This is a genomic window from Domibacillus sp. DTU_2020_1001157_1_SI_ALB_TIR_016 (assembly GCF_032341995.1).
GTDB lineage: Bacteria > Bacillota > Bacilli > Bacillales > Domibacillaceae > Domibacillus > Domibacillus indicus_A.
Genome location: NZ_CP135439.1, coordinates 922,743 through 979,302, shown reverse-complemented (window position 1 = coordinate 979,302; position 56,560 = coordinate 922,743). Strand labels below are relative to the sequence as shown.

Annotated in this window: 60 protein-coding genes, 1 pseudogene and 1 riboswitch (2 of these 62 only partly in view); of the genes and pseudogenes, 22 read left to right on the top strand and 39 right to left on the bottom strand. The window is 45.1% G+C overall.

Translation table 11 applies throughout. From position 1 onward, the window contains the following. Window positions 1-918: the 3' portion of a MalY/PatB family protein gene (locus RRU94_RS12735; protein ID WP_315694668.1), read on the top strand. The gene continues 252 nt to the left of window position 1, outside the view; the window shows 918 of its 1,170 coding nt (coding positions 253-1,170); the start codon falls outside the window, past its left edge; the stop codon is at window positions 916-918. Window positions 919-954: 36 nt separating this feature from the next. On the opposite strand, the gene queE is transcribed toward RRU94_RS12735, so the two are convergent. From queE to RRU94_RS12715, 4 genes are all read right to left on the bottom strand, one after another. After that, a complete protein-coding gene (queE, locus tag RRU94_RS12730) occupies window positions 955-1,665 on the bottom strand; it encodes a 7-carboxy-7-deazaguanine synthase QueE (protein ID WP_315694667.1) in 711 nt (236 codons plus the stop codon). Then, window positions 1,662-2,099 (bottom strand): 6-carboxytetrahydropterin synthase QueD, encoded by a 438-nt coding sequence (gene queD / locus RRU94_RS12725; RefSeq protein WP_315694666.1) that lies wholly within the window; start codon window positions 2,097-2,099, stop codon window positions 1,662-1,664. Before queD ends, queE begins: the two co-directional genes overlap by 4 nt. After that, window positions 2,096-2,761: a 7-cyano-7-deazaguanine synthase QueC gene (gene queC / locus RRU94_RS12720; RefSeq protein ID WP_315694665.1), complete on the bottom strand. Its 666-nt coding sequence runs from the start codon at window positions 2,759-2,761 to the stop codon at window positions 2,096-2,098. Before queC ends, queD begins: the two co-directional genes overlap by 4 nt. Window positions 2,762-2,834: 73 nt before the next feature. Next, window positions 2,835-2,878, bottom strand: a riboswitch (PreQ1 riboswitch). 38 nt (window positions 2,879-2,916) lie between these two features. Then, window positions 2,917-3,126 (bottom strand): hypothetical protein, encoded by a 210-nt coding sequence (locus tag RRU94_RS12715; protein ID WP_315694664.1) that lies wholly within the window; start codon window positions 3,124-3,126, stop codon window positions 2,917-2,919. A gap of 126 nt (window positions 3,127-3,252) precedes the next feature. Here RRU94_RS12715 and RRU94_RS12710 point away from each other — a divergent pair, with 126 nt between their 5' ends. Further along, entirely contained in the window at window positions 3,253-3,645 is a 393-nt protein-coding gene (locus RRU94_RS12710; RefSeq protein ID WP_315694663.1) for a kinase-associated lipoprotein KapB, read from the top strand. A 94-nt stretch (window positions 3,646-3,739) separates the two neighbouring features. Further along, window positions 3,740-5,602, top strand: a complete 1,863-nt coding sequence (locus RRU94_RS12705) for a transglycosylase domain-containing protein (protein ID WP_315694662.1) — start codon at window positions 3,740-3,742, stop codon at window positions 5,600-5,602. A gap of 76 nt (window positions 5,603-5,678) precedes the next feature. Here RRU94_RS12705 and RRU94_RS12700 read toward each other — a convergent pair whose 3' ends face one another. From RRU94_RS12700 to RRU94_RS12680, 5 genes are all read right to left on the bottom strand, one after another. After that, window positions 5,679-6,206, bottom strand: coding sequence for a 1,2-dihydroxy-3-keto-5-methylthiopentene dioxygenase (locus RRU94_RS12700; protein ID WP_242234012.1), 528 nt, complete (start codon window positions 6,204-6,206; stop codon window positions 5,679-5,681). 4 nt (window positions 6,207-6,210) lie between these two features. Then, window positions 6,211-6,822, bottom strand: coding sequence for a methylthioribulose 1-phosphate dehydratase (locus tag RRU94_RS12695; RefSeq protein ID WP_315694661.1), 612 nt, complete (start codon window positions 6,820-6,822; stop codon window positions 6,211-6,213). Beyond that, on the bottom strand, window positions 6,819-7,469 hold the full coding sequence (locus RRU94_RS12690) for a 2-hydroxy-3-keto-5-methylthiopentenyl-1-phosphate phosphatase (RefSeq protein WP_315695946.1): 651 nt from the start codon (window positions 7,467-7,469) through the stop codon (window positions 6,819-6,821). The genes RRU94_RS12695 and RRU94_RS12690 overlap by 4 nt, the downstream gene beginning before the upstream one ends. 3 nt (window positions 7,470-7,472) lie before the next feature. Next, entirely contained in the window at window positions 7,473-8,669 is a 1,197-nt protein-coding gene (locus tag RRU94_RS12685) for a 2,3-diketo-5-methylthiopentyl-1-phosphate enolase (protein WP_315694660.1), read from the bottom strand. Between the two features lie 84 nt (window positions 8,670-8,753). Further along, the gene (locus RRU94_RS12680; protein WP_315694659.1) at window positions 8,754-9,935 is read right to left on the bottom strand and encodes a pyridoxal phosphate-dependent aminotransferase; all 1,182 of its coding nucleotides are present in this window, start codon (window positions 9,933-9,935) and stop codon (window positions 8,754-8,756) included. 88 nt (window positions 9,936-10,023) lie between these two features. Here RRU94_RS12680 and mtnK point away from each other — a divergent pair, with 88 nt between their 5' ends. Together mtnK and mtnA are read left to right on the top strand one after the other, a co-directional pair. Continuing rightward, complete coding sequence (mtnK, locus tag RRU94_RS12675) at window positions 10,024-11,193, top strand: S-methyl-5-thioribose kinase (protein ID WP_410493022.1); 1,170 nt, start codon at window positions 10,024-10,026, stop codon at window positions 11,191-11,193. Next, window positions 11,190-12,221 (top strand): S-methyl-5-thioribose-1-phosphate isomerase, encoded by a 1,032-nt coding sequence (gene mtnA, locus RRU94_RS12670; RefSeq protein WP_315694657.1) that lies wholly within the window; start codon window positions 11,190-11,192, stop codon window positions 12,219-12,221. Before mtnK ends, mtnA begins: the two co-directional genes overlap by 4 nt. Before the next feature lie 38 nt (window positions 12,222-12,259). On the opposite strand, the gene RRU94_RS12665 is transcribed toward mtnA, so the two are convergent. After that, window positions 12,260-12,823: a DUF5366 family protein gene (locus RRU94_RS12665; protein ID WP_315694656.1), complete on the bottom strand. Its 564-nt coding sequence runs from the start codon at window positions 12,821-12,823 to the stop codon at window positions 12,260-12,262. Between the two features lie 279 nt (window positions 12,824-13,102). Between RRU94_RS12665 and RRU94_RS12660 the strand changes: the two genes are divergently transcribed. The 7 genes from RRU94_RS12660 to mnhG are packed head-to-tail and all read left to right on the top strand — an operon-like array spanning window position 13,103 to window position 18,847. Next, complete coding sequence (locus RRU94_RS12660; RefSeq protein WP_315694655.1) at window positions 13,103-15,520, top strand: Na+/H+ antiporter subunit A; 2,418 nt, start codon at window positions 13,103-13,105, stop codon at window positions 15,518-15,520. Beyond that, window positions 15,507-15,929, top strand: coding sequence for a Na(+)/H(+) antiporter subunit B (locus RRU94_RS12655; protein WP_242234020.1), 423 nt, complete (start codon window positions 15,507-15,509; stop codon window positions 15,927-15,929). Before RRU94_RS12660 ends, RRU94_RS12655 begins: the two co-directional genes overlap by 14 nt. Continuing rightward, complete coding sequence (locus RRU94_RS12650) at window positions 15,929-16,270, top strand: Na(+)/H(+) antiporter subunit C (protein WP_315694653.1); 342 nt, start codon at window positions 15,929-15,931, stop codon at window positions 16,268-16,270. The genes RRU94_RS12655 and RRU94_RS12650 overlap by 1 nt, the downstream gene beginning before the upstream one ends. Beyond that, complete coding sequence (locus tag RRU94_RS12645; protein ID WP_315694652.1) at window positions 16,263-17,744, top strand: Na+/H+ antiporter subunit D; 1,482 nt, start codon at window positions 16,263-16,265, stop codon at window positions 17,742-17,744. The genes RRU94_RS12650 and RRU94_RS12645 overlap by 8 nt, the downstream gene beginning before the upstream one ends. Before the next feature lie 5 nt (window positions 17,745-17,749). After that, the gene (locus RRU94_RS12640; RefSeq protein ID WP_315694650.1) at window positions 17,750-18,229 is read left to right on the top strand and encodes a Na+/H+ antiporter subunit E; all 480 of its coding nucleotides are present in this window, start codon (window positions 17,750-17,752) and stop codon (window positions 18,227-18,229) included. Next, complete coding sequence (locus RRU94_RS12635) at window positions 18,226-18,510, top strand: Na(+)/H(+) antiporter subunit F1 (protein WP_251269753.1); 285 nt, start codon at window positions 18,226-18,228, stop codon at window positions 18,508-18,510. The genes RRU94_RS12640 and RRU94_RS12635 overlap by 4 nt, the downstream gene beginning before the upstream one ends. After that, window positions 18,494-18,847 (top strand): monovalent cation/H(+) antiporter subunit G, encoded by a 354-nt coding sequence (mnhG, locus tag RRU94_RS12630; RefSeq protein WP_315694649.1) that lies wholly within the window; start codon window positions 18,494-18,496, stop codon window positions 18,845-18,847. Before RRU94_RS12635 ends, mnhG begins: the two co-directional genes overlap by 17 nt. 28 nt (window positions 18,848-18,875) lie before the next feature. On the opposite strand, the gene RRU94_RS12625 is transcribed toward mnhG, so the two are convergent. From RRU94_RS12625 to RRU94_RS12610, 4 genes are all read right to left on the bottom strand, one after another. After that, window positions 18,876-19,241, bottom strand: a complete 366-nt coding sequence (locus tag RRU94_RS12625; RefSeq protein ID WP_315694648.1) for a DUF2188 domain-containing protein — start codon at window positions 19,239-19,241, stop codon at window positions 18,876-18,878. Window positions 19,242-19,292: 51 nt separating this feature from the next. Next, on the bottom strand, window positions 19,293-19,682 hold the full coding sequence (locus RRU94_RS12620; RefSeq protein WP_315694647.1) for a hotdog fold thioesterase: 390 nt from the start codon (window positions 19,680-19,682) through the stop codon (window positions 19,293-19,295). 49 nt (window positions 19,683-19,731) lie between these two features. After that, window positions 19,732-21,060, bottom strand: a complete 1,329-nt coding sequence (locus tag RRU94_RS12615) for a Na+/H+ antiporter family protein (RefSeq protein WP_315694646.1) — start codon at window positions 21,058-21,060, stop codon at window positions 19,732-19,734. Between the two features lie 112 nt (window positions 21,061-21,172). Beyond that, the gene (locus RRU94_RS12610) at window positions 21,173-22,642 is read right to left on the bottom strand and encodes a leucyl aminopeptidase (RefSeq protein WP_315694645.1); all 1,470 of its coding nucleotides are present in this window, start codon (window positions 22,640-22,642) and stop codon (window positions 21,173-21,175) included. Between the two features lie 50 nt (window positions 22,643-22,692). Here RRU94_RS12610 and RRU94_RS12605 point away from each other — a divergent pair, with 50 nt between their 5' ends. Beyond that, a complete protein-coding gene (locus tag RRU94_RS12605) occupies window positions 22,693-23,445 on the top strand; it encodes a cobalamin-binding protein (protein ID WP_315694644.1) in 753 nt (250 codons plus the stop codon). Here RRU94_RS12605 and RRU94_RS12600 read toward each other — a convergent pair. From RRU94_RS12600 to RRU94_RS12590, 3 genes are all read right to left on the bottom strand, one after another. Continuing rightward, complete coding sequence (locus tag RRU94_RS12600; protein ID WP_242234031.1) at window positions 23,442-23,759, bottom strand: YuiB family protein; 318 nt, start codon at window positions 23,757-23,759, stop codon at window positions 23,442-23,444. The two genes, RRU94_RS12605 and RRU94_RS12600, sit on opposite strands and share 4 nt — an antisense overlap. A 251-nt stretch (window positions 23,760-24,010) precedes the next feature. Beyond that, window positions 24,011-24,490: an NUDIX domain-containing protein gene (locus RRU94_RS12595; protein ID WP_315694643.1), complete on the bottom strand. Its 480-nt coding sequence runs from the start codon at window positions 24,488-24,490 to the stop codon at window positions 24,011-24,013. A gap of 61 nt (window positions 24,491-24,551) precedes the next feature. Continuing rightward, complete coding sequence (locus tag RRU94_RS12590; RefSeq protein ID WP_315695944.1) at window positions 24,552-25,769, bottom strand: NAD(P)/FAD-dependent oxidoreductase; 1,218 nt, start codon at window positions 25,767-25,769, stop codon at window positions 24,552-24,554. 272 nt (window positions 25,770-26,041) lie between these two features. Here RRU94_RS12590 and RRU94_RS12585 point away from each other — a divergent pair, with 272 nt between their 5' ends. Both RRU94_RS12585 and RRU94_RS12580 read left to right on the top strand, forming a co-directional pair. After that, window positions 26,042-26,995: an NAD(P)/FAD-dependent oxidoreductase gene (locus tag RRU94_RS12585; RefSeq protein ID WP_315694642.1), complete on the top strand. Its 954-nt coding sequence runs from the start codon at window positions 26,042-26,044 to the stop codon at window positions 26,993-26,995. 51 nt (window positions 26,996-27,046) lie between these two features. Further along, a complete protein-coding gene (locus tag RRU94_RS12580) occupies window positions 27,047-27,688 on the top strand; it encodes an SDR family oxidoreductase (RefSeq protein ID WP_315694641.1) in 642 nt (213 codons plus the stop codon). Window positions 27,689-27,790: 102 nt separating this feature from the next. Here the strand turns inward: RRU94_RS12580 and RRU94_RS12575 are convergent, their stop codons facing one another. Further along, a complete protein-coding gene (locus tag RRU94_RS12575; protein ID WP_315694640.1) occupies window positions 27,791-31,039 on the bottom strand; it encodes a DUF6359 domain-containing protein in 3,249 nt (1,082 codons plus the stop codon). Between the two features lie 405 nt (window positions 31,040-31,444). Continuing rightward, window positions 31,445-31,831: a HesB/IscA family protein gene (locus RRU94_RS12570; RefSeq protein WP_315694639.1), complete on the bottom strand. Its 387-nt coding sequence runs from the start codon at window positions 31,829-31,831 to the stop codon at window positions 31,445-31,447. 146 nt (window positions 31,832-31,977) lie between these two features. Between RRU94_RS12570 and RRU94_RS12565 the strand changes: the two genes are divergently transcribed. Beyond that, the gene (locus RRU94_RS12565) at window positions 31,978-32,664 is read left to right on the top strand and encodes a DUF2225 domain-containing protein (protein ID WP_315694638.1); all 687 of its coding nucleotides are present in this window, start codon (window positions 31,978-31,980) and stop codon (window positions 32,662-32,664) included. 52 nt (window positions 32,665-32,716) lie between these two features. Here the strand turns inward: RRU94_RS12565 and RRU94_RS12560 are convergent, their stop codons facing one another. Beyond that, window positions 32,717-32,953, bottom strand: a complete 237-nt coding sequence (locus RRU94_RS12560; protein WP_242234037.1) for a YuzB family protein — start codon at window positions 32,951-32,953, stop codon at window positions 32,717-32,719. Between the two features lie 159 nt (window positions 32,954-33,112). Between RRU94_RS12560 and RRU94_RS12555 the strand changes: the two genes are divergently transcribed. Then, window positions 33,113-34,180 (top strand): NAD(P)/FAD-dependent oxidoreductase, encoded by a 1,068-nt coding sequence (locus RRU94_RS12555; RefSeq protein WP_315694637.1) that lies wholly within the window; start codon window positions 33,113-33,115, stop codon window positions 34,178-34,180. Window positions 34,181-34,216: 36 nt separating this feature from the next. On the opposite strand, the gene RRU94_RS12550 is transcribed toward RRU94_RS12555, so the two are convergent. Further along, window positions 34,217-35,614: an NAD-dependent succinate-semialdehyde dehydrogenase gene (locus tag RRU94_RS12550; protein WP_315695942.1), complete on the bottom strand. Its 1,398-nt coding sequence runs from the start codon at window positions 35,612-35,614 to the stop codon at window positions 34,217-34,219. 203 nt (window positions 35,615-35,817) lie between these two features. Here RRU94_RS12550 and RRU94_RS12545 point away from each other — a divergent pair, with 203 nt between their 5' ends. Further along, window positions 35,818-36,060 (top strand): NifU family protein, encoded by a 243-nt coding sequence (locus tag RRU94_RS12545; RefSeq protein WP_242234039.1) that lies wholly within the window; start codon window positions 35,818-35,820, stop codon window positions 36,058-36,060. A 35-nt stretch (window positions 36,061-36,095) separates the two neighbouring features. Here RRU94_RS12545 and RRU94_RS12540 read toward each other — a convergent pair whose 3' ends face one another. After that, a complete protein-coding gene (locus RRU94_RS12540; protein WP_315694636.1) occupies window positions 36,096-37,076 on the bottom strand; it encodes a 2-hydroxyacid dehydrogenase in 981 nt (326 codons plus the stop codon). 122 nt (window positions 37,077-37,198) lie between these two features. Between RRU94_RS12540 and RRU94_RS12535 the strand changes: the two genes are divergently transcribed. Beyond that, window positions 37,199-37,705 (top strand): phosphatidylglycerophosphatase A family protein, encoded by a 507-nt coding sequence (locus RRU94_RS12535; protein WP_242234041.1) that lies wholly within the window; start codon window positions 37,199-37,201, stop codon window positions 37,703-37,705. A gap of 23 nt (window positions 37,706-37,728) precedes the next feature. Here the strand turns inward: RRU94_RS12535 and RRU94_RS12530 are convergent, their stop codons facing one another. From RRU94_RS12530 to RRU94_RS12520, 3 genes are all read right to left on the bottom strand, one after another. Continuing rightward, window positions 37,729-39,234, bottom strand: coding sequence for an FAD-dependent oxidoreductase (locus RRU94_RS12530; protein WP_315694635.1), 1,506 nt, complete (start codon window positions 39,232-39,234; stop codon window positions 37,729-37,731). An 87-nt stretch (window positions 39,235-39,321) separates the two neighbouring features. Then, window positions 39,322-40,089, bottom strand: a complete 768-nt coding sequence (locus RRU94_RS12525; RefSeq protein ID WP_315694634.1) for a TIGR01457 family HAD-type hydrolase — start codon at window positions 40,087-40,089, stop codon at window positions 39,322-39,324. Continuing rightward, window positions 40,086-40,541 carry a DUF86 domain-containing protein gene (locus RRU94_RS12520; RefSeq protein WP_315694633.1) on the bottom strand — a complete coding sequence of 152 codons (456 nt, stop codon included), beginning with the start codon at window positions 40,539-40,541 and terminating at the stop codon, window positions 40,086-40,088. Before RRU94_RS12520 ends, RRU94_RS12525 begins: the two co-directional genes overlap by 4 nt. A gap of 73 nt (window positions 40,542-40,614) precedes the next feature. Between RRU94_RS12520 and RRU94_RS12515 the strand changes: the two genes are divergently transcribed. Beyond that, complete coding sequence (locus RRU94_RS12515) at window positions 40,615-40,881, top strand: DUF3055 domain-containing protein (protein ID WP_242234045.1); 267 nt, start codon at window positions 40,615-40,617, stop codon at window positions 40,879-40,881. A 66-nt stretch (window positions 40,882-40,947) separates the two neighbouring features. Here the strand turns inward: RRU94_RS12515 and RRU94_RS12510 are convergent, their stop codons facing one another. The 4 genes from RRU94_RS12510 to RRU94_RS12495 form a co-directional block, all read right to left on the bottom strand. Continuing rightward, entirely contained in the window at window positions 40,948-41,262 is a 315-nt protein-coding gene (locus RRU94_RS12510) for a YutD family protein (RefSeq protein ID WP_251269771.1), read from the bottom strand. After that, entirely contained in the window at window positions 41,263-42,177 is a 915-nt protein-coding gene (lipA, locus tag RRU94_RS12505) for a lipoyl synthase (RefSeq protein WP_315694631.1), read from the bottom strand. 163 nt (window positions 42,178-42,340) lie between these two features. Continuing rightward, window positions 42,341-43,171 carry a phosphosulfolactate synthase gene (locus RRU94_RS12500; protein WP_315694630.1) on the bottom strand — a complete coding sequence of 277 codons (831 nt, stop codon included), beginning with the start codon at window positions 43,169-43,171 and terminating at the stop codon, window positions 42,341-42,343. Continuing rightward, window positions 43,168-43,854 carry a 2-phosphosulfolactate phosphatase gene (locus RRU94_RS12495; RefSeq protein WP_315694628.1) on the bottom strand — a complete coding sequence of 229 codons (687 nt, stop codon included), beginning with the start codon at window positions 43,852-43,854 and terminating at the stop codon, window positions 43,168-43,170. The genes RRU94_RS12500 and RRU94_RS12495 overlap by 4 nt, the downstream gene beginning before the upstream one ends. A gap of 361 nt (window positions 43,855-44,215) precedes the next feature. Between RRU94_RS12495 and RRU94_RS12490 the strand changes: the two are divergent. Further along, window positions 44,216-45,293 (top strand): annotated as a pseudogene (locus tag RRU94_RS12490) (anion permease). Window positions 45,294-45,367: 74 nt separating this feature from the next. Here the strand turns inward: RRU94_RS12490 and RRU94_RS12485 are convergent. Next, on the bottom strand, window positions 45,368-46,624 hold the full coding sequence (locus tag RRU94_RS12485; protein ID WP_315694627.1) for an MFS transporter: 1,257 nt from the start codon (window positions 46,622-46,624) through the stop codon (window positions 45,368-45,370). Between the two features lie 132 nt (window positions 46,625-46,756). Between RRU94_RS12485 and RRU94_RS12480 the strand changes: the two genes are divergently transcribed. Further along, window positions 46,757-47,383, top strand: a complete 627-nt coding sequence (locus tag RRU94_RS12480) for a YitT family protein (protein ID WP_315694626.1) — start codon at window positions 46,757-46,759, stop codon at window positions 47,381-47,383. Window positions 47,384-47,483: 100 nt separating this feature from the next. On the opposite strand, the gene yunB is transcribed toward RRU94_RS12480, so the two are convergent. The 9 genes from yunB to sufD all read right to left on the bottom strand — a co-directional run. Further along, entirely contained in the window at window positions 47,484-48,215 is a 732-nt protein-coding gene (yunB, locus tag RRU94_RS12475; RefSeq protein WP_315694624.1) for a sporulation protein YunB, read from the bottom strand. Between the two features lie 41 nt (window positions 48,216-48,256). After that, a complete protein-coding gene (locus tag RRU94_RS12470; RefSeq protein ID WP_315694623.1) occupies window positions 48,257-49,612 on the bottom strand; it encodes a bifunctional metallophosphatase/5'-nucleotidase in 1,356 nt (451 codons plus the stop codon). A 13-nt stretch (window positions 49,613-49,625) separates the two neighbouring features. Beyond that, on the bottom strand, window positions 49,626-50,435 hold the full coding sequence (locus tag RRU94_RS12465) for a sulfite exporter TauE/SafE family protein (RefSeq protein ID WP_315694622.1): 810 nt from the start codon (window positions 50,433-50,435) through the stop codon (window positions 49,626-49,628). 16 nt (window positions 50,436-50,451) lie between these two features. Continuing rightward, window positions 50,452-51,297, bottom strand: coding sequence for a DUF72 domain-containing protein (locus RRU94_RS12460; protein ID WP_315694621.1), 846 nt, complete (start codon window positions 51,295-51,297; stop codon window positions 50,452-50,454). A gap of 485 nt (window positions 51,298-51,782) precedes the next feature. Further along, window positions 51,783-52,115 carry a DUF1904 family protein gene (locus RRU94_RS12455; protein WP_309088778.1) on the bottom strand — a complete coding sequence of 111 codons (333 nt, stop codon included), beginning with the start codon at window positions 52,113-52,115 and terminating at the stop codon, window positions 51,783-51,785. Window positions 52,116-52,597: 482 nt separating this feature from the next. After that, window positions 52,598-53,995 carry a Fe-S cluster assembly protein SufB gene (gene sufB / locus RRU94_RS12450; RefSeq protein ID WP_315694619.1) on the bottom strand — a complete coding sequence of 466 codons (1,398 nt, stop codon included), beginning with the start codon at window positions 53,993-53,995 and terminating at the stop codon, window positions 52,598-52,600. Between the two features lie 114 nt (window positions 53,996-54,109). Beyond that, window positions 54,110-54,544 carry a Fe-S cluster assembly sulfur transfer protein SufU gene (gene sufU, locus RRU94_RS12445; RefSeq protein WP_315694616.1) on the bottom strand — a complete coding sequence of 145 codons (435 nt, stop codon included), beginning with the start codon at window positions 54,542-54,544 and terminating at the stop codon, window positions 54,110-54,112. Beyond that, the gene (locus RRU94_RS12440) at window positions 54,534-55,763 is read right to left on the bottom strand and encodes a cysteine desulfurase (protein WP_315694615.1); all 1,230 of its coding nucleotides are present in this window, start codon (window positions 55,761-55,763) and stop codon (window positions 54,534-54,536) included. The genes sufU and RRU94_RS12440 overlap by 11 nt, the downstream gene beginning before the upstream one ends. Further along, a protein-coding gene (gene sufD / locus RRU94_RS12435; RefSeq protein WP_315694614.1) for a Fe-S cluster assembly protein SufD crosses the window boundary here: on the bottom strand, window positions 55,760-56,560 show its 3' portion. Its footprint extends 510 nt past the window's final position; only the last 801 of its 1,311 coding nucleotides appear in the window; its start codon lies off the right edge, out of view — the gene reads right to left on this strand; the stop codon is at window positions 55,760-55,762. Before sufD ends, RRU94_RS12440 begins: the two co-directional genes overlap by 4 nt.

The window sequence follows — 56,560 nt, the reverse complement described above, 5'->3', positions numbered from 1 at the left end:
AAAAAAGAATGGCTGCTGTTTAATCATGGTGTGGTTCCGTCTATTGGTGCAGCTGTTGAAGCGTTGACCGAGCCAGGAGATGCGGTGATTGTGCAGCCGCCTGTTTACAATCCATTTTTTGATATGATTCAGCGAAACGGGCGCACACTTGTGTACAATGAACTGCTTCTTCAAGACGGGCGTTACGAAATGGATTTCGCGGATCTTGAACAAAAAATGGTTCAAGAAAAAGCAAAAATGATGGTGCTCTGTTCCCCTCATAATCCAGGCGGCCGTGTCTGGACAGCGGAAGAGTTAGCAAAAACAGCGGACCTGTGTGAAAAGCATGGCGTTATCCTTGTTTCAGATGAAATTCATTCTGATTTAACACGTACGCCTCGTAAACACGTTCCCGCTGCATCACTGAAAGAAGAATATGCAGCTTTTACGATTACACTTATCGCCCCAAGCAAAACGTTTAACTTAGCCGGCCTGCAAGCTTCCGCTCTTATTGTGCCGGATAAAACCATTCGCACGAAATTGCAGACGCTGTTTGCGAAACAAGGTCAGTTTACGCTGAATCAAATGGGCATTGTCGGCATGGAAGCGGCTTATCGATACGGCCATGAGTGGCTCGAGGAAGTGTTGGAATATATTCATGGAAATGTACAGCTAGTAAAAGAATATGCAGATGAACATATTCCCGCTCTTTCTGTTATGGAACCGGAAGGAAGCTATCTCGTTTGGGTAGACTGCCGAACACTTGGCCTTTCAGACAAAGAGCTGCTGGATCTTTTTCTCAAGCACGGCGTGGCTCTTGGAAACGGTGCTAAGTACGGGCCAGGCGGAGAAGGCTTTATGCGGATTAATGTCGCCTGCCCGCGCTCTGCTGTGGCTGAAACGATGGAACGAATGAAAAGAGCCGTAGAATCTCTTTAATCGAAAAAAGCCAGGCCGCAGAACGGCCTGGCTTTTTTATACACCCTTTTTGTTTCCCCACACAAATGTATGCAGCTGCGGAAGCACCCGCACTCGTTTAAAATCAGCATCCGGCATAACAAGGTTAATCAGCCATTCGTACCGGCCTGCTAAGTGTGCAAGCAGTCGGCTGTCATCTTCTTCATCAAGCCGGTCGTTGCCTACCTGCAAGTAAAACGGCACATCCGGAAACCGTTTATGCACACTCTTTGCATAAGCTAAATCTTCTTCATTGAAAACAACCACTTTTAAGCTGACAGACTGGCCGGCTGTCTGCGTCACAATATGAGCCAGCTTATCAAAGTCCGTTACCATGCCAGAGCTCGGCGGCTTTGGCGAAATCGTCAGTTCATCAATGTCTTTAAACCAGGGCTGATACTTTGTTCCCTGCGTTTCAAGCGCAGAGATAATGCCTTTTTCTTTAAACAGCTCAAGGAGCCCATCAATATGCGGCAAAAGTGCAGGATTGCCTCCTGAAATCGTTACATGATCAAACGTATTTCCTCCAACACTGCAAAGCTCTGCCCAAATTTCTTCCGGTGTCATTTTACGAATCTCGTCTTTTGCACTTCCATCCCACGTAAAAGCCGAGTCACACCAGGAACAGCGATAATCACAGCCGGCCGTCCGGACGAACATTGTCTTGCGGCCAATGACGGCTCCTTCCCCTTGAACAGTCGGACCAAAAATCTCTAATACAGGAATCATACAAAATCACCTTTTTTCGGACGGAAAACCACATAGCTTGTTGGTGTTTCACGGACAAACACCTGAAGGCATTTTGGCTTATTGGCCATTTGATCGAGTTCTTTTTGGATCACTTCCCAAATTGTGCGGGCTACCACTTCCGTTGTGGGAAAGCGTTCTGAAAGATCTTCGGAAAAAAGCCCATCTTCGTTTAAAAGAGTATGGTCAAAACGTTTGTGTACAAGTGACTTGATCAGCTGAAAATTCACTAAAAAGCCCGAATCGTTCAGCCGGTCCCCAGCAACCGTAATGTTGACGAAGTAGGTATGTCCATGTATGTTGCGGCAGGCTCCCGCTTCTTCGTGCGGCACATAGTGCGCTGCGGCAAAATGAAAATCTTTGTTTAATTCATAGCGGAAATCGTGCGCTGGCGCTGGATAAATCTGCTGCATCATTGCACGCCGCCTCCTTTTTCCTCTATAAACTGATCAAGGCCGTTTTGACGCAGGCGGCATGCCGGGCATTCACCGCACCCCGACCCCTTTATTCCGTTATAGCAGGTGAGCGTCCGATCCCGCACATATTCAAAAGCGCCCAGTTCATCGGCAAGCTTCCATGTTTCTTTTTTGTCCAGCCACATAAGCGGGGTATGAATCACAAAATCATGGTCCATTGATAAGTTAAGCGTGACATTCAATGATTTCACAAAAGAATCACGGCAATCTGGGTAGCCGCTAAAATCTGTTTCACACACGCCTGTTACAATGTGACGGGCTCCGGCCTGCTTTCCAAGAATCGCCGCAAACGAAAGAAACAGCAGATTGCGTCCTTCTACAAATGTAGATGGAAGCTCCCCTTCTTTAATTTCAATATCGATATCAGAACGAGTCAATGCACTCGGTGCCAGCTGGTTTAGCAATCCCATATCAAGCACATGGTGCGGCACCCCTAAATCAGCGGCAATTTCTTTTGCCACCTCAATCTCAGCATCATGCCGCTGTCCGTAATTAAACGTTACTGCAATCACATCTTTAAAGGTTTGTTTGGCCCAGAACAAGCATGTAGTACTGTCCTGGCCGCCGCTGAAAACAACAACGGCTTTTTCATTTTTTAACATATAGTCTTCCTTCTCTCTTATTCGAAAGAAATGGAACGCGAAGACACGAGAAAAAAACCGTCATCTGCCGGTTTTTTCCTTAGTTTTTTATAGAGGGAATTCGCGAACCTCTCCCGCCCTGGGGCGGAATGTCTTCTTTCATTTATTGATAACGCTTATCGCTTCGTTTTGTTGGCTCTTTGAATTTGTTCTTCCAAATGCTTTGTCCGCTCTTCTTCTTTTCTTGATATACGTTTAATTAGAAGAAACGCGCCGATTGCCATCAGCACAAACACACTCATTGAGATGGCTGCTGGAATGTACTCGCTTTTGTCTTCAGGGAAATACAAAAAATTACCAAATCCGATCAAAAGATTCGTCCACACAGGCCATGCCTCCATTCGTTGTTCCCGTCTATTATAGCAGGACACTTTCATAAATCCAACTGTACGATAATGTTATTTCCATTCACACAGGAATATTGATACAATAATCCATTAAGGAGGGAAAATATGAACATTGGTGATTTAGTAACAGCCCATTATAAATCAGGCAAATATATTGGAACGATTACTGGCATCCGCCCTGGTATCTATACAGTAAAAATCTCATCTGTTTTACGTCACCCTGCCCAGGGAGATCTGCACAATCCAAACGAAGCGGATGTGCCGTTTTTTCATGAGCGCAAAGCATTGGCGCATTACGAGCAGGCGAATATTCCAGAATCAGCTGTCCACTCTTACGAAGGAGCTCCCCTGGAGTACAATGAATCTCTTATTGCTGCTGTTCACAAGCTTGAAACAAGATTAAAAGACCGGGAAAATGCTTTTTCTGCCCGCAGCCTCGAGGCACTTCAGTCTGTGAAAAAAGAATATGAACTTATGTACAAAGTTTCGTTCAAATAGCCCACTTTTGTGAAGAAGAGCCCTTTATTTCCAAAGTTATTTCCTTTATTATGGTACATATGCACGTTTAAACCTCGAAAAAGGCGGTTAGTGAATGAGAACGGTTTTAGGATATGTACTCATCATTTTACTCATCCCCCTCTCTGTTTTAACATTTTATTATGCGGATGCAGAAGCGGGAAAAGTGCAAAATTTTGATGATTACGTAGAAGAAAAGATAGTCATTAACGAAGTAGATCTGCCTCAGGCAAGCAAGATAAAAGACACAAACGGGAATATTTATGTTGAGTTATATCAGCCTAACCGAATTGTAGTCGATGGGGAAAAAATCCCTTCTTTTCTAAAAGAACTCTTTCTTCAGTCGGAAGATAAGCATTTCTATGAGCATTCCGGTATTGATGCGGCAGCTGTGATTCGTGCATTCATGGTTAACGCCCAGTCAGACGAAATTGAACAAGGCGCCAGTACGATTACCCAGCAGGTGGCACGCAATATTTATCTGACACAGGACCGGACGTTGGCACGGAAAATTGCCGAAGTGCTGTATTCCTATCAGATCGAGAAAAAACTAGAAAAAGAAGAAATACTAGATTTATATTTAAACGTTATTTATTTCAACCACAACACATATGGTGTTGAAGCGGCTGCGCAGTATTACTTCCAAAAGCCGGTGGACAAGCTGTCCAAAGCACAGATGGCTTTTATTGCAGCTATCCCAAACAATCCAACTCTTTATGATCCTGAAAGAAACTTTGAAAATACGAAAAAGCGTCAGGAACGGCTGATTGATATTATGGCCCGCGAGGAATTTATTACTCCCGAAGAAGCGGAACAAATCAAAAGTGAAAAAATCACGTTAAAAGTACGGGATCGTTTAGATAAATATCCAGACTACTCAACTTACGTGATGCATGAATTCAGAGAGCTGATTTCAGAGTCGGAAGGCTTTGACCAGCAGCTTTTAAACGCCGAGGGCGACGCCCGTGAAGCGATCCAGCAAAAGCTGAGCGACCGCGTCGCAGAAGTACTGGCGTCCGGTATTGTTATTCACACAGCGCTTGACCCGGACATTCAATCAAAAGCAGTAAATGCCGTCAATAACGTGCTGGCCGGCTCATCAGTCCAGGCATCTGCTGCCGTGATCGGCAATCAATCTCATGATATTGTAGCGATGTCAGGCGGAAAAGACTTCCAGAAAACAGACTTTAACCGTGCTTTCCAAGGTTACCGCCAGCCGGGTTCAACGATTAAGCCGCTACTCGATTATGCGCCTTATCTGGATACATATGGAGCGGGTATCAATGACATGGTTTCAGCGGATAATTACTGCTATCAAGGCTACTGCCCATCCAATTACAGTAAAACAGAGTATGGAATGGTGCCTATCAAAGAAGCGCTGGCCAAGTCGCATAATACAGCCGCTCTGCGCCTTCTAACAAAAACAGGCATGGAACGGGCTTACAGCTACCTGGATAAGTTTGAATTTGAAAAAGTAACAGAAACCGATCATAATGCTCCTGCAACAGCACTGGGCGGCTTTGATTACGGGATGACCACATTGGAAATGGCAAGCGCCTATACATCCTTTATTGATGGCACGTATACAAAACCTCATGCGATCAAGCGTGTTACGGACTTTAAAGGCAATACGCTGTTTGCATGGGACGAGGAGCCGGTCCGAGTCTGGTCAACGGCCACTTCTTACAAAATGCGAGCGATGCTGGCCAATGTTGTAAAAAATGGAACCGGAAAAAAAGCGAACTTTGCTACGTCGTATATCGGTGGGAAAACCGGTACAACAAACAGCTACCGTGACCTATGGTTCGTCGGGTTGACAGAAGGCTACACAGCTGCTGTATGGACCGGGAAAGACAAATACGAAAACAAGTGGGATAACATTCGCTTTATGGAATCTTATGCCCCGCACCAGCTGATCTGGAAACGCATTATGAGATAATGAAAACGCACATCCGAACCGGGTGTGCGTTTTTTTTTGTAAAGAAAAACCGGACGCAGGGTCCGGTTCTGATTCATTATGCATTTGTTTCGTCGTAGATTGGAACCCAGCCTTCCGTTGTTACGAAAATACGGACGGCAACCACTTTACGATCGTCCATCAACGTAAAGTAATGGCGCGTGTTGACCGGTACAGAAATCAAATCACCCGGCTCAAGTTCAACATTAAAGAACTGGCCGTCTTTTGCCTGGATTGCAAAAATTCCATGGCCGCTGACGATAAAACGAACTTCGTCATCTGTGTGGATATGGATTTTTTGAAAGTTTGTTAAAAGCTCATCTAAATTAGGTGTGCTGTCAGACAGGGAAATCACATCATGAGCCTGGTAGCCGCGGCGCTCTGAAATATCACGGATTTCTTCACCGAACACCTCAAGGATTTGCTGCTTTTCTTCATCTGACAACGCATAGTTTTCACGAAGGTTTTCCGGAAGCTTGGAAATATCCCATTTTTCATAAATAACTTCCTGTGCTGCTAAAAATGCATCAATTGCGTTTTTATCGGTAATACGTTCGCCTGTTTCTTGGAATTGAATGACTGCCATTTTGTTATCTTCCTTTCAACATCTGTAGTTTAATATGCCATGAAAACAGAAATTCATAGGCTTCTAGAAACTTTTTCGCTTCGAATGCATCCTTGCCCCATACTGTAATACCGTGATTACGGATCAAAACGGAACCGGCATCCTGTGTAACATAGCGGCCGAACTCTTTGGCGAGAGCCGGGATATGGGCATGATTCGGAATAATCGGTACCGTAATCGATGCATTTTCTTCCCAAATGCCAAATGCTTTAATGATTTCCTGACCGCTGAATGTTACTGCTCCTTCTTCAGCGTACAGCTCAGAGATGACATTATTGTCCACCGTGTGTACGTGGAGGCTGCAGCCGGCAGCTGTTTTCCCATACACTTCTACATGAAGAAGTGTTTCAGCGGACGGCTTGCCGGCAAATCCTTCAATCGCTTGACCTTGAAGGTCTACAAGCAAAAAATCCTCATCCGTTTCTTTTCGCTTGTCTTTGCCGCTGGCTGTTACTAAAAAAGACTCGTCATCTACTTTAATAGATAGATTTCCACTTGTGCCGGGAAACCAATCACGGGCAGCAAGCTCTCTTTTAACCTCCGCCAGATCATTCCATCTTAATTGTAATGCATTCATTTCACTACCTCTTTCACATGGTCGATAACATCCCAAAACGTTTCAAATGGCTTGTGAGGAAGGCCCAGCTCTTCGCTTTTTTGCAGCAGCAAATCTCTGGCAATCACAAAGCTGGCAAGCTTGGCTGCTTCAAGGTCGGTCACGGAGTCCCCGATCACAATCATCTCCTGTCCCGGTGCAATATGACGGACAATCGACGGTTTGCAGCAGCCGCACTCGTTTGTACAATGCTCGTCACAGGAATGCGGCCATTTAATATGAATATGGCTGCCTGAGAAATCAGCTTCATTGCAGTAAATATGGTCTTCCGGCACAAGGCCCTGTAAAATTGGTTTCACAAAAAAGTCCATTCCGCCGCTGACTACGTAAAGCGGAATGCCTGCCTCTTTTGTATACGCGACAAACTCAGCAAATCCTTCCCGAATTTTTGCATCTGCCAGAATAAACTCTGTAATTTCACTTCTTTGAGAAGACGGAAGCAATGAAAACATTTGGCCGACGCCTTCCTTAATCGAGATTTTCTGAGAGAGGACGCCGTCTTTCAGCGCATTCCATTCTGGAGGAGCGAATTTCTTCATGATGGCAATAATATTGTCATTTTTTGTAATAGTGCCATCAAAGTCACAAATAATAACGGGGTTTTGCATCATTTATTTGCTCCCCCATAAATCAAGTGCCACACGCAGCTCTTCATTTTCTTCTGCTGCCTGCTCAAGAGTCCGGCCGGCTAAAACCGCATCAATGGCCTGTCGGAATGCACGCCCGCCGCCTTCTGCACCACTCGGGTGGCCGTGAACCCCGCCTCCTGCATTAATGATCGAATCTTTTCCAAAGTCATCATACAGAACAGGAACAAGCCCTGGATGAATGCCCGCTGATGGAACCGGAAAAGTGGGCTTATGCACACTTGTCTGGAGCGCCATTTCTGCTGTTTTAAGCGCTGCTGAACGCTCAAGTGCCACCGATCCATATGGGGATGGAAACAGTGTAAAATCAGCTCCCGCCATTCGCACAAGCTTGCCAAGCATAAGCTCAGTTGAAAAGCCGTGATATGGTGCAGATGTGAAGGCGCCTGAGACAGCAGGGTGCGCCATGATCGGCACGCTGATCTTTGGATCCTCAGCGAGCTCCTGCAGCACATCAAGCCCATAAGCAAATACATTAAACAAAAACGCAGAAGCGCCAAGCTCAATGCCCCGATACGCTTTTTCTTTCAATTCGCTTGTACGTCCTGACAGGTTTACGGCATACAGCGCTTTTCGGCCGCTTTGTTCAATAACCCGTTTTCCAAGCTTTACACGCTCTTCAAACGGTGTCAGCGGATTATCAAATAAAATTTCATCATCTTTGACGATATCAATACCGCCGGCGATTTGCGCTCGCAGCTGTTCTTCCATATACGCCATATCGCGGCCAATCACGCCTTTGAAAATACTCATGAGGAGCGGACGCCCGTAAGCACCGGTTTGTTCGCGAATTCCTTCCACGCCAAACTTTGGCCCCGGGAAACGACCGGCAAGATCATCTGAAAGGGATAAATCGACCAGCTGGACCGCACCGTCAAGTGACAGCTTGCCAAACACCGTCACGAGAATCGCCGGCAAATCCGCGCTGAAGTTTGCAGCAGGATAGGCAATTTTCACTTCTGCCCCGCGCCCATAAACCGTTTCTTCTCCAGTTTCCTGAACAGACAGAACACGCCCTTTATGCTGCTTTAGCTGCTCCTGTTCGAGAAGCGGCAAATCGGTCCAAGAACCAATCGTTAAACCAAGTGCGATTCCTTCTGCTTTTTTTTCGAAAGCGCCTTTTTGATCAAACAGGCGGTACGTTGCGATCACTTCGTTCATATAGCTTTTCTCCATTCTAAATGCCTACTAGTTTACTAGGATTGTGTCATTTTTCAGTTAATTTGTCAATGAAGCGGACCTTCATTAAAGAGCGGAAAATAAGCCAAGGCGGCCAATGCGCCGGATGGCTTCTTGCAGCCGCGCTTCCTCTGTCAGCAGTCCAACACGGACATAGCCTTCCCCATGGGCACCAAATCCAATACCCGGCGCTGTAACAACATGTGCTTTTTCCAGCAGTAAATCGGAAAACTGAACGGATGTGTAAGGCTTTGGCACCGGAAGCCAGGCGAAAAATGAACCAGCCGGAGCCGTCACATCCCAGCCGATTGACCGGCAGGCATCAACAAGTGCGTTACGGCGCTTCTCGTACCGATTTGATAATTCCCGCACACAATCCTGCGGCCCTGAAAGTGCAGTAGCTGCAGCCTGCTGAATGGCACTGAAAAGACTTACATACATATGATCCTGCAGCAGGTTGACTGCAGAAATCACACTTGGATTCCCTGCTAAAAATGCGACCCGCCAGCCGGCCATATTATAGGTTTTCGACAATGTGTACAGCTCTACGCCAACTTCTTTCGCTCCTTGTGACTGCAGAAAACTTGGCGGCTTCTGTCCATCAAAACCAATTCCTCCATACGCAAAGTCGTGTACTACACAAATATCATGCTCATGCGCAAGAGCGACGGTTTCATCAAAAAATGCCCGGGTTGCCTGCGCACCAGTCGGATTGTTTGGATAGTTCAGCAAAAGCATTTTTGCCCGCTCGAGCCGAGCTTTCCCGATATCCCCATAATCCGGCAAAAAGCGGTTTTCTTCCACAAGCGGCATGTAATCCATTTGAACATCGGCAAGCGCTGCTCCCGACCAATAATCCGGATAGCCGGGGTCAGGCACGAGCATATATTCACCTGGATTCATTAAACACATTGGCAGCTCAACGAGTCCCGCTTTGCCGCCGAATAAAATAGCGATTTCCGTCTGCGGGTCCAAATCTACATCATACTCCCGCTTATAAAAGCCGGCCGCTGCTTCCTTTAAGAAATTCTGTCCTTGAAACGGCGGGTATTTATGAAAATCCGGCCGCTCTGCTGCTTCTTTTAAAGACGCTACAATATGCTCCGGAGTCGGCTGGTCTGGATTGCCTTGTCCTAGATTAATAACATCGTGTCCGGCGCTGACATATTGGGCGGCTTTTTTGGTAAGTGCCGCAAAAAATTGGTCGGGCAGCCCGGATAACAGCTGTGATTGTTTAAATTGCTTCATTCGTTCACCTACTTAAAATTTTCTTGCAATTTCAGTCATAAATATATATATTATTGAACAAATTGTAAATATATTTGGAGGAATGACCATGTCTTCATATGAACCCTTAACAATAGATTCTGCGGTTGCCCTCGTTAAAAAGCTTGGTTTGCTCGCGGAAACCGACACCGTTTCTGCAAATGAAATCGGAGATGGCAATTTAAATTACGTGTTTCATATAAAAGGAACAGATAAAAGTCTTATTGTTAAACAAGCCCTTCCTTATGCAAAAGTAGTAGGAGAAAGCTGGCCGCTGACGCTTGAACGGGCTGATATCGAAAACCGTGCCCTGCGCCTGCAAGGAACATTTGCGCCTGACTATACCCCTAAAGTCTACTATTCTGATAAAGATTTAGCGATTACGGTCATGGAAGATTTGTCTCATCTGACCATTGCCCGGACAGGCCTGATTCATGGAGAAGATTATCCGCTGATTGCCCGCCATACCGGTGAATTTATTGCACGCACGCTGTACGGAACCTCGGATTTCGCACTCGGTCCGCAGGAGAAAAAGAAGCTGCAGCACACATTCAGCAATCCTGAGCTATGCGATATTACAGAAGGACTTGTGTTTACCGATCCGTTTTTTGATGCAGAGACGAATGATTTCGAAGAGAGCTTGCGTGCCGACGTGGAAAAGCTTTGGCAGGACGATGAACTGAAACTTCATGCTGCCCAGTTGAAGCGCTTGTTTTTAACAGCGGGTGATGCGCTTCTGCATGGAGATCTGCACACAGGAAGCATTTTTGCGAGCGCTGCTGAAACTAAAATCATTGATCCGGAATTTGCTTTCTATGGGCCATTCGGATTTGATATTGCTCACTTTACAGCGAACCTGTTTATGAATGTTCTATCCCGCGAAGAGGGTCGTCGCGAGCCGCTTTACGAGCATATTGTGACTGTTTGGGATGTTTTTAACCGTGAGTTCAGCCGGCTTTGGAACGAGCAAAATACGGAAGCCTTCGCAAAAACAGAAGGCTATTTAGAGTGGCTGCTGGCGGATATTTTTGAACAGGCTGCCGGCTTTATGGGACTTGAAATGATTCGCCGGACAATTGGACTTGCTCACGTAAAAGATTTGGATGGCATCGTGGATGATCAGCAGCGCCTGCAGGCGAAACGCCACTCTCTGTCGCTTGGTGCTCACTTTGTTAAAGAGCGGGCTTCCTATTCATCTGCCGATCAGTTAGTTGCAGCTGTAAAGGAGGCACTTCAATGAATATTCCACAATCCGTCTTCTGGGAGAACGATGCGATTCAACTGCTTGACCAGCGAAAATTGCCTCATGTAACTGAATATTTAACGTTAGAAACGGTTCCGGCTGTGTTTGACGCAATCAAATCTCTCGCTGTCCGTGGGGCGCCGGCTATTGGAATTGCGGCCGCTTTTGGTGTCGCATTGTCAGCACTCCGTCACCCATCTGATGACCTTGATGAACTAAAGGAACAAGTATTAATCGACAGCGGCTATCTTTCACAGTCCCGCCCAACAGCTGTTAATTTATTTTGGGCATTGAATCGGATGAATGACGTGGTCGTTAACTCTGAGACAGCCGCCGCACTGCGCGAAAACGTGCTTGCTGAAGCACTTGCTATTCAAAAAGAAGACGAAGATGTGTGCCGGGCGATTGGCGAATACGCTCTTCCTCTTTTCAACAACGGTGACCATGTCATGACGATTTGTAATGCAGGCTCTATTGCAACCGCGAAATATGGAACGGCGCTTGCCCCTTTCTTTCTTTCAAAAGAGCATGGAATCAACTTGTCCGTTTTTGCTTGCGAAACACGCCCTGTGTTCCAGGGAGCCCGTCTCACTACGTGGGAACTTATGCAGGCCGGTGTAGATGTCACACTGATTACGGACAGTATGGCAGCACACACGATGAAAACGAAAAACATTTCAGCGGTGATTACAGGAGCCGACCGTGTAGCAGCAAACGGGGACTCTGCTAATAAAATCGGAACCTTTGGCCTTGCTGTTTTAGCCAAATCATTTGGCATTCCGTTTTATATTGCCGCTCCCCTGTCGACCTTTGATTTGGATACGCCAAATGGCGATGCCATTCCGATTGAAGAGCGGGATCCGGCCGAAGTTACCGAAGTGAGTGGCATGCGCATTGCACCAGAAGGCATTTCTGTTTTCAACCCAGCTTTTGATGTAGCGCCAGCCGAATTGATTACAGGCATCATTACCGAAAAAGGAATTGTAAAACCGAACAAAGAAGCCATTGCGGCACTGTTTGTATAAAAAAAAACGAGCTTCGTTTCGAAACGAAGCTCGTTTTTTTAAAGTGGTATAGCAGCCAGCAGGCCATTGTATAACTTCATAAAAATAAGAGCGAGCAATAAGCCGAAGAAAATCCAGAAGACCGCTTCAAACACGATAATTCCAATCATTTGCGGCGTTGAAATATGCGGGCTCAGCTTGTAAACAAAGTACACAACATACACTACAGACGTCACAAGAAAAATAATGATCGTCCCGACAGCAGAAGAAAAGCTGACCAATGAAATCAGTCCGCCCAGAAAATAGATCACTGCGCCAAAGCGGGTTTTTTTCAGCAGCTCTCCTTCTGCATCCTTAGAGAAAAAAAGCAGCGCCAGCTCGTTTGCTGTATTCGCCAGAAGCTTGAACGTGGCAAAAATCATAGTGAATACAACCATCAACCCGCCGATTACGACGAGATTTACTTCTGTTTTGGTAAAGATATCGAGCATGGTATTATACAAGTTTGCTTGTTTCAGCATATCTACAATAAAGGCTTGTCCAAACATCGAAAGTGATAAGCTGAATAATAGGATGGATAAGAGCGGCATATAGCCGGTTAAATACGAGTTTTTCATCAACATAATTCTCCCCTGTCACAATCAGTCACTGTTCATTATGCAAGAGGTTGTTTGTTATGACAAGTCATTTCCAATCTTTTTTTGGAAAAACCCCACAATTTCTGTCAAAATCCGCATAGTTCTTTTGTCGAATTTTTATTTTTTTCGCCCGGAAAATACCGTTACTCTTCATATTTATTACGAGAAGGAGCAGTTCGATTGTTCTCCCGTTTTGGGCAATGCACGAACATTTTTTTTACGTTATAATTTGAATTATGCATAAAAATATGGGGAGGGATTTATTTGTCTTTGCTTCACTGGGCCATTCTCGCTCCTTTTTTGATGGCTGTATTCGTTCCGCTTATTCATAAAAGAGCAGCGTCCATCCATACTGGGTGGTTTGTACTGATTCTGCCCGTTCTTTTGTTCGGGATGTTTCTGCAATATCTTCCCGTCACAAGAGAGAACAGTTCTATTACCGAAACGGCTTCCTGGATTCCATCACTTGGAATCAACTTTACCGCATACATAGATGGCTTAAGCCTCCTGTTTGCCCTCTTGATTACCGGAATTGGCTCGCTGGTTGTGCTGTATTCTATTTTTTACTTGTCTCAATCAAAGGAAAAACTAGGTCACTTTTATGTATATTTACTCATGTTTATGGGTGCGATGCTTGGCGTGGTCCTGTCTGACAATGTGATCACGCTGTATATGTTTTGGGAATTTACGTCTATTTCTTCTTTCCTGCTGATCGCGTACTGGTATGACCGCGAACGCTCCCGTTACGGGGCTTTAAAGTCGATGCTCATTACCGTATTCGGCGGATTGATGATGCTCGGCGGGTTTCTCGTTTTATCGCTTATGGGTGATACATTCAGCATTCGTGAATTGGCGGCTCAGGCTCTGGAGTTAAATGAAGACCCGCTTTTTGGACTGGCGATGATCCTTGTTCTGCTCGGCGCTTTTACAAAGTCCGCACAGTTCCCATTCTACATCTGGCTTCCAGATGCGATGGAAGCACCAACGCCGGTTAGTGCGTATCTGCACTCGGCTACAATGGTCAAAGCCGGGATTTACCTTGTTGCCCGTTTCAGTCCGATCTTTGCCTTTTCCGGCTACTGGTTCTGGATTGTTGGAGCCGTCGGATTATTCACCATGACATGGGCTTCCTTTAATGCCGTAAAACAAACCGATTTAAAAGGAATTTTAGCGTTCTCAACGGTCAGTCAGCTTGGCTTAATCATGTCGCTGCTGGGCATAGGGGCAGCAGCGCTTCATGTTGAATCGCTGGATGACAATGTATTTACCGCAGCGGTTATTGCAGCTGTGTTTCATTTAATTAACCATGCAACCTTCAAAGGAAGTTTATTTATGGCGGTCGGTATTATTGACCATGAAACAGGCACGCGGGATATCCGCAAGCTTGGCGGATTAATGAGCTTAATGCCGGTTACCTTTACGCTGTCTGTAATCGGTGCTTTTTCAATGGCTGGTCTGCCGCCATTTAACGGTTTTTTAAGCAAAGAAATGTTCTTGGCTTCTATGGTGCATTTACTCGAACTGGATTTGTACCAGATGGATACATGGGCGATCCTTTTCCCGGTTATCGCCTGGATTGGCAGTGTGTTCACATTTATTTACAGCATGATAATTGTGTTTAATGTCTTTACGGGTCCCTTCCAGCCGGAGAAACTCGAGAAAAAACCACATGAAGCACCTATTGGCATGCTTGTTTCACCGATTATTTTAGCCGCTCTTGTCGTAGTATTCGGCTTGTTTCCGAATTTGCTTTCCTACAGCTTGATTCAGCCGGCTGCGGCCGCTATTGTACCGTCCATTCTGCCGCCGGGCGGTCAGCTCGACGTTCATATTTCCTTTTGGCACGGTTTTAAGCCTGAGCTCTTTATGACCATCGGAGTGATTGTCATTGGCATTCTACTTTATAAACTCATGCCAAAATGGATCAAAATGTATGACTATATGCCTGAAAAGGTTACTCTGAATCAGTTTTACAATGCCAGCTTGTACGCAGCAGAACGCGGCTCAAATGCGATTACAAATGCGTATATGACCGGCTTTATCCGCAGCTATCTTTTATACATTTTTGTGTTTTTTATCGGAATTCTCGGCTTCACCATGTGGGCGAAAGAAGCATTTCGCTATAATGCTTCTTCTGCTGCGCCGATTGGATTGTATGAAGTAAGCTTAATCATCGTTCTGGTTATTGCGACTGCCACCATTTTACTGGCAAAATCACGTTTAACGTCCATTATTGCGCTTGGCGGGGTTGGCTATACCGTGTCGCTGTTTTTTGTTATTTTCCGCGCACCGGATTTGGCTTTGACGCAGCTTGTAATTGAAACAGTCTCAACGGCCTTGTTTCTGCTTTGCTTTTACCATCTTCCAAAATTATCGCGTCATGAAGAAAAACGGCGCTTTCAGGCAGGTAATGCCCTTGTCGCAGCCGGTGTCGGTATCATGGTGGCACTGCTCGGCATATCCGCTCACAGCTCGAAGTTTTTCACTTCTATCAATGACTATTACGTTGAAAACACATATGAAAAAGCCGGCGGCGAAAATATGGTCAATGTAATCCTCGTTGACTTCCGCGGTTTTGATACGCTGTTTGAGATTTCTGTGCTGGCTGTTGCGGCACTTGGTATTTACGGACTGATTAAACTAAGGCTTGAGAAAGGCGGCGAAACAAATGAAAACAAATGATGTAATTTTCCAAACCGTCGCCAAAGTCGTTTTTTTCATGATTATCTTTTTTGCGGTTCACTTGTTTTTTGCCGGACATTATTATCCGGGCGGCGGTTTCGTAGGCGGCCTGCTTACATCCGGCGCGATTGTTCTTTTGCTTTTAGCTTTTGATATTAAAACGGTACGGCACGGGTTTCCGCTTGACTTCAAATGGCTGATCGGCCTTGGCCTCCTTTTTTCAGTCGGAACCGCTGCCGGATCTCTGCTTTTCAATGTACCGTTTTTTACTCACGCTTATAATTATTTTCAACTGCCGCTGTTCGGCAAAACATCGCTTCACACTGCGATGTTGTTTGATTTAGGCGTGTACCTCGTTGTCATTGGTGTAACCATGACCATTATTCAAACGATTGGAGAGAGTGAATAATGGAAATTTTAATGTGTATCATTGCCGGCCTGCTTTTTGCAGCAGCGGTTTACTTAATGCTTTCGAAAAGCCTGCTCCGGATTATTATCGGCACCGGGCTTCTCAGCCATGGAACCCATTTAATGCTTTTAACAATGGGCGGGCTCAAAACTGGAGCCGTGCCGGTTCTCGGGGAACATGCCTCTGTTTATACAGACCCGATTCCGCAGGCGCTTATCTTAACGGCTATTGTCATTAGTTTTGGTGTTACAGCCGTGTTTCTTGTAATCGCTTATCGTGCATACCAGGAGATTGGCACAGATAATATGGAGCAGATGAGAGGAATGGAAACGGATGATTAATTTACCTATTTTACCCATCCTGATCCCTCTTGTTTCGGCTGTGTTACTCCTGTTTTTATCAAAGCGTGTCTATGCCCAGCGAGTGGTATCTGTGGCTGCTTCTTTTGCTACGGTTATTGCAGCGGCTGTTGTTTTAATGAAAGTGAAGACAGATGGGATTCAAACGGTTGACATGGGCAGCTGGCCGGCTCCATTTGGCATTACGCTTGTGTCAGATATGCTGAGCATCCTGCTCGTTTTAACGTCTTCTGTCATTACGCTTTGTGTGGTCCTTTATTCATTCCGCTCCATTGGCAGCGGCCGGGAAGCATTTTATTACTACCCGATTGTCCAATTTTTACTTGTTGGCGTAAATGGATCGTTTACAACCGGTGATATTTTTAACCTGTTTGTTTTCTTTGAAATTATGTTAATGTCGTCATATGTGCTGATTGTGATCGGCGGAACAAAAGTACAGCTGCAGGAATCTATTAAATATATTTTGATTAACGTGATTTCCTCGGCTATTTTTGTTATCGCAGTTGGGTTTTTGTACTCGGTTACCGGCTCACTGAATATGGCGCACATTTCCGCCCGCCTTACTGACATTGGCGGCGAGCCCATTGTCACCGTGCTGGCGCTTCTTTTCTTGATTGTGTTCGGTTTAAAAGGCGGTATTTTTCCGCTTTACTTCTGGCTGCCAGGTTCGTACGCGGCACCACCTGCACCTGTTTTGGCCCTGTTCGGTGCCCTGCTTACAAAAGTAGGCGTATACGCCATCTTACGAACTTACACGCTATTTTTCTATCATGACCAGCCATTTACACATGATATTTTATCCCTGCTAGCTTTGCTGACCATGGTTGCAGGTTCGATTGGCGCTCTTGCATACAAGGATGTAAAACAAATTCTGATTTATAACATTGTCATAGCGGTTGGTGTTCTATTATTCGGCATTTCCATTATGACGGAGGAATCAATCGCCGGCACCCTCTTTTATTTTATTCATGACATGATTATCAAAGCGGCTCTGTTTATGCTGGGCGGCATCATGATTTGGATTACAGGTACGTCAAAGATGGATAAGATGGGCGGGCTGATCCGCCAATACCCGGCACTTGGCTGGATCTTTCTTACAGCATCTTTTGCGCTCGCCGGCATTCCGCCGCTGTCTGGTTTTATCGGCAAATTATTGATTGTCCGGGCAGGATTTGAATCGGGTGAATATGTTGGAGCCATCGTTGTGCTTCTGTCGAGTCTGGCTGTGTTGTATTCGGTTGTTACGTTATTTATGGAGGTTTTTTGGAAAAAGCCAAAATTGCCGCAGCTTCATGCAAAAAAACAAACATCCTCCTTGTTCCTTCCGGCTGCAGCTCTTGTTGTTCTTTCTGTTTTATACGGTGTCGGAACAGAAGCGGTTTATCCTTATGTGATGCAGGCTGTTGAAGCGCTCATCCATCCGGAAATCTACATTGACGCCGTATTAAAGGAGTAGATCGTATGGCTTTTCAAATTTTACTCAATGTGTTTCTCGCATTTCTCTGGATGTTTTTGCAGGTGTCTTTCAGTGCACGGACCTTTATTATTGGATACCTGCTTGGATTGATTGTGATGGCTGGAATGCGCCGCTTTTTTAAAAGCCGCTTTTATCTGCATCGTGTCTGGGCCGTGATCTACTTATTTCTGCTGTTTTTAAAAGAGTTAATTAAAGCGAATTTTGACGTGTTAAAGCTGGTGCTCCGTCCTAAACTGAACATTCGTCCGGGTATCTTTGCACTTGAAACCGAACTGAAGTTGGATTGGGAAGTCACCCTGCTGTCGAATTTAATTACGCTGACTCCCGGCACACTTGTGGTGGATGTATCGGATGATAATAAAACCCTTTACATTCACGCTATTGATATTGAGAATGTGTCAGAAGCAGTAGACAGCATTAAAAATTCGTTTGAAAAAGCCATTATGGAGGTGAGCCGCGGATGATTGAGACTGTTTTGCAGATTTCTCTTTTACTGCTGGCCGTTTCTATGATTGGCCTCGTTTACCGGCTTGTAAAAGGGCCAACCGTTCCAGACCGTGTTGTCGCCCTCGATGCAATGGGCGTCAATCTTGTGTCGATTACAGCCGTTTTGTCTATGCTGCTTGATACGCATAATTATCTTGATGTTATTCTCTTGATTGGTATTTTGGCATTTATCGGAACTGTTGCTTTTGCCAAGTTTTTAGAAAAAGGCGAGGTGATTGAATATGACCGTGATCAGTGAAGCTGTCATTGCCGTTTTATTGCTTGTCGGAGCGTTTTTAACCCTTGTCTCAGCATTCGGGCTGATCCGCCTTCCAGACGTTTATACACGCAATCACGCCGCTTCTAAAAGCGCAACGCTCGGAGTGATGTGCATTCTGCTGGCAACGTTTGTTTACTTTTTTGCGAAGGACGGATTTTTCAGCTCACGGCTCCTGCTCGGTATTGCTTTCTTTTTTATTACCGCACCTGTTGCAGGCCATTTAATCAGCCGTGCCGCCTACAATTCCGGCGTGAAAATGTGGGATCAAAGCGTGCGTGATGACTTAAAGACTAAACAGGCACAAAAAAAGAACTAAAAAAGCTGTCCGCAACTGGACAGCTTTTTTATTCATACAGCGTTTGGGCCTTCTCACCATTTTCCTGATAAATTGTAAGAATTCCTTCATGCTGTTTCACATATTCTTTCGCTTCCTCTAAAAGCGCCTGTTTTGTGCCCTCTGAACGGATGGCCCGTTTGCCATTTTCTTTTTTCAGTACCCAGCGCTCTTCTTCATGCTTTACTTCATAACGCGGCCGTCCTTCATCCTTTTTTGCTTCTGCGCTTCTCGCACGGTCAATGGCAATGGCAATAGAACGCCCTTCCTCATACCCTTCATCCAAGAGCGCATTGGCAATTTCGATCGCTTTATCGCGTATATGGTCCGGCAGATTTTTCATCGAAGCCGGGTACTCATTTTTGTTCCAAGGCATGAAAACCACTCCTTTTTTAAAAATGTTCCCGCCCTATTAAAAAATCAAACGTCACTTTTTCGCTTTCACAGCAATCGTACATCGTGAAAGACAAATCAGCTTCCCGTTTTCGTCCTTTATTTCAATAGACCATACCATTGTTGACTTTCCACGGTGAACGATTAGAGCGGTAGCCGTCACAATCCCATCTCTTTTCGATTTGATGTGGTTGGCATTGATTTCAAGGCCAAAGCAGACCTCCGTGTCCAGGTCAATCATCGCTGCAGCGCCAATACTTGCCGCTGTTTCCGCAAGGGCAACAGAAGCGCCTCCGTGCAGAAATCCGAACGGCTGGCGCGTGCGTTCATCCACAGGCATTGTCATCACTACACGGCCTGTTTCAATCCTCACCACTTCCATTCCGAGTGCGGCAAGCAGTGTATGATCGGTTTGAATGTTCATAAAATCCTCTCCTTCAAAAAAAGGTGCCTCTTAAAGAGGCACCTTTTTATTATAATGTCATGGCCGCAATCCATCCAAAGATGAGAAGCGGGATATTATAATGGATAAAGGTTGGAACGGATGTATCCCAAATATGATCATGCTGTCCGTCCGCATTTAAACCTGCAGTTGGTCCAAGCGTACTGTCTGATACCGGCGATCCACCGTCTCCCAGCACTCCTGCTGTTGTGACCAGCGCAATCGTGGCCATTGGACTGAAACCAAGCTCAAGAGCTAAAGGAACGAAAATCGTAGCGATAATAGGGATGGTTGAAAATGAGGAACCAACCCCAACTGTCACCAGCAAACCAACTAAAAGCATTAACAATGCGCCCAGTGCTTTGTTGCCGCCAATGGCATCCGCAGCTGTTTGCACCAAGCTTTCAACATGACCGGTTTCAACCACTACGTTTGCAAATCCGGAAGCAGCAATGAGTACAAAGCCGATAAAGGCCATCATTCTCATACCATCTGTCAGCAAATGATCTGCCTCACTCCATCGGATCGCACGAAATACGTATAAAACCACAATGCCGGCCATCGCACCAAACACCATTGAGTCTGTTTCCAGCTGAGCAGCAAGTGCAGCGGCAATCGACAAGACAGCTACAATCAACCCATACTTGCTGGGCATTTTCACTGATTTTTCTTCTTCACTCGTGCTTGTTAAATGTAACTCCGCATATTCACGCGGTTTCCGATAAGTGAAAAATACAGAAATAATCAACCCAACAACCATTCCGACAGCTGGAAGAATCATCGCATACGGTACTTGGTCAGTTGAAACATCCAAGCCGCTTTTGCCCATGCTCGTCACGACGATTTCGTGAAAAATCTGTCCAAATCCGACCGGAAGCAGCATATAAGGCGTTACCAGCCCAAATGTAAGCACACAAGCGATCAGGCGCCGATCAATTTTTAGCTCATTCATAATTTGAAGAAGCGGCGGAATTAATAGCGGAATAAACGCAATGTGAACCGGTACAACATTTTGTGAAAAACAAGCCATTACTAAAATAAAAAATATAATAAGTGCTCTCGGCAATTTTTTTGAGCGTGATTCCTCTTTACTGCCGATAAACTTTAATACAACGTTTACAAGTGCTTCTGGCAAACCTGTACTTGATATCGCAACAGCAAAACCGCCCAGCATAGCGTAGCTGAGCGCAACACTCGCTCCATCACCCAGACCATCGGTAAAGGCGGTAATTGTACCGTCCAAACCAAGTCCGCTTACAAGCCCTCCTAGAAGCGCACCGATAATAAGCGAAAAAGCTACATTGACGCGGAGCAGGCTGAGAACAAGCATGCTGAGAACAGCAAAAACAACTGCATTCATTTCTTTTATACCCCCAACACTTTAATCTGCTAAATTACTAAAGGACCGCTTAAAGATAGCAAATTGCCTGCCCGCTTGTCAATATACTTTTCTAATATAGTTAATAAACAAATTATTCAGACTGATCTGACAGTGCCAAAATTGCCAGTGTCCGTGTCATGACTCCCGGTGTCAGCTCCGCACTGCCGGCGATGTCGAGGTGCACCCAGGGCGTGCTTTCTGCAAATTCGCCGATAAAGCCGCCTCCCATAATGGCATGGCCTTCCCGTCCCGGAGAATTATTTAAATCCGCCACATCACTTGTTCGAATTCTCTTTTTATCGTATTCAGTCAGCGGAAGCTGCCAGATCATTTCCCCCGCTTCGTGTGATGCTTCAAGCACCTGTTCAAAAAATGGTTCATTGTTGGTGATCGCACCTGTTTTATCTTTTCCAAGCGCAATAATCACTCCGCCTGTCAGTGTAGCCAGGTCCACAATTTTACCGGCACGCTGCTGTTTGGCATACGTAATCGCATCCGCTAACACAAGGCGGCCTTCTGCATCTGTATTTTTCACTTCGATCGTTTTCCCTGACAAAGAGGTAATGACATCATCTGGTTTAAAAGCATTGGCACTAATCACATTGTCTGTCGCGGGAATCACAGCCATAACCGGCTGATCCGGCTGCAGCTCTCCAATAATCTCCATCGCACCAAGCACAGCCGCTGCACCGCCCATATCTGTTTTCATGCCGACAATGCCATCTTTCGGCTTGATAGAGTAGCCGCCTGTATCAAAAGTGACTCCTTTTCCGACAAATGTCAGTACATCCTCCCAGGTATCTGTAGGGCTGTATTTGAGCGTAATCATTTTAGGCGGTTCAGCCGATCCTTGGGCAACAGCTAAAAAAGCACCCATGCCGATTTTCTCCATATCTTCCCGTTCCAGCACTTCCAGTTCAAAGCTATACCGCTCGGCCAATTTCTCCGCATGAAGGGCAAGATCACTGGCTGTCATCATATTCGACGGAGTAGCGGTTAAACGAATCGCTGTGTTCGTGCCATCTGCCATCGTTTTTCCTACTTTACATGCCGCCTGGATTTCGTCCGGATCTGCCTCTGTATATACGACAACTGCCGTTAACTGCTTTTCCGGCTCGTTACCCGGCGTGCGGTATCCCGTGTATTCAAAGCGCGCTAAAAACAGTGCTTCTGTTAAAGCCTCTGCCGCTTCAACGGCTGTTACGTTCTCTGTGACAAAGGAATCAAGTACAATGGCAATCGATTCCAGACCGTATGGCTTGGACTGCTTGGCTGCTTTTTGCACAGCTCGGTGAATCGCATGAAAATCCGCTTCTTTTTCTTTGCCAAGCCCAACTGTGACCATTCGCTTAGCTGGAATATGGCCAAGAGCTGGAATAACAGAAGTATGTTCTTCTTTCGCGGAAAGATCACCGTTTTTCACTAGTTCTGTCAGCTGCCCGGAAAAAGCTTGATCGAGCGGTTCGAGCACTCCCTCAAATTTCAATGGCTTATCAAACAGGCCAATAAGCAGTACATCTGCTTCAGTTTCCAAAAAGGGTTCGTTTTTGATTACGAACATTTTCATCACCTCACGTGTTATTATAGGGGAAAATGGATAGGAGTGTTGGAATGAGGATTGTATCGCTTTGCCCAAGCAATACAGAAGTGTGCCAGTATCTTGGTCTGGAAAAGCAAATTGTCGGTGTAGACGACTTTTCCGACTTAGAACGAACCAGACTCGGACCTGATTTAGCGATTGATATGAAGAAGCTGGCCGCTCTTCAGCCGGATATGGTGCTGGCATCGCTCAGTGTACCAGGAATGGAGAAAAATATAGAAGCACTGGATCAGCTTGGCATTCCGTATATTGTGACAAATCCCCATTCACTTGACGATATCGGGCATTCTATTGAGCAAATTGCCGAAGCTTGTGGAACAGATGGAAGAGAAGCTCGAAGCAAGTGGATGCGGGCACTTCAGCCGTACAGGTCACGTGAATGGACAGACCGTATGCGCCTTTACTGGGAATGGTGGCCGAAGCCATTGTTTACACCCGGAGGCACCAATTGGCTCACCGAAATCAGTACGCTGTGCGGCGGAATCAATGTATTTGAAGATAGATTTGTGCCAAGCTTACAAACCGATTGGGAAACGGTGCTGGAAAAAAAGCCCGATGTTATCCTGCTAGCGTGGGTAGGCGTAATGACCAGCAAAGTAAATGTTGATGTCATTAAAAAACGGCCTGGATATGGGGAAACGCCCGTTTTCATTCTGGAAGAAAAAGACTTTTGCCGGCCATCGCCAAACCTGCTTAAAGGAATTGAAGCATTGGACAAGCTTTTACAAACCAAAAAAACGACCTTAAAGAGGCCGCTTCCTTAAAACATTTGATAGCCTTTTGCACGCAGCAGCCGCATGACGAATCCGCTTCCAATCGCACCTAAAAAGCCGCATGATAGAATGGTAATATCGACCGGCTGAAGCCCGATCACCCGCCCGCTGAGAATACCAAATGATTCTCCCGGCTGAAACAAGTAATCAAGCGTGCTGATATTGTCCACGATGGCGATCGTCACAAGCGGATAAATAAAAGCCATAATCCACGTCATGCGCAGCAGCATGTTTAAAATAAACCCAATGCCAAAAAACAGAACAAAAAACAGCAAGGCAGATACAAGTACAACGGCAATATGCATGGAGCCATTCCCCCTATTTGTATACATTTAAGTGTACTGAACCGCTCTCAAAAGGTCAATGAGCGAAAAAGAGAGAAAACCCGTTATGTTGTGCTTTTAACCAGACAGTTAATCCTGCTTTCCATATAAAAAAGCACTGGATACGAGGGGGACGCGTACCCAGTGCTTTATAGAAGTATTTCCTTTTGAAAAGGAAATAAACTTTCCCGGTTTAGTATAACCATTTTCTTTCTTTTTATTCCCTTATCCTCTTACCCAAAAAAGCGGTATGCTGTATAGCCAAATTGCGGACCTGGATCTGAGATATCGAGAGAAGTTAAACCCGGCGCCTCAAATGATTCAATTATGCGGCGCAAAAGCACGGACGTCTCAAAACTTTCTTGCAGTTCCGATACGGCCATCCAGCGCGCAGCGAGTAATTCTCTCCCGCATGCTTTCGGCTCTTTTTCTTCTGTCGGCATCATATGAAAGACGACCATGGTATCACTGACATCATGTTGAATGACGCCAGACCGAATACCGGCCACCCCGCACACGGATGCTTCAATTCCTGTTTCCTCACGCACCTCTCGGACAGCGGCTTCATCTACTGTTTCGCCTGCATCCACAAATCCGGCCGGCAGTGACCACTGTCCCTTCAGCCCGCCATATGCTTTTTTCACAACAAGCCAGCGCCCGCGGCTGTCAATAACCAGACCGGCTGCCGCCAGCCATACCTTTCCCCTTTTCATCCAAACGCTTCCTTTCTTTCCATAAAAAAAGAGCCTCTTTTAAAGAGGGCTCTTTTGCTTTTTACAGGACGTTGAATTTCCCTTTTTTCAAGACGAGTGAAGGGCCGCCGACCATAAATAGTGCGCGGTTATCAATCATTTTCTTCATAAATGAAGCTTTTGTGCCTTTAAGCTTTTTGTCGAACACGACACCGATTGCATCGTTATCGCCAAGTGAGCACACTGTACCTTTAATGTTCGGTGTGAAGGATTCAAGGTTCCCTTCGCCTTTCACTAACTTCACAAGGTTTTTCGCAACCGTTTCCCCTTGCTGCATCGCGATTTGCGCCGTTGGCGGGTACGGACGGTTGATTTCCTCGTTGATTACAAGTGAACAGTCACCTAAAATGAAGATTTCGTCATGGCCAGGAGCGCGAAGTTCAGGCGTTACTTTTACGCGTGCACGCATGTTTTCAATGCCTGATTTTTCGATGATACTGCTGCCGCGGACACCTGCTGCCCAAACCACTGTACCTGCTTTGATTTCCTCTGTTTCGTTTTCGCCTTTTGCCACGATAATGCCGTCAGCTGTTGCACCTTTGATCGGTGTGCCGATTTTGAACTCAACACCTTTTTTCTCAAGCTGTGCAACCGCATATTTAACAAGCTCAGGGTCAAAACCAGGAAGAACCATAGGTGCTGCTTCTACGCAGTACATACGCACTTTTGAAAAGTCAATATCATATTCTTTGCAAAGCTCAGGAACACGGTTCGCAAGCTCACCAAGGAACTCGATACCTGTAAAGCCGGCACCGCCGACAACAAATGTCAAACGCTCATCATTTTTTTCTTCTTCATTTGCATAAGTTGCAAACTGAAATTCAATATGATCACGCAATTGACGGGATGTGTTTACATTCGAAATAGTGAAAGCGTGTTCTTTTAGTCCTTCGATTCCGAATGTTTCAGCTTCTCCGCCAAGGGCGATCACAAGGTAGTCATACTCTACTTCGCCTGTATCTAAAATGACCTTCTTTTCATCTGTTTTAATATCTTCTACTTCCGCGCGAATAAATTCTACTTTGCTGCGGTTGATGACTGCATCGATATCGTAGCGCACACGATCGTGGTGCATAGTGCCCGCTGATGCCTCATGAAGCCATGTTGTTTCATAGTGGTAATCATTTTTGTTGATGAGCACAATATTTGCTTCATCTACAGATAATGCTTTTTGAAGACGTGTTACAGTAATAAGACCGCCATAGCCGGCGCCTAGTACTACAATTTTCGGCTTTCTCACTGTCATCTTTATCCACCTCTACTAAAAATATTCACGCGAAGAATGTGATAATCTTCACGTATAAGTATAAAAAAATACCTCTTACTTTGTCACAAAATGTTAACAATGTGCATAACTAGTTTTATCATAGACGCTTTGACTGCTTTTTTCAAGTTATTTGGACAAGAAATTTGAAATGAGACTTCCCTTATGGAATTTTGTAAAATAAGACATAATAAAGCAAAGATGGCATATACATCAATCTTATGGCTTTTTAAAAAGGGGGATTATGAGTGAAAGACATTACGATTATCGGGGCAGGTCCTACCGGCCTGTTTGCCGCCTTTTACGCAGGAATGCGCGGTGCTTCTGTTAAAATTATCGAAAGCCTGCCGCAGCCAGGAGGACAGTTATCAGCTCTTTACCCGGAAAAGTTTATTTACGATGTAGCTGCTTTTCCGGCAGTACGGGCGCAGGAGCTGATTGACCGGCTTGTCGAACAAATGAATCGTTTTCCAGTTGAACTTTGTCTGGAGGAGGCTGTTCAGTCCCTCGAAAAAAATCCAGACGGCAGTATTGTTCTTGGAACGGATAAGGGAAAGCATGAAACCAAAGCGGTAATTATTACCGCGGGCAACGGTGCTTTTCAGCCGAGGCGGCTTGAGCTTGATGGCGCAGATGCTTTGCCGAACGTTCATTATTTTGTCAATGACCTTTCCTCTTTTTCAGGCCGGCGTGTCGCGGTTCTAGGAGGCGGTGATTCTGCGGTTGACTGGGCCATGATGCTTGAAAAAACGGCAAAAGAAGTCACCATTATTCACCGGCGTGACAAATTTCGCGCCCACGAACACAGTGTGGACTTGCTTCACAAATCAGATGTCCAGATTATGACGCCATTTGTTCCTGTATCCTTTGACGGGCAGACTCTTGCACTTGAGGAAGTGAAAGGCGACCAAAAGAAATCGCTAGAGATCGATGACCTCCTTGTGAACTACGGGTTTATTTCTTCACTTGGCCCGATGAAAAATTGGGGACTTAACATTGAGAAAAACTCGATTGTGGTCAATTCACGTATGGAGACGAATATCCCAGGTGTGTATGCAGCCGGTGATGTGGCAACATACGCAGGTAAAGTAAAGCTGATTGCCACAGGATTTGGAGAAGCGCCGACGGCCGTTAACAATGCAAAATCCTATATTGATCCGGATGCAAAAGTCCAGCCGCTGCACAGCACATCCTTGTTTTAATCCTTTAATGGCGGGTAAAGGAATAGGAAACGGAAAAAAGGGTGGTTCACTATGCATGTACTTGTGATCGGTGCAGCCGGTACAACCGGCCGCCTCGTTGTCCAAAGTCTGGCTGAAAATATTCAGCATCACGTTAAAGCAATGGTTCGGAAAACCGACCAGATGGCAGATATGGAACAGCTTGGTGCCAGACCGGTTTTGGCCGACCTGGAGCAGGACTTTAGTTATGCAATGAATGATGTGAACGCGGTTATTTTTGCAGCCGGCTCCGGCTCAGCAACCGGCCCCGACAAAACTACGGCTGTTGACCGCGACGGAGCAATCAAAGCCATTGATCTGGCCGTTTCACATGGTATTGAGCGTTTTGTCATGCTCAGTTCAATGGGAGCAGACCGGCCGGATGCAGGTCCTGAGGCTCTGCAGCATTATCTTCGGGCCAAGCATGAAGCAGATGCTCATTTAATGATGAGCGGTCTCACTTATACGATCGTTCGTCCCGGTGCCCTTTTAAATGAAGCCGGCAGCGGAAAAATTGAAGCAGCTCCCCAAGTTGCGAATCGAACGGAGTCTATTGCACGGGCTGATGTTGCCGAAGTACTCGTCCAAAGCCTGCTCACCCCCCAAACAGAGGGCCGGATCTTTGAAATTGTCGAAGGCACTGTTCCGATTGCTGAAGCATTAAAAGCCTTATAATTAATATAGAAAAAAATCGGCATGCCCCCTGGTATGCCGGCTTTTTTGCTGCAGACGTTTCATCACAAAAACCGCCTGGCAGCGGCCAGGCGGTTGTACTGCTTAAGAAGCAGCCGGTTTTTTTATTTTCTTTTCTTGTAAATCTGTCCATTTCTTTACGTTGTCAGCTCCTATAATCTCCACTTCCTGCTTTGTATCGAATTGAACTTCTTTCACTTCTGCATCTCGCAAATCAATAACCTGCCCTTTTTTCGGCGTGGAAATGATAACGGTATTATACTTTAACCCTTCTCCTTCCAGTACAGCTGAACGTTTTACGATAATGCCTTTGCTGAAACGGGCTCCTTCATCAAACTCCAGATGAATTCCCGGCTGTGCAGCCACAAACTGTTTTTTCTCCATCGCCGGCACATAAACGATTTCTGCTTCTGGAGTATCTTCCGCAAAGGTTGTGCGAATGATTACTGGATCGTGGTCGCTCGCCCGTCCATGCTCCTCCATAAATTGTGAATTGGTATGAACAATATCCACTTCAGTAGAAGCGGCCATATTATTCGTGACGAGGATATGATCGAGCACCTGTGCATTTCCTTGATAGGAATACGTGAACCGCTCTTCTGCCGGTACTCTTTCAATCATGTTGGTCAGCTCATCCCCTTTTACAATAGAAAGAGTCTCGGTAAATTCAAAATCGTTAAAATCACCTAAAATCACCAGATTCGCGTTTGGATCCGCTGACTTTACATCTTCAACAAAGCCATTTACAATCGCAGCAATTTGCCTGCGCTGGATTTCACTTCCTAAATAAGGAGGCTGATTCTTTCCGAATAACGGCTCATCTCCGCCTTTTGAATTAAAATGATTGGCCACTACAATGACCTTTTCACCTTTAAATATAAATTGAGCAGCCAGCGGCTTACGGCTATTTTCAAACGCTTCGTTTTCCGGATCAATCCGGCCAGGATTAGCGGTCAATTTCCCATCTACATAGGCAACCGCTTCTGTCGCGCTTCCTTTTATTCCTTCCGCAAGACTAACACGTTCCGGATTGTACAAGAAGCCAACACGAATGTTACCGCCCGGCTGTCCGCCGTCTTCTTGATTGACCGGCGCCACATCCGTGTACTCATAAGCCGGTCCGCCCAGCTCTTTTATAGCTTCAATCAGTACGGCGGCGCTTTGAGATGCGTCCGTTGTGCCAGAATCTGCTGGCCCGTCATTGTCCTGTACTTCTGTTACACCAATGATATCCGGCGACTTCATTCCATTTACAATTCCCATGGCAAGGCGTCTTGTTTTCTCTTCACCTGAAACCGTTGAAAAGTTTTCGAGATTGTAAGAAGCGATCGTTAGTCCATCTTTCGTTGATGTAAGGGTTGTTTCTTCTGCTTTTAACCCTCCGTCAATCACTTCAGGCACTTCGTCTGCCAGCACTTTAAAGTTACTGTAGCCGTAGCTGACGACACCCGTGACAGGACCGGCAAATGAGTCGCCTGTTTTTGCTACAAAGTCTTCATTATCCAAATCAAGATGAATACGTTCTGGGTTGTAGTCGTCTGCTTCAATCCGAAGAGCACCCGCTGTTGTATTGGTTTCTATATTTTCCGGCACAACCACTACTTCTCCGTATCTCTGCGGAGCGATGATTTTCGGGTTATTCACTTGAACACGCATGCCTTCCATGCTTTCAAAAAAGTCAATGCCGTCCTGCTGTGGATCAAATATGCCAAATTGGTCGTTATCAATCACTTTCATTGGCATCATGCGATCTTTATTCAACACAACCGGTGCCGGCAGCGGCTGTCCGGATGCTTTTTTACTGACAGTACCCGCACTAATTTCCGTTACGGGGAGATCTGTTTGCAGCTTTTCCGCATATCCATCAAGCACCCATTCTTTTACCGTACCATCAACAAAGACAAGATCTCCTTGCGACAATCCGTGACCCCGCTTATAAACGAGAATACCTTCTGATGTATTTTCATCCTCATCTGCTTCTACGCTCTGCATATAAAAGTTACTGCTGTCAACGATATGGGTAACGATTCCTTCTACATCTCCAACAGCTAAACCATTATACGGAGAAGTGTGCCCAGCTCCTTGAATATCATGGATGCGAATGTTTTCTTTTTCTATAACGTATGAAAAAGAGGAAACGGCACTGTCATTTACGCCTTCTTTAAATGCTGCTGCTTGAATCGTATTGTTTTCATTAATCACGATCGGTTCTGTATAAAGCGCGCTTTCTTTTGTCGGCTGAGAGCCATCCAGCGTATAACGAATGTCTGCACCCTCTGTTGGCGAAGACAGTGTAACACTCGTCCCTGCTTTAACAACGCCCGCTACCGGATTGGCCGTTACCGCTCCAGCCGTAGAAGAGTCAGGTGCAATATCCGCTGCATGACGCGGAATTAATTGATAGACGTTGTTGTAAGAGCCGACAACCCCTGTTACCGAATCGTATTTGGTGTTTATGGCAAGAAGTGATGCATCCTGCGGCCTGATTTGAAAGGTATTTCCTTCTCCGTCCTTTGCTGTGTAATTGCCGCCTGAAAAACTGGAAATAGAAACGTTGTTGATTGTAACAAGCTCCCCTTCCACTTCTTCTGTGAATTGATCAGCCCTTACGGTTAACGGTGCCGGCACACCAGCCTGGCCGGTCACAGTTACACTGCCTGATGATACGTTAATCTCCAAAAGAGAATTGTAGTCATCAATGCTTCCCTTCACATCTACAACATCACCTATTTTTACATTCATACCGGAACCATATAAAACAATACCGGCGGTTTCATCCTGAATATACACCGTGCTTCCGAAAACAGCCGTTACTGTGCCAGACGTCCACACCTTCGTGTTTTCTGCTTTTTGGCGCACGTCGGAAATCGGTTCTTTTATAAGGCTTGACGGCTCCTCAGGCACTTCTGGTTCTTCGGTTCCGTTATCCAAAAGTTCAATCGACGTTGGTGATTTCAAGCCAGGAACTGTAAAATACGCTTCAAGAGAGCCTGTCACCCGCACTTTTTTGTCGAGATTCCCTGGATGATCTTCTAAATTAATCCCCTGCCGGAAACTTGCCGTTAACTGCACTGGTAATATTTTAGCTGGATCTGTCTCTCCTGCTTCATCCGCTATACCAATATTTGTATTTTGATAACGTGCAGGATCTGTTGTATAACTACTTCCTGATAGTGCGTAGCCAACGATATAGCCTTCGACGGTCGCTGTACCCGAGTTGTTAGCAATTGCATCTGCCACCGTGATCGATGCGGCGCTCGCCGGGATTTGAAACGGAAGCAATGTGCCAATGACGAGTACAAGAGCAAATAAAGCCTGTCCAATTTTTCTCATTTAAAAACTCCTCTCTCATGTAATGGATCGTTCGACAAAAACCACCTTCATTGTAATCTACTTTTTATTTTAAAATATAATCTTTACAGATAATTTAAAAAACTTTAATAAATAGAAAAAACAGGAATAATTTCCTCCTTATTATTGTCCGTTTGATTCATGCTATTTCCTTTTATATAAGTCTTTCCGTATAAAAATTTTCTTGCTGCCCCATATTAAATGTAAAAAACTTTTAGGAGGCAGCAGCTTGTATAATGATTATTGGCTTTTACAATTAATCTTTGCTTTGTTTATTCTGTTCTTCGTCCTCATTCCGCTTGTGTCAGTTTGGTTTACGCGAAAAAAGAAATCAAGCCAATAAAAAAGCCTGGCTGCATCCGTAGATACAGCCAGGCTTTTTTATTATTAGCAGTTTTCCGGTGTTCCGGTTTCTGTTGCTGTCCGGAAAGAAGATCCGCAGCCGCAGGACGCGATGGCATTTGGATTATCAATCGTAAATCCGCCGCCCATCAGCGACTGCTTGTAGTCCACTATCGTTCCCTTCAAAATCGGGGCATCCTTTTTGGCTACCACAATCGGGATACCGTGCTGAAGAAGTTCCATATCGCCTTCTTCTACTTCAGGCGTAAAACCCATCCCGTATGATAATCCACTGCATCCGCCACCATGAACGGCTACCCGCAAAAATGACCCTTCTTCTTCGTTTTGCTTCATCATATCTTTTATTTGAAAAGCCGCAGCTTCCGTAATTGTAACAACTTGTTGATCCGCCAAAGGAATCGCTCCTTTCATTTTCTTTTAGTATACGAGGAATAGAACAAATCCTCAACTGAACCGCTCATTGATTTTTTTATTCAAATTAATTCTTTTTACCTCCAAATCCTGTATAATAAAATAAGTAAAAAGACCTTTATTTTAGGAAAAAAGGAGGTTTTGTCATGTCTGATGCCCCATTAATTTATCATAAAATGATGAAGTGCCCTCATTGCCAGCAGACCTTTAGCACAACGAAAGTTCGCAAAAGTGCTGTTAAAGTCATTGGCCAGGATACGGACTTAAAACCGCTTTATGAAGCGGGAGGGATAAATCCTCTTTTTTACAATGTGCATGTTTGTATGCATTGCGGCTATTCATTTACAGAGGATTTTACTTCTTATTTTGCACCGGGAACAGCAGAAGTATTAAAGGCTTCGGTATCCGATCACTGGGTCGAGCAGGATTTCAGCGGTGAGCGGTCGCCAGCTAAAGCGATTAAAAGCTATAAGCTCGCTCTTTATTCTGGCGTACTGAAAAAAGAAAAGCATTTAACTTTGGCAGGTCTTGCCCTTCGCACGGCATGGATCTACCGGGACATGGGCCGCAACAAAGAAGAAAAGCGATTTTTGTCTATCGCTGCCCGTGAGTATGAGGAAGCTTTTTCTGTGGAGGATGTAGCACAGAAAATGTCTGAAATTAAAGTGCTCTATCTCCTCGGTGAACTGAATCGAAAGCTGGGACGCATGGAAAAAGCCGTTTCCTATTTTTCAAAAGTGATTGAACGGCAGCGTCAGTCAAATGAAAAACAAATCGTAGAAATGGCACGTGACCGCTGGCATGAATTACGCGAGCAAATGAAAACGACCTAAAGTGTACATAATAAAAACCGGCTGCCTTGGACAGCATCCGGTTTTTTGATGTTTAAAACAGCCACGTTTGGTCAATATGTGTATATATATTCGAAACAAGCTCGTCAGGTGTCGCTCCATCGACAACTTCTCCATTCACAAGCGCAAATGGAGATTCCGAGCAGCGTGTACAGTAGCTTAAGCAGCCATATTCGATCACATCCAAGTTCGGATCCCGTTCCAATTTTTCAAATGCTTCCTGGGAACCGCTTGCTAAGTTGCTGACGCAAAACTCAATAATTGGCTTCATTTTATCTTTCACCTCACCCGTTTATTGTACTATCATTTACGTGCAGAAAAAAGCGTGAAGTTTCGCGAAGTCTGTTGAATAATAGGGCTATCTTCGTTATACTCGGATATGAATAAATGAATACTGTACATATGAATACGAAGCAGAGGGGTCATACATATGAGACATTTAGTTTTGCTTGGAGGCGGATATGGCAATATGCGTGTTTTGCTCAGGCTGTTGCCCAATCATTTGCCGGATGACGTAACGATTACATTGGTTGATAAAGTGCCATATCATTGCTTGAAGACGGAGTACTATGCACTGGCGGCTGGAACCGCTTCCGATCATGAGGTCCGTGTATCTTTCCCAGAGCATGAAAAACTAAATATTATTTACGACGAAATTACAGCTATTCACTTAGATCGAAAAGAAGTTGAGTTAAAAGCAAAAGGCGCTCTTGCTTACGACGACCTTGTTATTGGCCTTGGCTGTGAGGATAAATATCACGGCGTGCCAGGGGCTGAAGAGTATACATACAGCATTCAGTCCATCCAAAAATCGCGTGCCACGTATGAAAAGCTGAACAACATGCCGGCTGGTTCAAAAGTTGGTATCGTGGGTGCAGGTCTTTCCGGAATTGAATTGGCGAGTGAACTTCGTGAAAGCCGTCCGGATCTTGATATTAAATTGTTTGACCGCGGACCGCGTATCTTAAAAGACTTCCCGCAGCGTTTAAGCCGTTATATTGAGAAATGGTTTACCGACCACGGCGTGGAAGTAGTGAGAGATGCAAACATTACGCGTGTTGAGCCTGACCGTATTTACAACCGTGAAGATGAATATAAAATGGACGCTGTTGTATGGACCGCAGGCATTCAGCCGAGCCTTGTTGTCCGGCAGATGAATGTGGAAAAAGACCGCTCTGACCGCGTTGTATTGACACCTCATCATAATCTGCCCGGCAATGAACATGTTTATGTAGTCGGAGACTGTGCAAGCCTTCCTCATGCACCGAGCGCACAGCTTGCGGAAGAACAAGCAGAACAGATTGTTGATGTTCTTCAAAAGCGCTGGAGAAATGAGCCGCTTCCGGAAAAATTGCCGGAAATGAAACTTAAAGGTGTACTTGGTTCTCTTGGCAAAAAACAGGGCTTTGGTTTTGTAGCGGACCGGGCTATTACTGGACGCGTTGCCCGCTTCTTGAAATCAGGCGTTTTATGGATGTACAAATATCATAACGGATAATAAAAAAACCGGCTTCTTCAGCCGGTTTTTTTGCTTTTACAATCCAAGCGAAATATATTTAATTTCTAAAAATTCTTCCATGCCGTGATGGCCGCCCTCGCGTCCAAGCCCGCTCTCTTTAAAGCCTCCAAATGGTGCCTGGGCCACAGATGAAAGTCCATCATTCAATCCGACAATGCCATATTCCAGCCCTTCGCTTATCGCAATGGCTTCTGAAATGTTTTCCGAGAACACATAAGCCGCCAGTCCAAATGGTGTGTTGTTCGCGCGTTCTATCACTTCTTCGGTTGTACGGTACGTGGCAATCGGTGCCAGCGGGCCGAATGTTTCCTCGACCATACACTCCATATCATCTGTCACGTTCGTTAGAACAGCAGGCGTAATAAAGTTTCCGTCCGCTTCACCGCCCATTTCAACGACTGCCCCTTTTTCTTTCGCATCTTTTAACTGGTTTTGTACTTTTTCGACTGCGTCCGCATCAATAAGCGGGCCAATCGTTACGCCTTCTTCCATTCCATTTCCGACGTGTAATTTCGCCACTTCTGCTTTGAACGCCTCCGTAAATTCCTGCTCAATGGATTCATGAACGTATACACGGTTGGCGCACACACAGGTTTGGCCGGCGTTACGGAATTTTGAGCCGATCAAGCCTTTGGCTGCTTTTTGGATATCTGCATTGGCTGTAACAATAAATGGCGCATGGCCGCCAAGCTCAAGCGATACTTTTTTCATTGTATCTGCTGCCTGCTTCATGAGCACTTTGCCGATTTCCGTTGAACCAGTAAAAGTCACTTTGCGCACACGGCTGTCTTCCATCCAGGAACCAGCCACTGATTTTGAATCACCGGTTACAACATTCAGCACTCCTTTTGGGATACCCGCTTCGTGAGCGAGTTCAACAAGCTTCAGCGCCGTAAGAGGAGTGGAAGAAGCCGGCTTTACTACAGCCGTACAGCCGGATGCCAGTGCTGGTCCAACTTTACGTGTAATCATGGCTGCCGGGAAATTCCATGGTGTAATGGCCGCGACAACGCCTACTGGCTGGCGTGAAACAAACAAGCGCTTTTTCGGATCCGAGGCTGGAATCGTTTCTCCATACACCCGCTTTCCTTCTTCTGCATACCATAAAATGAAGCTGTTCGCATAATTCACTTCGCCAATCGCTTCCTGAAGCGGCTTCCCCTGCTCTTCCGTCATAATCCGGCCAATTTCTTCTTTATGCTCGTCAATCAGGCGATGCCAATTTCGTAATAATTCGGATCGCTCGCCGGCCGTTTTTTGGGACCACGTGCGAAATGCTTCATAAGCTGCATCGACAGCTTGCTTCGCCTCCACAGCGCCGCCTTTGGGTACAGATGCAAAGGTTTCGTCTGTTGCCGGATTTACGACTAGAATTTGTTCATCCGCTGTTACCCATTCACCGTTTATGTACATTTCCCATTCTTTCAATGATAATCCTCTCCTTATTTATGCGTATAGTGTTCTATTGCCCTGACGATCTTTTTTAAACACTTTTTCATTCTATATAGCAGTGCTGAGAATAAAACAACCTTTTTCCCTTTCCGTAAAGGAGAAATTGCATTTTCAATTTAAAATCATTATAATATATGTATCGAATCGAAAGGAGCCGATGATTCATGCAAGCACAAGAACAACAAATGTTCAGTGAAGTACAGGAAGTACTTGATAAATTACGTCCATTCCTGCTTCGCGACGGCGGCGACTGCGAACTCGTTGATATTGAAGACGGGATCGTAAAACTTCGCCTGCTTGGCGCGTGCGGCAGCTGCCCTAGTTCTACCATTACACTCAAAGCAGGAATTGAGCGCGCATTGCTCGAAGAAGTTCCTGGCGTTGTAGAAGTTGAACAAGTATTTTAATGATGAGAGCTGATCTTTATAAGATCAGCTCTTTTTTAAAATTGTAATACATCTTTGTTCACAAGCGTTTTGGGCGGACGTTCATCAAATACCGCTTCAATATTGTCACAGCATGTCTGCATCATAGCCAGCCTTGTTTCTTTTGATGCGCTGCCGATATGCGGAAGTGCCACTACATTTTTCATCGATAAAAACGGATGATCAGCGGAAATCGGCTCGCTGTCGAATACATCCAGCCCTGCTGCCGCAATGTCACCGGCTTCGAGTGCATCTATTAGTGCCTGTTCATTGATAATCGGTCCCCGGCTTGCATTGATAAAGATCGCATCTTTTTTCATTTTTTGAAAATGTTCCCGCTGAAACATGCCCCGTGTATCATCGTTCAGCGGAGCCAGGCAAACGATGAAATCCGCTTCCTCTAAAAGCTCGTCCAAGCTGCGGTACTGGGCACCCAGCATTTCTTCTGCTACTTCATGGCGGCTGCGGTTATGATATAAAATATCCATATCAAAGCCGGCTGCTCTTTTGGCTACAGCGGTTCCGATCTTACCCATTCCAACAATGCCGATTTTTTTATGATGCACATCCGTTCCAACCAGCATCATCGGCGCCCAGCTTGTCCATTTTCCTTCTTTCACAAACTCAGACGCTTCTGTTACTCGGCGTGCTGTTGCTAAAAGAAGCGCGAAGGTCAAATCTGCCGTTGTATCCGTTAATACATCCGGCGTGTTGCAGATAGCAACACCATGGCGGCTGGCCGCATCCAAATCAATATTATCAAAGCCAACGGCCATATTTGCAACCACTTTTAATTGTTCAGCCTGTGAAAGCAATTCCTCATCGACCACGTCTGAAATTACGGTTAACAATGCATGAGCGGAGGCTGCTTTTTCGAGCAGAATTTCCCGCGGCACAGCTCTGTCTTCCTCTGTCCATGTTTCCACCTGGTAAGAAGCAGACAATCTCGCTGTTATTTCATCCGGCACTTTTCTCGTTACGTACACATACGGCTTCACACAGCGCCCCCCATTTCCGATTATTCTGTCTTATTGTATCATTTTCGTCTTGAGTATGTCACAATGAAAACGGGTATAGGAACAGCAGTAATACATATAATGATAAAAAAGGTGTGTGGAAGATGAGTATTGAAAAGAAACGCGTCATGAGCATGTCTGAACAAACGGCCCGCCGCTGGATTGCCGAGCGCGGCGTTAAAGTGGATGATATTGCGGAGCTTGTTTTATATTTGCAAAAACCTTACCATCCTAATTTGAAGCTGGAAGAAGCAGCAGAGCATGTAGAAGCTGTACTGCGTAAGCGTGAAGTACAAAACGCGATTCTGACCGGCATTCAGCTTGATATGCTGGCGGAGAAAAACCAGCTGGCGGAACCACTTCAATCCATTATTAAAACGGATGAAGGACTGTATGGTCTTGATGAAACAATTGCCACTGCCATTATTAATGTTTATGGAACAATTGGCTTAACAAGCTATGGCTATATTGATAAGCAAAAGCCAGGTATTCTGGAGTTTTTAAATGATAAATCAACCGGACAGGTACACACATTTTTAGATGATATTGTCGGCGCCCTCGCTGCTGCTGCTGCGAGCCGTCTTGCCCACCGTGCTGCCCATACCGAATAAGCCGCCTTTTACAGGCGGCTTTTTTATTTCTTTTTCAATGGCTGAACAGCCGGCCCTTCCAGCACTTTGCCGTCATAAGAAAATCTAGATCCATGGCATGGACAGTCCCATGAGCGTTCGGCATCATTCCAGGCTGTTTCACATCCCATATGCGTACACGTGATATCGACAAAATGGCACTTGCCCTGTTCATCCTTGTACGCTCCGGTTTTTTCACCGTCTACGGTTACGATGCCTCCTTCGCCAGGCTGTAGAGAGTCGGCCGTTTTGTCTGCTCCTTTTAACTTTCCGCTGATCAGTTCTTTTGCAACGGCTGCGTTTTGAGAAATAAATGTTTTAATATCGGCCGGCTTCACTTTGGCACGCTTCGGATCGTAAACGTCAGCGTACCGGCTGCTGCCCCGTACAATCAAATCGGTTAGCAGCGCGGCGGCCACTGTTCCGCTCGTCATTCCCCACTTGGCGTATCCGGTTGCCAAATAGATTTTTTCATGTATCTGCCCGATATAAGGAACTTGATCCAGTGTGATTAAGTCTTGTGCGGACCACCGATAAAGGACTTCTTCAGCTCCAAAATGCTTTTTGGCAAACGCAGCCAGCTCTTCGTAATGATGAGTCGTCTCCTGTTTGCTGCGCCCGGCTGGATGATTTTCCCCACCAATAATAAGCAGCTGCTCTCCCTTTTCCATTTGCGTATACCGGACAGAGCGCGATGGCTGATCCTGGCTGATATACATGCCGCTCTGGAGCGTGTGATCCCCTTTTACCCCAATAGCATAAGACCGTTCCGGATGCAGCTTGGCAAAATAAGCACCGTCAAAGTCATTAAACGGATAATGCGAAGCCACAACAATATGATCTCCGGTAATAAAATGTCCGTCTGTTGTTTTAACCGTCCGTCCATCTATGGACTCTGCCCGTGTATCTTCAAAAATGTGAACCTGCCCCGCCATATCCCTCACAAGCGCTTCTAAAAACTTCACGGGATGAAATTGTGCCTGCTCTCTCATGACGAGCGCTTCTTCCACATGAAAAGGCAGATTCATCCCTGCTGAGGTGCCGGCCAAGCCTCCATCTATGCCGAGCTTTTGGTAAGCGGCTGCTTCTTTTTCAAGCGCCGGAAGCATTTCATCGGTTGTAATATAAGTGTAAGCATCTTGTTTTGAAAACTCGCACTCAATATCCAGCTCTTTGACCGTCTTCTCTATAAAAGCGATTGCTTCCTCGTTTGCTTCATAATAAAGTCTCGCTTTTTCTTCTCCGAAGGTGCGAATCAGCTTATCATAAATGAGACTGTGCTGAGCGGTGATTTTCGCGGTTGTAAACCCAGTTGTCCCGTCCGTTAATTTTCCTGCCTCAATCAGAACTGATTTTTTTCCTTCTTTAGCCAGCTTCCATGCCGTTAAAATGCCGGTAATCCCACCGCCGACAATGACAACCTCTGCTGTTAAATCAGTTTGCAGCGAGGTAAATGACCGTGGTGCTTCATGGTCTTTCCAATAAGATATGGATTTTTTCGGAATGTTCATAAGAGCCTCCCTAAAAATAGTCATATGGACTCCATACCCTTATGTGCTCATTTTTACCCCAAAAAAGAAACAGCAATGTGCTGTTTCTTACAATTCCCACTCATTTAAATTTTTTTGTGTGTAAGTCGGCTGGATGTCATACCGCTCCAAAAACTCCGGCTGCGTTACACCCGTATGCACAAGCAGTGTATCAATTCCAATGTTAATGCCGGCCAGGATATCTGTATCATAATAATCCCCGATCATAATCGTTTCTTCTTTTGACGTGCCAAGAACTTCCATAGCCTGTTCCATAATAATCGGCTCCGGCTTTCCGATAAAAACCGGCTCTGTTTCAGTTGAAACAGACACCACCGATGTCAGCGAGCCATTTCCAGGCAGAAAGCCACGTTCTGATGGAATAGCAATATCGCCATTTGTCGAAATAAAGCGGGCGCCGTTACGCACAGCCAAGCAGGCACCTGCCAGCTTTTCATATGTAATACCGCGGTCAATTCCTGTAACGACGTAATCAGGGTGTTCATGCGTCACAACTTCAAGGCCTTGCTCTGCAAGCGCCTGCAGGATTCCATCTTCTCCGATCACATACACCGTTGCTCCCGGTTTTTCATCATGGATAAATTGCGCCGTTGCACGCGAAGTGGTAAATACATTTTCCGGCCGTGTATGAATACCCATTTTCACTAGTTTGTCCGCCACCTGTTCCGGTGTTCGGGATGAGTTGTTCGTCACAAACAAATAAGGAAGGCCCGCAGCATTCAGGCGGTCAACAAACTCTGCTGCTCCCGGAATAATTTGTGTGCCGGCGTACATTGTGCCGTCTAAATCAATTAAGTAGCCTTTATAACGTGTCATTTCTTTTCTCCTTCTTCCGGTAAAAATGCAGAAACAGGTCCAAGCTCATGTTCCAAATAAGCACGGACGCGGTTTGGAAAATCAGCCAATTCTTTTTTATTGGCGATAAATACCGCCGCCAGTTCATCATGCGAAATAGAGATATATTCGCGGACAAGCATTTTCCGAAGAGCGATTACATCTTTTAAAGGAGCAGATTGTTCTGGCAGAATGACGTTTTCATCGTCCAGAATATCAATAATGTCATCGTAACTTCCAGGATCACGCATAATAAAGCCGTCGATCATTGCATTGCCAACGTCAATGATCGATTCCACAACCGTTTGGGCAATTCTCTCAAGTGCCGCTCTTTCCATGACTGTTCCCCAGGCTGGCTGAGAGTGGAACAAATCAAGCTGCTGCTCCATAAAGCGAAGTGTTGCTTCTATTTTCTTGCGGTCAATAAAATACACAGGCCATCCATCCTTTCCGCTTCTATTGTATCATGTGGTACAATGGTTGAAAATGTAGAGCGGAGGACAGTACATGAGTGAACGTTTTTTTCTTTATGACGAAAAAGATACGACGGTAACGCGATTTGTCAGCTTTGCCGGCGAACACAGCCGATACGACCTGGCCCTTATGCAGACGGACCGCTATTACGGCAAATCGGTTGTTTTGAACCTGCAGGGAAATACATATGCCATTATCGGCCGCGATGACCTGGAAGAGCCGGGCTATATTGAATATGCGTTTAATATGGGTGAAGAAGAAGCGGCGGAGTTAAAAGAATTTTTATACGAAGTAATTTAACGCTTAAAACAAGATGGCGCGATTCATATTGAATCGCGCCATACAAATAGGCAAACACGCCGCCTGTTATTTCCCTTGAGACTCAGCTGGTTTTTTCGGTGCTGCCGCAACAGGCAGCTTTTTTAAAATAAAATAGCCGCATCCGAAGTTGCAGTATTCCAGCAAATAATCACGTATAGTCGAAAACTTGTTATCGTAGGACGCTTTTTTGTTGTCATCTTCGAAAAACCCTTTAAGCCGAAGCTGTCCATATCCCCAGTCGCCGACAATGTAATCATACTTCGCCAAAATATCGCTGTAGCGGGCCCGGAAGGCTTCTTCATTAAATCCTTCTGTCCGTTCCTCGACAATTTCATAGTTTTCATTTTGAATCGTAATCATTTATTGAGCCGCCTGTGCTTCGCCCTCGGCGTGTTTCGCTCTTGCCGCAGCATTAACCTGCTCATCCGCATGGTAAGAAGAACGAACCATTGGACCCGCTTCGCAGTGGCTGAACCCTTTTGACATGGCGATTTCACGCAGCTCGGCAAATTCGTCTGGATGGTAATATTTTTGTACCTTTAAGTGTTTTTTCGATGGCTGCAAGTATTGCCCAATCGTCATAATATCTACGTTGTTCGCACGAAGGTCGTCCATCACTTCAATAATCTCTTCTTTTGTTTCCCCAAGACCAACCATCAAGCTTGATTTTGTAGGGATATCCGGCTGCATTTCTTTCGCGCGGCGCAAAAACTCAAGCGAACGGTCATACTTTGCACGCGCACGAACACGCGGCGTTAAGCTGCGGACCGTTTCGATGTTATGATTTAAAATATCAGGCTTGGCATCCATCAGCATTTGTAAGTTTTCTTCAATCCCGCCCATATCAGAAGGAAGCACTTCAATCGATGTGAATGGATTTTTCCGGCGAATGGCCCGAACCGTTTCAGCAAATACATAAGCACCGCCGTCTTTTAAATCATCACGCGCAACAGCTGTCACAACGACGTGTTTTAAATTCATTTGTACAACCGAATCCGCTACGCGTTCCGGCTCCTGCAGGTCAAGCTCTGTCGGAAGACCTGTTTTTACAGCACAGAAACGGCAGGCACGTGTGCAGACGCTGCCAAGAATCATAAATGTCGCTGTACGACGGACAGCCCAGCACTCGTGAATGTTCGGACACTTGGCTTCTTCACAAACCGTATGAAGCTGCTTTTCGCGCATCATTTTCTTTAATCCTGTGTAATTCTCGTTTGTATTAAGCTTTATTTTCAACCATTCTGGTTTACGCAAGTATTCCTCTTTCGTACTCATTTTTCCATCTCCAATCGGCTTACACTATACCGCTACTTTATCATAATTATCAAGTGCTCGCAAAAGGTGATTTCTTCAAAGCAGGAGAAAATACGGCCGACTGTTAAAATATAAAAAACGAAAAAGCTGCATCCCTTATGTTAATAGGGATGCAGCTTTTTCTTTATATGAAGAACTCTATACTGTCAGCAGACATCTTATTTCCTTTATACTCTTTTGTCATTAGACATCGCTCGCTTAAAGAAAATGTATCGGACCGCAGCCCAAGCCGTAATGTTTCAAGTGGAATCGCATCAGAAAATGGAATATTAGCGAGGTTCACGTTCGGACCAGCTATTTGGATAAAAGCGGTCTGTAATTTTTTTGAGGGTGCTTCAAAAATCATTTTTTGCAGATCTATTCCCGTTTCTAGTATTTTTTCCACAATTTCCATGCGCATTTCCCCATTACTCTGGCAAATTCCACTTGTGCCGCTTTCTCGCGCTTCGGTGATCACTTTGGTTGAGCCGGCTTCGATATCTTCAAGAATCCATTCCACCCATTGAGATGCATTTTGATGCAGAGATTTGTCGCTGTCTTTGGCCCCTACTTCACTAAAAACAGTAAAGTTCTTAGCAAACTCTTTTATATAAGCTGCTTTTTCCCTGTTGGTCATGTCAATTGTGCCGTTCGAGATTTCGATGTACTGGCATCCATGCTTTTGAATAAATTTCTCAAAATCACTCAATTTCTTCTGGCTGACAAACTTCTCAAATAACGTGCCGCCAAAAAAGAAGTTCACTCCATTTTCCTGCAGGCAGGCAATTTTCTCTTCCAGGTGCTTCGTGACAACCGCTGTTCCCCATCCAAATTTCACAAAATCAATGTATGCTTCTGAACTATTAATCGTGTCTTGAAAAAGCTGCAATGGAATCCCGTTGTCGATCAGAACAGTGAGCCCATTTCCTCTTGGTTTACTGCTTCTTTTCGGCAGGTTCAGCCCTGTGTCCCTCATACATTCACCCTCACAATTCTTGGTAAATTATTTTTCTGGCTTACTTCCATTACAAAACCAGTATCCAGCTCTTTTACACACAGGACGATATCGGCACTTTTAAATTCCGGCCGGTTATCATCAAAAAACTTTTGTGCCGGCTCTGCTTCTCTAATTCTCGAAACCGTTTCAAACGAGGAGCAGCCTTCCTCTCCTTCGATAATAGCTTTCATGTATTCGGCACAGGCAAGATCCTCATCGCCACTCGGATGAGAAGCGATTATATTGATGTCCGCGTTTTTCTCGACAAGCTGGCGAATGTATTGAGCAGTTGTTTTCGCATTGGAAAAGCCCGTTACAAATACATGGCTGGCGTTTAATGCATGTAACGCTGCTCTTACTCCATTGGTCGTTTTTTGAACGAGAATTTTCCCCTCCACGTTCGCTTCAAGAAGGCTGGCTGGAGAGTTATCAAGGTCAAATCCAGGGATGTAGAGCCCCTTCTCTTCACCAGCCAGCATGTATGTGGGATTTTTTTCTTTTGTTTGAAGGGCAGAATTGATTGTTTCTGCCAGTAAAATTTCCTCTGCCCCTTTTATAAACGCGTAGTGGGCAAAAGTGAACGCACGAATCACATCAATCACAACATTCACATCGGCACAGCTCAGCTGGTGAGAGTGGCCTTGATAAATTCGGACTGCCATTATCTGCTCCTCTCCTTTTAACGTTTTCTCTGCCTGCTGACAAACCGCTTACGTTAGCTCTCATTTGTCTCTCACCTTATCAGCATATAGCTAATTTATTCGTCTATTTTTCAGATGGTTCTTGATTTTTGCTTCTTTGGGCATATGCTCAGCCTGCTTTTTCCTTTCGAACTCTTTTCTAAATGCTGAATAAACTGCTTTTAGGAATTTACCTATTTATTGGTTTTGTTTGTTTCAGGAAGGAGTGCAGCCAGCTGCAGATACAGCTGCTTGTTTTGGCATGACCCGTACAAGATGCCAGTCCAGTGAGAAAATAGAAGGCGGGCGTTACCCGAGTGGATAGGAGCGGAACAGGAAAATGATTACCTTATTGGCTTTTCTGGCAGCCCTTTTCTTTGCACTCAATATCGGTGCAAGCGGAGCCGCTGCCTCCATGGGCATTGCCTATGGTTCTGGAGCGTTAAAAAACAGGCGGGTGGCATTGGTTATTTGCGGAATCGGCGTTTTGCTCGGAGCGGCTTTAGGCGGCGGCGAAGTAGCTAAAACCCTTGGTTCAGGGATTATTCCACAAGAATTGATCAGCATTCACATTTCCTTGATCATTCTTTGCTCGGCCGCTATTTCACTTTTTATCGCCAATATTTCCGGGATCCCGCTTTCCACAAGTGAAGTGACGGTTGGAGCGATTGTTGGCGTTGGGGTGGCGTACAAACAAGTATTTATCAGTACGCTATTGACGATTATGATATATTGGATTCTTATTCCAATTGTGGCCTTTTTTTTTCGCCTGGCTTTTAAATAAAGGGGTAAAACAAGCAGAGGCTCGGCTGTTGTTTTTAAAAAAGCCGAAATGGGTTAAAGTTTTGTCCGTCTTAGTGATCTGCACAGGATTTCTTGAAGCTTTTTCAGCCGGTATGAATAATGTTGCCAACTCGATCGGCCCGCTCGCCGCTTCCGGGCTGATCTCTATCGAAAACGGGATTGTGATCGGCGGACTATTTACCGCAGCGGGCGCGCTGCTGCTCGGTTCAAAAGTGATCGAAACAAATGGGAAAAAGCTGACCGACCTGAGTCTGCTTCAAGGAAGTGCGGTTTCTGGTCTCGGCGGGACACTGGTGATTATTGCTTCTCTATTCGGCATTCCTGTTCCACAGACCCAGGTGACCACATGCAGTATTCTCGGTATCGGCTTTTCGGAAGAAGGCGCAAAAATATTTCAAAAAGGCATTATCAGCAGGCTGCTGAAAGTATGGCTCGTGTCTCCACTTTTTTCTCTGGTTATTTCTTACAACCTCGTTAAGCTGTTTTTGGATTTTGATCTTTATGCCGTCATCGTGGGGGCTTCTGTTTTTGCAGCTACAGTTGGCTCGATCAGCTTGATTAAGCCGATCGGCCTTGCAAAGCCTGCTTTCCTAAAGGAAGGAAATAAAGTTAAATAAGCCGGATCGTTCAAAAATAAAGAAAGGACCGGAACACGTACATATCGTCCGGTCCTGCCAAGACAGGGAAGTCTTCAGTTTTTGATTTCCTTGACCTGAATAAATTTCATAACCACAAATAACATAATCAGCCCTAGTACGCCCGCTGTAATATACCCTGCATTTAAAAATTTTGCCATCACGATCGACATCAAAGGCGGTCCTGCTGCTACCCCGGCAAACCGGGATGCACTGAAAAAAGAGGTAATGGTGCCTCTTTCTTCTTTTTTGATGTTTTCTGTAACAATGGCATCCAGTACAGGCATAACAGCCCCAATCGCCATTCCCAGGATGCTGGTTACCACCAAAAGAAGGATCAGCTGCTTGCTGACAAAGCCAACAAATACCACACTAATGGATGTAACAATCAAACAAATAATAAGAATTTTCCTCATAGTTGGCAAATTCCCTTTGATTTTGCGCCCAACTGTAAACGCCACAATACAAAGCAGGAAAAGCGGAATCGCTAATATAAAGCCTTTTTTGATGTCAAAAATTTGATGTACTTTCTCCAAAATGTCCGATAGGTAAAATAACACACTGAATAATACCAAAAATACATAAAATCCTAAAAGAAAAACGGTGAAAAGCCATTTCCCTTCTTTTTTAAGGGTCTTTTTCGTATCACTGACAAATTCCTTGAATTTCTTTGGCTTTTCCTGCTTTCCTTTTGGCACTTTCACAAAGAAAAAAATCAACGCGATCGAGATTAAACTAAAAACAGAAATCGCAAAGAAGGGCAAAAACCATAAAAAGGCGGCCAGTACAGATCCGAGGATCGGACTTAACACTTTTCCAAATGTATTCGATGTTTCAATGGTCCCTAAACAGGCGCTTGTTTTTTCCGCATTGTCCTTGTAAAGATCTCCCACCAGCGGCAGGATAATAGGCATCGCTCCCGCCGAACCAATCCCCTGCAGAATCCGGCCGATAATAATCCAGGTATAGGGATCCGCCATTTTCCAGGAAGCAAATCCGGCAATGAGTCCCCCGATCAGGGCAAGAACCAAGCTGGGCAAAATAACTTTTTTTCGTCCAAGCCGATCCGATAAATATCCTGCCAGCGGAATTAAAAAAACAGCAGCAACCGAATAACTTGTGATAATCATACTGGATTGAAAAGAGGAGATACCCACCTTTTTTTCCAATATTGGTAAAACCGGAATTAGCATGGAATTCCCTAATGTCATAACGAGTGGAATGGAAGCCATACTTACAACGCACCATACACTTACTTTCTCAGCCTGTTTCCCCACATGCACACCCCGTTTAATGTTTTTGTGACAGCTCATTAAATGTATGGTCTCCTTGCGTATTCTTTTTATACAGTACCGCATACACTTTAAAAAGGAGGACGAGCACGCCATTTTATATGTAATTGGGGATGATTTTTTCTGAAAACCAAAAATAAAAGTTATGCTCCATTGACCTTCCGCGCTTTAGTCAGAAAGTATTTTTTAGTCAGTGTGGGAGCGGTTATGCAGGGCTTCGCTATGGGCGTGTTTTTATTCCCTAACTTTATTCCTTCCGGCGGCGGTGCCGGGCTGACTGTACTGCTGAATTACTGGCTGGATATCCCAATAAGCATTGCGCTGTGGCTTGTTAATTCTTCCATGCTTTTGTTCGCTGTTCACTATTTAGGGGGCATGAGTGCTTTAGGTACACTGCTCGGCATTACGATTACCTCTATTTCGGTCAACATCTTTAACGTATACGTAGAATCACCATTTTCAAATGTTTGGATGGATTTATTTTTTGGCTCCCTCTTTTTTGGTACAGGCGTATCCATTTTATTAAGGCAGGGAGTATCAAACGGAGGAGTTGGCGTCATCGCTTTAATTATTGCCAAGTATAGGCGTGTAAATCCCAGTAAACCGCTTTTTTGGATTAATGGTTTTATTTTCCTGATCACAGCTTATGCCATCGCTTGGGAAATTGTCGTCCAAGCCCTTATTTGTCAGTGGATGTCTACAAGAACCATTGGCTGGCTGTATACTGTTCCCCGCCCTAAAAACATCCTGACTTTTGATTTTATCTGGCGTAAAAAGTAATGGTTTGTTTTTATGCTTTGCATTTTTTTATCGCTTTACACAAAAAAGCCGGATCACCCTGTCGGCTGGTCCGGTTTATATTTAACAGCGGCTGCTTTTTTTATTTTGACGGTACATTGATGGCATCTGGATTATAGTAATTTGGTACCGTTCCATGAACAAGCCCCATCGCTACAGGCAGTGTTTGTTTGACGACTGTTGTATCCACCGCAAATGGAACGATAACTTCTACGCTGACTTCAAGTTCAATGTATACTTCTACATAAGCAGAGTTAATACCGAACGGCTCCACTTTTGTTTTGACATTCGATGTCACGTCCCCGATGGCATGAAAGCGAATCGGAATACGCGGTCCAAGATTTCCAAGAATAGCGTTATTTGTAATTTGTCCGAGCGGGATCGTGTAAGCAATCCCCTGCGCCCGTTCTGTTTCTTCCGTATCAATTTCGACACCTGAGATCTCTTCAAGTTCCGTTAAATTACCCGCTTCCGCTTTGTCCAGGTTTTCTTCGGCAAGATCGGTCACTTCGGCAAGCACCCTGTTGATCACTTCCGCGTTAAACGTCGTCGACCCTCCATCGCCTTTTTCAGTCGTCATGATATCTTTTATATCAAGATTTTCGGTAATTTCCTCACTGATCGCTTTTTGCAGAACCATTGAAGCAATTTTGCTCGTCTGCGCCTCAGCGAAGTTTAAAATGACTGGCTGAATATTCCGGTTGATCAGCCAAAGAACAAAAATAATGCCGGCAATAAACAAAATAACAACAGTTAAAAAGCGACGGCGGCCCGATGATGAAGCACGGCTTTTCCATTTCCTGCGCCTGCGCATAAAAAAACCTCCTTTTCCGCATTGTATGCGGGAAAGAAGGCTTATAGTTGCAGAAGCTTCCATTCCATAATATCGCGTAAAAATTCGGGCATGAAATACCGTTTGGATGAAGCACGATGCAGTTCCACAAAGTAATGGCCGTATGTAAACATATCAAGGGTTGCAACCTTGTACGTCCGCTTTATATCGATCGGCTCACCGTTAATGAAAATGTTTGGCTTATCGATCTCGATGCGGTCATACACAAATCGGCCCATGACGCTTCCGCGAAAACCGAGCCCTTTAATTTGCAGATGTGGCCATTTTTCATCACATGTCTGCCGGATGACTTCTGCCAGCTCCGCCCCTGTCAATTCGATTAAACAAGGGTTTATAGGATGAGGCAGCAGTTTATGCAGGTCGTATTTTGTGATATCCCCTGCCGGCAAATTCCCCAATACGACGCCTGCATTTAAAAAGGAGCAGTCGGCTCTGCACCACTCTGTAAGTGCTTCGGTCAGCATTTGAGGAAGCGGAGACGGCTTAAACCAATCACACCAAAGCTCTTTTTGAAGCCGTACAACCGGCACAGACAGGGCTTGTTTCCCCTTCTCTTCAAAGAGCGCCTGCTGCTTCTTTTCATCTGGCGGAGGTGTAAGCGACCGGTTTGTTTCATATACACGGGCCCGTTTCGCAGCTATGCGTCCGGCTTTATCGATATCCACTTCCACGTGGCCGGTAAAATAGCCATATTTGCCGGCTGCCGCCATCAATGTTCCATTTACTTCTTTTCCTTCATGAAACGTATGATGGGTATGCCCGCCTAGAATAATATCCGCTTCTGTTTCTTCCGCCAGCTTTTCATCATCATACATTCCAAGATGAGAAAGCACGATTACAATATCTGCTCTTCTTTTCAGCATCGCAATTTGCTTTTTCAGCTCATCAATAGGAAGAGTGACGCACCAGTCCAGAAGCTCATAAAAAGCGGTGTACTGTGCAGTCGCAGACGTAACGGCAATAGTGGTGCTGCCTGCTTGAAAAAAAGTATGCGGGACAACCCAGTCCGGCCGCCTCTCTCCGTTTTTTTCAAACAAGTTGGCGCAAACAACAGGAAAGCGGGCTTGCTCATACAGAGCGTTCAGCGCTTCTCTTGGCATCGTAATTCCTTCATTGTTACCAATCGCAGCCGCATCAAACCGAGATGAATTCAGCAGTTCAATATTGAAGGTGCCGAGCGTTCCTTCTGTTAACGGATGGGCCCGGTCCACATGATCGCCAATATCAAAAGCGAAAACGAACTCTCCGGCCGATTCATGCAGTTCCCGCTTTTCCTTTAAAAAACGGGCAATTCTCGGCCAATTTTCAAAATGGCTGTGTAAATCGTTTGTATGGTAAATATGTATCGTTTTTTCCATGTTCATTCCACCTTTAATAAATGCCCCGCCAAATCAAGCGGACACCAACCAAAATCAAAACGAGACGAAGCATTATCACAACGGTTTTTGACGCCAGGCGGGCATTCAGCCAGGCCCCAATTTGTGCCCCGAACCAGGCTCCGGGCACGAGCGCTGCTGCATAAAGCCAGTTTACGTTTCCAAGAAATACGTGTGTCACACTCGATACGCCTGCTGATAAAAAAATAAGCAGCATCGATGTAGCAACGGCTACATGCGGGGGAACCGCAAACAGCATAATCATGGCGGGCACCATTAGTGAGCCGCCGCCGATGCCGAATAAACCACCTAAAAAGCCGACCACAAATGAAGCGATCGTTCCGGTAATCGGCTCAATGGAATATGTATGAGTTCCTTCGTTGTCAGTAAATGTCCGGGTCAGACCGCGCGATGCAAACAGCGGCTTTGCCCGATTTTTCAACATAAGTACAAATGACATAAACACCATGAACAAGCCAAAAAACAAGCTGAACTGCTCCATGTTCAGCCCTTTATTGGCCCAAGCCCCAAGCAGGCTTCCCGGCGCGCTGCCAATAAATAAAAGAAAGCCCAATTTATAATCCACTTTTTTCTGTTTCATGTAAGCAAGGGTTGAAGACAAGCCGGTAATAATTAAGATAACCGACGACGTACCCACTGCTACTTGTGGGGAAACAGGGTCGAGCAGTGCCGTTCCGCCTAAAAAAAGCAGTGCCGGCACAATGATAATCCCGCCTCCAAGTCCGACAAGGGCACCGATTGCTGCTGCGAGCAGGCCGATGCCGAGTAAAAGAATCCATTCCATTCTACATACTAGCCTCCTAAAACAAATCGAGCTGGCGCGAAGCTAAATTGTCATATTGAATATCAGCTAAATGTAAGAATTGCTTCGCATTATCCGCGGCATCGCCGCCGGAATTATTGTTAAACAGCACGAAGACATCTTTTGACTGTTTATGGAGTTCATTCGTAAAATCAACCCACTGCCGCAATTCATGCTCATTGTAGCGATACAGATAGCGCACCTTGCGCCAATTTTTCTGACCGTTTTTCCGCCAGCCTGCCCGGTTACGTCCATGCAGGCGGACCAGCGTTTTTTCTTTGTTCGTTGCTTGAAGCACAATAGGAATTGAGCCTTCACCGGCCTGCGGCTCATCGCATACCGTATGAATCCAGTTCTCCTGTTCTAAAAAAGAAATCGTTTTATCAAAATACTTGGCTTCATACCAAGTTTGATTCCGAAATTCAATGGCAAGCGGTACGTTCCCCATTTTTTCCCGGCAATACCGAATATACGTCACGTTTTCACGTGTGCAGTCGAACCAGGGCGGAAACTGAAACAACACCATGGCGAGCTTTCCTGTTTCGAGCATTGGTGTGAGCGATAAGTTAAACGCGTGAAACATTTCTTCTTTCGAGTCAAACGGAATTTCGCCCCGTTCATGGCCGGTCATTCCCTGGTATGCTTTAACTACAAATCGAAAGCCGTCTGGCGTGTCTTCTGTCCACTTCCGCATGTTGCGCTCCGGCTGTACAGCATAAAAGCTGGAGTCAAGTTCAACGGTCGGGAAATGCGCTGCGTACTCGGTTAATTTATCGCGGGAAGCGACTCCTTGCGTGTAAAGTGTGTCATGATCTCCCCAGCCGGTTACCCCTGTATAAATCATCTCGTATCACCTCGTAGTAAAAGTGTAGCATAAGTAGGAAGGGCTGTGAATTTCAAGCATCTCAAATACCAGCTCTTTATTTTACTTTTCTTTCTCAAAAAGAAGATGGCATTCCAAAGATGCACTTCGTAAATCCAGCGTCTCTTTTCTTCTTTAAAAAAGCAGCTTGCAGTATGATTTCTTATTACCCTTTCTCCTTCTCATTGACTCCTCATTACTTTTTTCATTATTTGTAAATACTTTCATTTTACTCTGGCAATCAAAAAGACCAAACCACGCAGGTGGTCCGGTCTTGGAACAGCTGTGATACACTGTTTAACCGAATGAATTTAAGAATCGTACCAAGCCCTGGCAAGCATCGAATTCAACAACTTAAAAAATCCATCCGTACCCCAGCCTCTTTATTCATTCATTCCTTATTAGATACTATTTTACTTCAATAAGGGGCAGCAAAGGTCCCCCTCGTCTTTCCATCCATGTTTCCTTTAGTCGCCGACTCTTTCGCCATTAATATAATAAGCAGGCTCGGAGAAAGGAATAAACACGACTTCTATTTCATCAGCACCTGTTGACATAATATGTCTGGTAACAGACTGGGCGAATCGATCGCGAGCTTCCTGCCCGCGTTCAAACCATTTTACTTCAATAAGCGGGAAAGCCGGAATCTCTTCCCCATCAAATACAAACGTGGAATGAGGCACTTCGAACGTAAAATTATCTGTCCCGCATTCACAAATTTCTGCAAGCTCTTCTACTAATGGCTTGCTGATTCTTTTCATCTCCTCAATCGATACCCCTCGAATCACTAAGTGCGGCACTTGTATTCCCTCCATTATGTATGTTCATTTGTTAGCTCTCTGCTGAAAAGTTTATATCAAATCGCTCAAATAAAACAGCCCCTGATTTAGTACGTGAATGGAAAAGATTTAAGATGGTATCCCCCCCGAAATTTACATCATTTAACAGATTCTCTTATTCGCAAAACAATGCAAGATTATCTCAAAAAAGCCGGCGTTGAATATAGCAAAAGCACTCATGATTTAAATATACAGATGTGGTTCTGTTGCTTAAAACAGGGGAAAGCCTTAAATATACCTTAAATCGCCTGGAGCATAAGACCTTCGAGACAAGATTGAATACTTACCTTCGATACTATAAAAAATAAAAAAGACGAACTGGATAAGTCCGCCGCACACCTTTCAGAATGAAATCCAGTTGGACATGGTACATTCTTGGTATACAGCTGATTTATCACAGTTCGCCTTCTATTAAAAGCCTTATGAATAAGGGTTTTTCGGTATTAACCGATAGAACCTTCCATCTCAAATTTAATGAGGCGGTTCATTTCAACGGCATATTCCATTGGCAATTCTTTTGTGAACGGCTCGATGAAGCCCATAACGATCATTTCTGTTGCTTCTTCTTCAGAAATACCGCGGCTCATCAAGTAGAATAATTGCTCTTCAGACACTTTTGATACTTTCGCTTCGTGCTCAAGAGAAATATTATCGTTTAAAATTTCATTGTATGGAATTGTATCCGACGTTGATTTGTTATCCATAATAAGTGTATCGCACTCGATATTTGAACGGGCGCCTTCTGCTTTACGGCCAAAGTGAACGATACCACGGTACGTTACTTTTCCGCCTTGTTTCGAGATTGATTTAGAAACGATTGTAGATGATGTGTTTGGTGCAAGGTGAATCATTTTTGCCCCTGCATCCTGATGCTGTCCTTTACCGGCAAGTGCGATCGAAAGCGTCATACCGCGCGCGCCTTCGCCTTTTAGGATAACAGCTGGATATTTCATTGTCAGTTTAGAGCCGATGTTTCCATCTACCCATTCCATTGTTGCGTTTGCTTCACAAACGGCACGCTTCGTTACCAGGTTGAATACGTTATTCGCCCAGTTTTGAATCGTTGTATAGCGGCAGTATCCTCCCGCTTCAATTGCAATTTCTACAACCGCTGAGTGAAGTGAGTTTGTTGTGTAAACAGGAGCTGTACAGCCTTCAACGTAATGTACACTTGCATCTTTATCAACAATGATTAATGTACGCTCAAACTGGCCCATATTTTCTGAGTTGATACGGAAGTACGCCTGAAGCGGCGTATCCACTTTCACGCCCGGCGGAACATAGATGAATGAGCCGCCTGACCAAACAGCCGAATTTAGTGCAGCAAATTTGTTGTCTGTCGGCGGAATGATTTTCGCCCAGTACTTGCGGAAAATGTCTTCGTTCTCTTTCAAAGCAGAATCCGTATCTTTAAAGACGATTCCAAGCTCTTCCAAATCTTCTTTCATGTTGTGGTATACAACTTCAGATTCATACTGTGCTGAAACCCCTGCAAGATATTTTTGTTCCGCTTCCGGAATTCCAAGCTTGTCAAACGTTTGCTTGATTTCTTCCGGTACTTCATCCCATGATTTCTCAGAGCGTTCAGACGGTTTTACATAATACGTAATTTCATCAAAGTTAAGAGACGCCATATCGCCTCCCCATTGAGGCATCGGCATATTATAAAAATACTCTAATGATTTCAAACGGAAATCGAGCATCCATTGTGGTTCATCTTTCATTTTTGAAATTTCTTTTACGATTTCAGGCGTTAATCCACGTTCCGAGCGGAAAATTGATACGTCACGGTCATGGAAGCCATATTTGTAATCGCCAATTTCAGGGGCTTTTTTAGCCATGCTGCATTCCTCCTGTTGTTATGGCAGGCTGACGATAAACGCTCGCTTTCAGAGGCACCTGACGTTCGCGGCGTGATCCTCAGCCTGCTTTTTTATTTGTTCGTTATTTATCGTTTATTTCTGGTCCTGGAGTCCTTTTTCCATCGCTTTCCACGATAGTGTCGCACATTTGATGCGGGCCGGGAATTTTGCCACTCCCTGCAGCGCTTCAATGTCGTCAAGGTCTACATCGTCCGGATAGTCATTGCCGAGCATCATGTCAGAAAAAACTTTAGACAGCTTGATGGCATCCTCGATGTTTTTCCCCTTGATCGCCTGTGTCATCATGGAAGCAGAAGCCATGGAAATTGAGCAGCCTTCACCGTCAAATTTCGCGTCCGTGACAACCCCGTTTTCTACATTCATCGTCAAATGAATCCGATCTCCGCACGTTGGGTTATTCATATCAACAGTCACACTGCCGTCTTCAATGGCCCCTTTGTTGCGCGGATTTTTATAATGGTCCATAATCACCTGGCGGTACAACTGATCTAAATTATTAAAAGACATCTGAGAAATACTCCTTCGTTTTTAACAAACTGGCGGCAAGTCTGTCGATATCTTCTTCGGTATTATACAAGTAAAAGCTTGCACGTGCTGTGGCAGATACTTTGCACCATTTCATTAGCGTTTGTGCGCAGTGATGCCCTGCACGGACAGCGATGCCTTCCGCGTCAAGAACCGTCGCCACATCATGCGGATGAACATCATCTAAATTAAATGTTACCACACTTGCGCGGTCTTTTCCTCTTTTCGGACCGAAAACAGAAATTCCCGGAATTTCCGTTACTTTATCCATGGCGTACGCAGCAAGCTTATGCTCATGCTGCTCGATTGCATCCATGCCGATTTCTGTTAAGAAGTCGATGGCTGCGCCAAGCCCGATAGCTCCGGCAATAATCGGTGTGCCGCCTTCAAATTTCCACGGAAGTTCTTTCCATGTTGATTCGTATAAGCCGACAAAGTCAATCATTTCTCCACCGAATTCAATTGGTTCCATTTCCTCTAAAAGTGCTTGTTTTCCATACAATGCTCCAATGCCGGTTGGACCGCACATTTTATGGCCGGAAAAAGCAAGGAAATCACAGTCAAGCTGTGCGACATCAACTTTCATATGAGGAGCCGCCTGAGCTGCATCCACTACCATAACTGCTCCGTTTTCGTGAGCAATTTTCGTAATTTCTGCAATCGGGTTAATGGTACCGAGCACATTTGATACCATCATCACCGATACAATTTTTGTGTTAGGCGTGACGGTTTTTCGGACATCCTCTAAAGAAATGGTTCCGTCTTCCTGTAGAGGAATGTACTTTAAAGTAGCTCCTGTTGCTTTGGCAACCTGCTGCCACGGAATGATATTGGAGTGATGCTCCATCATCGTAATGACGATTTCGTCGCCTTCTTTTACGTTCGTACGCCCGTAGCTTTGAGCGACAAGATTCAATGCTGTCGTTGTTCCACGCAGAAAAACAATTTCCTTTGTAGAAGCCGCATTAATAAACTTGCGTACTTTTTCACGTGCGCCTTCATACAAATCCGTCGCCCGGTTGCCGAGCGTATGCACGCCGCGGTGCACATTCGAATTTGCATAACGGTAATAATGATCAAGCGCTTCAATCACCTGAACGGGCTTTTGGGAAGTGGCCGCGCTGTCAAGATAAACGAGTGGATGACCGTTCACTTCTTGATCAAGAATGGGAAAGTACTTTTTCAGTTCTTTCGCATTCATTGGCGAACTTTCCTTTCAATAACTCCTGTCAATTGCTTTTTCACATTTTCGATTGGCAGGTTGTTTACGACTGGTGCCAGGAAGCCGTGAATCACAAGGCGTTCTGCTTCTTGTTTCGTAATACCGCGGCTCATTAAGTAGTAAAGCTGAAGCGGATCAACACGGCCAACAGAAGCAGCATGTCCTGCTGTAACATCATCTTCATCAATCAAAAGGATTGGGTTTGCGTCACCGCGAGCTTTTTCACTCAACATAAGTACGCGTGATTCCTGCTCAGCGTTTGATTTTGAAGCACCATGCTCGATTTTGCCGATGCCATTAAAGATTGATTTTGCTTCATCTTTCATTACACCGTGCTTTAAGATGTAGCCTTCTGTATGCTTGCCGAAATGAACAACCTTTGTCGTAAAGTTCATTGACTGCTTGCCACGGCCGACCACTACTGTTTTTGTATCCGCAAAGGAACCATCGCCAATCAAGTTTGTCACATTTTCTGAAACGGTATTGCCATCATTCATGATACCGAGTGACCAGTCAATACGCGCATTTGGCGATGTAATACCGCGACGGTTCACGTATGTTGTCATATTTTCTGCTAATGTGTCAACGGCGCCGTATGAAACTTGTGCGTTATCGCCAGCGATCACTTCTGTCACGATATTCGCTACACCTTGCTCTGTTTTCACTGTGGAAATGTAGTTTTCTACATACGTCACCTTACTGTTCGCATCCGCTGCCACAATAACATGGTTGAACAGCGCAGCCTGCGCATCGTCATGAATGAAAACAGCTTGAAT

Coding starts and splice junctions, on each gene's coding strand:
- RRU94_RS12440 (WP_315694615.1), bottom strand. CDS start 55,763: ATGAATGCGAAAGAACTGAAAAAGTACTTTCCCATTCTTGATCAAGAA.
- RRU94_RS12495 (WP_315694628.1), bottom strand. CDS start 43,854: ATGGCAGTCCGAATTTATCAAGGCCACTCTCACCAGCTGAGCTGTGCC.
- RRU94_RS12580 (WP_315694641.1), top strand. CDS start 27,047: ATGCATGTACTTGTGATCGGTGCAGCCGGTACAACCGGCCGCCTCGTT.
- yunB (WP_315694624.1), bottom strand. CDS start 48,215: ATGCGCAGGCGCAGGAAATGGAAAAGCCGTGCTTCATCATCGGGCCGC.
- RRU94_RS12600 (WP_242234031.1), bottom strand. CDS start 23,759: ATGCATATTGCCGTTGTACTTGTATCTGCCTTGCTGTTTTTTGTTCTG.
- RRU94_RS12500 (WP_315694630.1), bottom strand. CDS start 43,171: ATGAGGGACACAGGGCTGAACCTGCCGAAAAGAAGCAGTAAACCAAGA.
- mnhG (WP_315694649.1), top strand. CDS start 18,494: ATGACCGTGATCAGTGAAGCTGTCATTGCCGTTTTATTGCTTGTCGGA.
- RRU94_RS12545 (WP_242234039.1), top strand. CDS start 35,818: ATGCAAGCACAAGAACAACAAATGTTCAGTGAAGTACAGGAAGTACTT.
- RRU94_RS12555 (WP_315694637.1), top strand. CDS start 33,113: ATGAGACATTTAGTTTTGCTTGGAGGCGGATATGGCAATATGCGTGTT.
- RRU94_RS12690 (WP_315695946.1), bottom strand. CDS start 7,469: ATGCAAAACCCCGTTATTATTTGTGACTTTGATGGCACTATTACAAAA.
- RRU94_RS12610 (WP_315694645.1), bottom strand. CDS start 22,642: ATGTTCGTAATCAAAAACGAACCCTTTTTGGAAACTGAAGCAGATGTA.
- RRU94_RS12700 (WP_242234012.1), bottom strand. CDS start 6,206: ATGGCAGTCATTCAATTCCAAGAAACAGGCGAACGTATTACCGATAAA.
- RRU94_RS12615 (WP_315694646.1), bottom strand. CDS start 21,060: ATGAATGCAGTTGTTTTTGCTGTTCTCAGCATGCTTGTTCTCAGCCTG.
- RRU94_RS12635 (WP_251269753.1), top strand. CDS start 18,226: ATGATTGAGACTGTTTTGCAGATTTCTCTTTTACTGCTGGCCGTTTCT.
- mtnK (WP_410493022.1), top strand. CDS start 10,024: ATGTCTTCATATGAACCCTTAACAATAGATTCTGCGGTTGCCCTCGTT.
- queC (WP_315694665.1), bottom strand. CDS start 2,761: ATGTTAAAAAATGAAAAAGCCGTTGTTGTTTTCAGCGGCGGCCAGGAC.
- RRU94_RS12560 (WP_242234037.1), bottom strand. CDS start 32,953: ATGAAGCCAATTATTGAGTTTTGCGTCAGCAACTTAGCAAGCGGTTCC.
- RRU94_RS12565 (WP_315694638.1), top strand. CDS start 31,978: ATGTCTGATGCCCCATTAATTTATCATAAAATGATGAAGTGCCCTCAT.
- queE (WP_315694667.1), bottom strand. CDS start 1,665: ATGATTCCTGTATTAGAGATTTTTGGTCCGACTGTTCAAGGGGAAGGA.
- sufB (WP_315694619.1), bottom strand. CDS start 53,995: ATGGCTAAAAAAGCCCCTGAAATTGGCGATTACAAATATGGCTTCCAT.
- RRU94_RS12485 (WP_315694627.1), bottom strand. CDS start 46,624: ATGAGCTGTCACAAAAACATTAAACGGGGTGTGCATGTGGGGAAACAG.
- RRU94_RS12530 (WP_315694635.1), bottom strand. CDS start 39,234: ATGAACATTCCGAAAAAATCCATATCTTATTGGAAAGACCATGAAGCA.
- RRU94_RS12620 (WP_315694647.1), bottom strand. CDS start 19,682: ATGAACATTCAAACCGATCATACACTGCTTGCCGCACTCGGAATGGAA.
- RRU94_RS12515 (WP_242234045.1), top strand. CDS start 40,615: ATGAGTGAACGTTTTTTTCTTTATGACGAAAAAGATACGACGGTAACG.
- RRU94_RS12655 (WP_242234020.1), top strand. CDS start 15,507: ATGAAAACAAATGATGTAATTTTCCAAACCGTCGCCAAAGTCGTTTTT.
- RRU94_RS12460 (WP_315694621.1), bottom strand. CDS start 51,297: ATGATTTATACAGGGGTAACCGGCTGGGGAGATCATGACACACTTTAC.
- RRU94_RS12705 (WP_315694662.1), top strand. CDS start 3,740: ATGAGAACGGTTTTAGGATATGTACTCATCATTTTACTCATCCCCCTC.
- RRU94_RS12665 (WP_315694656.1), bottom strand. CDS start 12,823: ATGTTGATGAAAAACTCGTATTTAACCGGCTATATGCCGCTCTTATCC.
- RRU94_RS12650 (WP_315694653.1), top strand. CDS start 15,929: ATGGAAATTTTAATGTGTATCATTGCCGGCCTGCTTTTTGCAGCAGCG.
- RRU94_RS12685 (WP_315694660.1), bottom strand. CDS start 8,669: ATGAACGAAGTGATCGCAACGTACCGCCTGTTTGATCAAAAAGGCGCT.
- RRU94_RS12595 (WP_315694643.1), bottom strand. CDS start 24,490: ATGAAAAGGGGAAAGGTATGGCTGGCGGCAGCCGGTCTGGTTATTGAC.
- RRU94_RS12525 (WP_315694634.1), bottom strand. CDS start 40,089: ATGACACGTTATAAAGGCTACTTAATTGATTTAGACGGCACAATGTAC.
- RRU94_RS12575 (WP_315694640.1), bottom strand. CDS start 31,039: ATGAGAAAAATTGGACAGGCTTTATTTGCTCTTGTACTCGTCATTGGC.
- RRU94_RS12465 (WP_315694622.1), bottom strand. CDS start 50,435: ATGGAATGGATTCTTTTACTCGGCATCGGCCTGCTCGCAGCAGCAATC.
- sufU (WP_315694616.1), bottom strand. CDS start 54,544: ATGTCTTTTAATAATTTAGATCAGTTGTACCGCCAGGTGATTATGGAC.
- RRU94_RS12535 (WP_242234041.1), top strand. CDS start 37,199: ATGAGTATTGAAAAGAAACGCGTCATGAGCATGTCTGAACAAACGGCC.
- RRU94_RS12680 (WP_315694659.1), bottom strand. CDS start 9,935: ATGAAGCAATTTAAACAATCACAGCTGTTATCCGGGCTGCCCGACCAA.
- RRU94_RS12625 (WP_315694648.1), bottom strand. CDS start 19,241: ATGCCTTGGAACAAAAATGAGTACCCGGCTTCGATGAAAAATCTGCCG.
- RRU94_RS12605 (WP_315694644.1), top strand. CDS start 22,693: ATGAGGATTGTATCGCTTTGCCCAAGCAATACAGAAGTGTGCCAGTAT.
- lipA (WP_315694631.1), bottom strand. CDS start 42,177: ATGAGTACGAAAGAGGAATACTTGCGTAAACCAGAATGGTTGAAAATA.
- RRU94_RS12550 (WP_315695942.1), bottom strand. CDS start 35,614: ATGTACATAAACGGTGAATGGGTAACAGCGGATGAACAAATTCTAGTC.
- RRU94_RS12695 (WP_315694661.1), bottom strand. CDS start 6,822: ATGAATGCATTACAATTAAGATGGAATGATCTGGCGGAGGTTAAAAGA.
- RRU94_RS12570 (WP_315694639.1), bottom strand. CDS start 31,831: ATGAAAGGAGCGATTCCTTTGGCGGATCAACAAGTTGTTACAATTACG.
- RRU94_RS12710 (WP_315694663.1), top strand. CDS start 3,253: ATGAACATTGGTGATTTAGTAACAGCCCATTATAAATCAGGCAAATAT.
- mtnA (WP_315694657.1), top strand. CDS start 11,190: ATGAATATTCCACAATCCGTCTTCTGGGAGAACGATGCGATTCAACTG.
- RRU94_RS12645 (WP_315694652.1), top strand. CDS start 16,263: ATGATTAATTTACCTATTTTACCCATCCTGATCCCTCTTGTTTCGGCT.
- queD (WP_315694666.1), bottom strand. CDS start 2,099: ATGATGCAGCAGATTTATCCAGCGCCAGCGCACGATTTCCGCTATGAA.
- RRU94_RS12640 (WP_315694650.1), top strand. CDS start 17,750: ATGGCTTTTCAAATTTTACTCAATGTGTTTCTCGCATTTCTCTGGATG.
- RRU94_RS12470 (WP_315694623.1), bottom strand. CDS start 49,612: ATGGAAAAAACGATACATATTTACCATACAAACGATTTACACAGCCAT.
- RRU94_RS12510 (WP_251269771.1), bottom strand. CDS start 41,262: ATGATTACGATTCAAAATGAAAACTATGAAATTGTCGAGGAACGGACA.